52 protein-coding genes and 1 pseudogene (1 of these 53 only partly in view) are annotated in these 56,517 nt (G+C 71.4%); 23 read left to right on the forward strand and 30 right to left on the reverse strand.

Features of this window, described 5'->3' with window-relative positions; translation table 11 throughout:
• The coding region (locus tag BZB76_RS21765) for an alpha-glucosidase C-terminal domain-containing protein (RefSeq protein WP_211343126.1) at positions 1-347 on the forward strand (347 nt) is incomplete at its 5' end.
• A gap of 52 nt (positions 348-399) precedes the next feature.
• The gene (locus BZB76_RS21770; RefSeq protein WP_246007109.1) at positions 400-1,797 is read left to right on the forward strand and encodes a maltokinase N-terminal cap-like domain-containing protein; all 1,398 of its coding nucleotides are present in this window, start codon (positions 400-402) and stop codon (positions 1,795-1,797) included.
• A gap of 10 nt (positions 1,798-1,807) precedes the next feature.
• On the opposite strand, the gene BZB76_RS21775 is transcribed toward BZB76_RS21770, so the two are convergent.
• Positions 1,808-2,566, reverse strand: a complete 759-nt coding sequence (locus tag BZB76_RS21775; RefSeq protein WP_121436839.1) for a GntR family transcriptional regulator — start codon at positions 2,564-2,566, stop codon at positions 1,808-1,810.
• A 209-nt stretch (positions 2,567-2,775) separates the two neighbouring features.
• Here BZB76_RS21775 and BZB76_RS21780 point away from each other — a divergent pair, with 209 nt between their 5' ends.
• From BZB76_RS21780 to BZB76_RS21790, 3 genes are all read left to right on the forward strand, one after another.
• Complete coding sequence (locus BZB76_RS21780) at positions 2,776-2,994, forward strand: hypothetical protein (RefSeq protein ID WP_121436295.1); 219 nt, start codon at positions 2,776-2,778, stop codon at positions 2,992-2,994.
• A 395-nt stretch (positions 2,995-3,389) separates the two neighbouring features.
• Positions 3,390-5,618 carry a 1,4-alpha-glucan branching protein GlgB gene (gene glgB, locus BZB76_RS21785; RefSeq protein WP_121436296.1) on the forward strand — a complete coding sequence of 743 codons (2,229 nt, stop codon included), beginning with the start codon at positions 3,390-3,392 and terminating at the stop codon, positions 5,616-5,618.
• Between the two features lie 9 nt (positions 5,619-5,627).
• Positions 5,628-5,990 carry an ACT domain-containing protein gene (locus tag BZB76_RS21790; RefSeq protein WP_121436297.1) on the forward strand — a complete coding sequence of 121 codons (363 nt, stop codon included), beginning with the start codon at positions 5,628-5,630 and terminating at the stop codon, positions 5,988-5,990.
• A gap of 178 nt (positions 5,991-6,168) precedes the next feature.
• Here the strand turns inward: BZB76_RS21790 and BZB76_RS21795 are convergent, their stop codons facing one another.
• A complete protein-coding gene (locus BZB76_RS21795; RefSeq protein ID WP_121436298.1) occupies positions 6,169-7,026 on the reverse strand; it encodes an NUDIX domain-containing protein in 858 nt (285 codons plus the stop codon).
• Between the two features lie 83 nt (positions 7,027-7,109).
• On the opposite strand from BZB76_RS21795, the gene BZB76_RS21800 reads away from it, so the two are divergent.
• Genes BZB76_RS21800 through BZB76_RS21810 form a run of 3 tightly spaced genes read left to right on the forward strand, consistent with a single transcriptional unit; the run spans position 7,110 to position 9,849 of the window.
• Positions 7,110-7,616 (forward strand): PaaI family thioesterase, encoded by a 507-nt coding sequence (locus BZB76_RS21800; protein WP_121436299.1) that lies wholly within the window; start codon positions 7,110-7,112, stop codon positions 7,614-7,616.
• A 50-nt stretch (positions 7,617-7,666) separates the two neighbouring features.
• A complete protein-coding gene (gene sppA / locus BZB76_RS21805; RefSeq protein ID WP_121436300.1) occupies positions 7,667-9,370 on the forward strand; it encodes a signal peptide peptidase SppA in 1,704 nt (567 codons plus the stop codon).
• Complete coding sequence (locus tag BZB76_RS21810; RefSeq protein WP_121436301.1) at positions 9,355-9,849, forward strand: flavin reductase family protein; 495 nt, start codon at positions 9,355-9,357, stop codon at positions 9,847-9,849. The genes sppA and BZB76_RS21810 overlap by 16 nt, the downstream gene beginning before the upstream one ends.
• Here BZB76_RS21810 and hutI read toward each other — a convergent pair.
• Genes hutI through hutH form a run of 5 tightly spaced genes read right to left on the reverse strand, consistent with a single transcriptional unit; the run spans position 9,837 to position 16,867 of the window.
• Positions 9,837-11,000: an imidazolonepropionase gene (gene hutI, locus BZB76_RS21815; RefSeq protein ID WP_211343128.1), complete on the reverse strand. Its 1,164-nt coding sequence runs from the start codon at positions 10,998-11,000 to the stop codon at positions 9,837-9,839. The genes BZB76_RS21810 and hutI overlap by 13 nt on opposite strands.
• Before the next feature lie 12 nt (positions 11,001-11,012).
• Positions 11,013-12,362 (reverse strand): formimidoylglutamate deiminase, encoded by a 1,350-nt coding sequence (locus BZB76_RS21820; protein ID WP_121436303.1) that lies wholly within the window; start codon positions 12,360-12,362, stop codon positions 11,013-11,015.
• A gap of 9 nt (positions 12,363-12,371) precedes the next feature.
• A complete protein-coding gene (locus tag BZB76_RS21825) occupies positions 12,372-13,571 on the reverse strand; it encodes an allantoate amidohydrolase (RefSeq protein ID WP_121436304.1) in 1,200 nt (399 codons plus the stop codon).
• A 52-nt stretch (positions 13,572-13,623) separates the two neighbouring features.
• On the reverse strand, positions 13,624-15,279 hold the full coding sequence (gene hutU / locus BZB76_RS21830; protein WP_121436305.1) for a urocanate hydratase: 1,656 nt from the start codon (positions 15,277-15,279) through the stop codon (positions 13,624-13,626).
• Between the two features lie 40 nt (positions 15,280-15,319).
• Positions 15,320-16,867 carry a histidine ammonia-lyase gene (gene hutH, locus BZB76_RS21835; RefSeq protein ID WP_121436840.1) on the reverse strand — a complete coding sequence of 516 codons (1,548 nt, stop codon included), beginning with the start codon at positions 16,865-16,867 and terminating at the stop codon, positions 15,320-15,322.
• A 92-nt stretch (positions 16,868-16,959) separates the two neighbouring features.
• Between hutH and BZB76_RS21840 the strand changes: the two genes are divergently transcribed.
• Complete coding sequence (locus BZB76_RS21840; protein WP_121436306.1) at positions 16,960-17,745, forward strand: IclR family transcriptional regulator; 786 nt, start codon at positions 16,960-16,962, stop codon at positions 17,743-17,745.
• Between the two features lie 51 nt (positions 17,746-17,796).
• Here BZB76_RS21840 and BZB76_RS36410 read toward each other — a convergent pair.
• The 3 genes and pseudogenes from BZB76_RS36410 to BZB76_RS21855 all read right to left on the reverse strand — a co-directional run.
• Positions 17,797-17,913: pseudogene (locus BZB76_RS36410) on the reverse strand (3-oxoacyl-ACP reductase); the annotation flags it as partial.
• A 373-nt stretch (positions 17,914-18,286) separates the two neighbouring features.
• On the reverse strand, positions 18,287-19,327 hold the full coding sequence (locus BZB76_RS21850; RefSeq protein WP_121436307.1) for a beta-propeller fold lactonase family protein: 1,041 nt from the start codon (positions 19,325-19,327) through the stop codon (positions 18,287-18,289).
• 44 nt (positions 19,328-19,371) lie between these two features.
• On the reverse strand, positions 19,372-20,271 hold the full coding sequence (locus BZB76_RS21855) for a hypothetical protein (RefSeq protein ID WP_147449491.1): 900 nt from the start codon (positions 20,269-20,271) through the stop codon (positions 19,372-19,374).
• A 492-nt stretch (positions 20,272-20,763) separates the two neighbouring features.
• On the opposite strand from BZB76_RS21855, the gene BZB76_RS21860 reads away from it, so the two are divergent.
• The 4 genes from BZB76_RS21860 to BZB76_RS21875 all read left to right on the forward strand — a co-directional run bounded on the left by BZB76_RS21860 (position 20,764) and on the right by BZB76_RS21875 (position 24,197).
• Positions 20,764-21,456 (forward strand): arsenate reductase/protein-tyrosine-phosphatase family protein, encoded by a 693-nt coding sequence (locus BZB76_RS21860; RefSeq protein ID WP_121436309.1) that lies wholly within the window; start codon positions 20,764-20,766, stop codon positions 21,454-21,456.
• Positions 21,457-21,622: 166 nt separating this feature from the next.
• Complete coding sequence (locus tag BZB76_RS21865; protein WP_121436310.1) at positions 21,623-22,543, forward strand: ATP-binding cassette domain-containing protein; 921 nt, start codon at positions 21,623-21,625, stop codon at positions 22,541-22,543.
• Entirely contained in the window at positions 22,540-23,361 is an 822-nt protein-coding gene (locus tag BZB76_RS21870) for an ABC transporter permease (RefSeq protein ID WP_121436311.1), read from the forward strand. The genes BZB76_RS21865 and BZB76_RS21870 overlap by 4 nt, the downstream gene beginning before the upstream one ends.
• 74 nt (positions 23,362-23,435) lie before the next feature.
• The gene (locus BZB76_RS21875; RefSeq protein WP_121436312.1) at positions 23,436-24,197 is read left to right on the forward strand and encodes a phosphotransferase; all 762 of its coding nucleotides are present in this window, start codon (positions 23,436-23,438) and stop codon (positions 24,195-24,197) included.
• Between the two features lies 1 nt (position 24,198).
• On the opposite strand, the gene BZB76_RS21880 is transcribed toward BZB76_RS21875, so the two are convergent.
• Entirely contained in the window at positions 24,199-24,729 is a 531-nt protein-coding gene (locus BZB76_RS21880) for a GNAT family N-acetyltransferase (RefSeq protein ID WP_121436841.1), read from the reverse strand.
• 805 nt (positions 24,730-25,534) lie between these two features.
• On the reverse strand, positions 25,535-26,254 hold the full coding sequence (locus tag BZB76_RS21885) for a hypothetical protein (RefSeq protein WP_121436313.1): 720 nt from the start codon (positions 26,252-26,254) through the stop codon (positions 25,535-25,537).
• Between the two features lie 71 nt (positions 26,255-26,325).
• Between BZB76_RS21885 and BZB76_RS21890 the strand changes: the two genes are divergently transcribed.
• The 4 genes from BZB76_RS21890 (at position 26,326) to BZB76_RS21905 (ending at position 29,923) form a co-directional block, all read left to right on the forward strand.
• The gene (locus BZB76_RS21890) at positions 26,326-26,739 is read left to right on the forward strand and encodes a peptidoglycan recognition protein family protein (protein ID WP_121436314.1); all 414 of its coding nucleotides are present in this window, start codon (positions 26,326-26,328) and stop codon (positions 26,737-26,739) included.
• Positions 26,740-27,625: 886 nt separating this feature from the next.
• On the forward strand, positions 27,626-28,246 hold the full coding sequence (locus BZB76_RS21895; RefSeq protein ID WP_121436315.1) for a DUF4360 domain-containing protein: 621 nt from the start codon (positions 27,626-27,628) through the stop codon (positions 28,244-28,246).
• A 16-nt stretch (positions 28,247-28,262) separates the two neighbouring features.
• A complete protein-coding gene (locus BZB76_RS21900) occupies positions 28,263-29,291 on the forward strand; it encodes a sensor histidine kinase (RefSeq protein ID WP_121436316.1) in 1,029 nt (342 codons plus the stop codon).
• The gene (locus BZB76_RS21905) at positions 29,288-29,923 is read left to right on the forward strand and encodes a response regulator (protein WP_121436317.1); all 636 of its coding nucleotides are present in this window, start codon (positions 29,288-29,290) and stop codon (positions 29,921-29,923) included. Before BZB76_RS21900 ends, BZB76_RS21905 begins: the two co-directional genes overlap by 4 nt.
• Positions 29,924-29,937: 14 nt before the next feature.
• Here BZB76_RS21905 and BZB76_RS21910 read toward each other — a convergent pair whose 3' ends face one another.
• Positions 29,938-30,999 carry a DUF2867 domain-containing protein gene (locus BZB76_RS21910; RefSeq protein ID WP_121436842.1) on the reverse strand — a complete coding sequence of 354 codons (1,062 nt, stop codon included), beginning with the start codon at positions 30,997-30,999 and terminating at the stop codon, positions 29,938-29,940.
• A gap of 104 nt (positions 31,000-31,103) precedes the next feature.
• Here BZB76_RS21910 and BZB76_RS21915 point away from each other — a divergent pair, with 104 nt between their 5' ends.
• Positions 31,104-31,661, forward strand: a complete 558-nt coding sequence (locus BZB76_RS21915) for a TetR/AcrR family transcriptional regulator (RefSeq protein WP_211343129.1) — start codon at positions 31,104-31,106, stop codon at positions 31,659-31,661.
• 58 nt (positions 31,662-31,719) lie between these two features.
• Here BZB76_RS21915 and BZB76_RS21920 read toward each other — a convergent pair whose 3' ends face one another.
• The 7 genes from BZB76_RS21920 to BZB76_RS21950 form a co-directional block, all read right to left on the reverse strand.
• Positions 31,720-32,640 (reverse strand): ABC transporter substrate-binding protein, encoded by a 921-nt coding sequence (locus BZB76_RS21920; RefSeq protein WP_170180704.1) that lies wholly within the window; start codon positions 32,638-32,640, stop codon positions 31,720-31,722.
• Between the two features lie 34 nt (positions 32,641-32,674).
• Positions 32,675-33,361 (reverse strand): ABC transporter permease, encoded by a 687-nt coding sequence (locus BZB76_RS21925; protein ID WP_121436844.1) that lies wholly within the window; start codon positions 33,359-33,361, stop codon positions 32,675-32,677.
• Positions 33,358-34,008: an ABC transporter permease gene (locus tag BZB76_RS21930; RefSeq protein WP_121436319.1), complete on the reverse strand. Its 651-nt coding sequence runs from the start codon at positions 34,006-34,008 to the stop codon at positions 33,358-33,360. The genes BZB76_RS21925 and BZB76_RS21930 overlap by 4 nt, the downstream gene beginning before the upstream one ends.
• Positions 34,008-35,126, reverse strand: coding sequence for an ABC transporter ATP-binding protein (locus BZB76_RS21935; RefSeq protein ID WP_121436320.1), 1,119 nt, complete (start codon positions 35,124-35,126; stop codon positions 34,008-34,010). The genes BZB76_RS21930 and BZB76_RS21935 overlap by 1 nt, the downstream gene beginning before the upstream one ends.
• Before the next feature lie 167 nt (positions 35,127-35,293).
• A complete protein-coding gene (locus BZB76_RS21940; protein ID WP_121436321.1) occupies positions 35,294-36,316 on the reverse strand; it encodes a LacI family DNA-binding transcriptional regulator in 1,023 nt (340 codons plus the stop codon).
• 153 nt (positions 36,317-36,469) lie between these two features.
• On the reverse strand, positions 36,470-37,705 hold the full coding sequence (locus tag BZB76_RS21945; RefSeq protein ID WP_147449492.1) for a hypothetical protein: 1,236 nt from the start codon (positions 37,703-37,705) through the stop codon (positions 36,470-36,472).
• On the reverse strand, positions 37,620-38,771 hold the full coding sequence (locus BZB76_RS21950; RefSeq protein ID WP_170180705.1) for an acyltransferase family protein: 1,152 nt from the start codon (positions 38,769-38,771) through the stop codon (positions 37,620-37,622). The genes BZB76_RS21945 and BZB76_RS21950 overlap by 86 nt, the downstream gene beginning before the upstream one ends.
• Before the next feature lie 218 nt (positions 38,772-38,989).
• Here BZB76_RS21950 and BZB76_RS21955 point away from each other — a divergent pair, with 218 nt between their 5' ends.
• The gene (locus tag BZB76_RS21955; RefSeq protein ID WP_246007110.1) at positions 38,990-39,757 is read left to right on the forward strand and encodes an SGNH/GDSL hydrolase family protein; all 768 of its coding nucleotides are present in this window, start codon (positions 38,990-38,992) and stop codon (positions 39,755-39,757) included.
• On the opposite strand, the gene egtD is transcribed toward BZB76_RS21955, so the two are convergent.
• The 4 genes from egtD to egtA are packed head-to-tail and all read right to left on the reverse strand — an operon-like array spanning position 39,754 to position 44,127.
• Complete coding sequence (gene egtD / locus BZB76_RS21960) at positions 39,754-40,710, reverse strand: L-histidine N(alpha)-methyltransferase (RefSeq protein ID WP_211343130.1); 957 nt, start codon at positions 40,708-40,710, stop codon at positions 39,754-39,756. The genes BZB76_RS21955 and egtD overlap by 4 nt on opposite strands.
• Before the next feature lie 53 nt (positions 40,711-40,763).
• Complete coding sequence (egtC, locus tag BZB76_RS21965) at positions 40,764-41,498, reverse strand: ergothioneine biosynthesis protein EgtC (protein ID WP_121436324.1); 735 nt, start codon at positions 41,496-41,498, stop codon at positions 40,764-40,766.
• On the reverse strand, positions 41,498-42,841 hold the full coding sequence (gene egtB, locus BZB76_RS21970) for an ergothioneine biosynthesis protein EgtB (RefSeq protein ID WP_420534806.1): 1,344 nt from the start codon (positions 42,839-42,841) through the stop codon (positions 41,498-41,500). Before egtB ends, egtC begins: the two co-directional genes overlap by 1 nt.
• On the reverse strand, positions 42,829-44,127 hold the full coding sequence (gene egtA / locus BZB76_RS21975; RefSeq protein ID WP_121436848.1) for an ergothioneine biosynthesis glutamate--cysteine ligase EgtA: 1,299 nt from the start codon (positions 44,125-44,127) through the stop codon (positions 42,829-42,831). The genes egtB and egtA overlap by 13 nt, the downstream gene beginning before the upstream one ends.
• A 232-nt stretch (positions 44,128-44,359) precedes the next feature.
• On the opposite strand from egtA, the gene BZB76_RS21980 reads away from it, so the two are divergent.
• Complete coding sequence (locus tag BZB76_RS21980) at positions 44,360-45,685, forward strand: RNA polymerase sigma factor (RefSeq protein WP_121436325.1); 1,326 nt, start codon at positions 44,360-44,362, stop codon at positions 45,683-45,685.
• A 22-nt stretch (positions 45,686-45,707) separates the two neighbouring features.
• On the opposite strand, the gene BZB76_RS21985 is transcribed toward BZB76_RS21980, so the two are convergent.
• Complete coding sequence (locus BZB76_RS21985) at positions 45,708-47,330, reverse strand: MFS transporter (protein ID WP_121436326.1); 1,623 nt, start codon at positions 47,328-47,330, stop codon at positions 45,708-45,710.
• Positions 47,331-47,480: 150 nt separating this feature from the next.
• On the opposite strand from BZB76_RS21985, the gene BZB76_RS21990 reads away from it, so the two are divergent.
• The 3 genes from BZB76_RS21990 (at position 47,481) to BZB76_RS35360 (ending at position 50,141) form a co-directional block, all read left to right on the forward strand.
• Positions 47,481-48,158, forward strand: coding sequence for a TetR family transcriptional regulator (locus tag BZB76_RS21990; RefSeq protein ID WP_121436327.1), 678 nt, complete (start codon positions 47,481-47,483; stop codon positions 48,156-48,158).
• Between the two features lie 176 nt (positions 48,159-48,334).
• A complete protein-coding gene (locus tag BZB76_RS21995; RefSeq protein ID WP_121436328.1) occupies positions 48,335-49,774 on the forward strand; it encodes a S1 family peptidase in 1,440 nt (479 codons plus the stop codon).
• 133 nt (positions 49,775-49,907) lie between these two features.
• Positions 49,908-50,141, forward strand: a complete 234-nt coding sequence (locus tag BZB76_RS35360) for a DUF397 domain-containing protein (RefSeq protein ID WP_211343131.1) — start codon at positions 49,908-49,910, stop codon at positions 50,139-50,141.
• Here BZB76_RS35360 and alc read toward each other — a convergent pair.
• The 5 genes in view from alc to BZB76_RS22025 are tightly spaced (at most 1 nt apart) and all read right to left on the reverse strand, a layout consistent with a single transcriptional unit that may run on beyond the window.
• Entirely contained in the window at positions 50,089-51,159 is a 1,071-nt protein-coding gene (gene alc / locus BZB76_RS22005; protein WP_121436329.1) for an allantoicase, read from the reverse strand. The two genes, BZB76_RS35360 and alc, sit on opposite strands and share 53 nt — an antisense overlap.
• Positions 51,156-52,460 carry an allantoinase AllB gene (allB, locus tag BZB76_RS22010; RefSeq protein WP_121436850.1) on the reverse strand — a complete coding sequence of 435 codons (1,305 nt, stop codon included), beginning with the start codon at positions 52,458-52,460 and terminating at the stop codon, positions 51,156-51,158. The genes alc and allB overlap by 4 nt, the downstream gene beginning before the upstream one ends.
• A 1-nt stretch (position 52,461) precedes the next feature.
• Entirely contained in the window at positions 52,462-54,762 is a 2,301-nt protein-coding gene (locus BZB76_RS22015) for a xanthine dehydrogenase family protein molybdopterin-binding subunit (protein WP_121436330.1), read from the reverse strand.
• Positions 54,759-56,132: an 8-oxoguanine deaminase gene (locus tag BZB76_RS22020; protein ID WP_121436331.1), complete on the reverse strand. Its 1,374-nt coding sequence runs from the start codon at positions 56,130-56,132 to the stop codon at positions 54,759-54,761. Before BZB76_RS22020 ends, BZB76_RS22015 begins: the two co-directional genes overlap by 4 nt.
• On the reverse strand, positions 56,129-56,517 hold the 3' portion of the coding sequence (locus tag BZB76_RS22025; RefSeq protein WP_121436332.1) for a (2Fe-2S)-binding protein. It continues 97 nt past the right edge of the window; 389 of the gene's 486 nt are visible here — the last part of the coding sequence; its start codon lies beyond the right edge, outside the window — the gene reads right to left on this strand; its stop codon occupies positions 56,129-56,131. The genes BZB76_RS22020 and BZB76_RS22025 overlap by 4 nt, the downstream gene beginning before the upstream one ends.

Genomic DNA, 56,517 nt, shown 5'->3' on the forward strand with positions numbered 1-56,517 from the left:
TGATCGAAATCCGCCAACGCCACCCCGTCTTCGGCGTCGGCACCTACGTCGAACTCTCCGCCTCCAACCCCTCCGTCCTCGCCTTCACCCGCGAGTTCGAGGAGGGGGAGACGAACCAGTGGGGCGGCATGGACACCATCCTCTGCGTGAACAACCTGTCGCGCTTTCCGCAGCCGGTCGAACTCGATCTGCGGCGTTTCCGCGGTTCGACGCCGATCGAGTGCATGGGCGGCGTCCAGTTCCCCGCCATCGGCGAGTTGCCTTATCTGCTGACCCTGCCCGGCCACGGTTTCTACTGGTTCCTGTTGCCGCCGCCCGCGGACCACGAATCAGGAGAAGGAGTGTGAGATAGCAGTGCCGCCGTCCGGCCCTTCTCTTATCCGGCTCCTGTCCGGCTGGTTGCCCACACAGCGATGGTTCGGCGGCAAGGACGGACCCATCGACGAGCTGACGATCGGCACCGCCACCCAGCTGCGCATCGGCGACCCCGGCCTGCACCACCTCGTCCTCGACGTCCACCAGAACGGCGCCACCGACCACTACCAGGTTCTCCTCGGCACCCGCCGCCACCTGCCCGACCGGCTTCGCCACGTCGAGATCGGACGCCTTACCGACGGGCACGCTCTCGGCGGGCACGCGATGGACGGGCACGTCTACGACGCCGTCCACGACCCGGAGCTCACCCGTCCGCTGCTCGCCCTCATGGCGGACGAGGCGACGGTCGGGCCGCTGCGGTTCCACCGCGCGCCCGGTGCCGAGATTCGCACCGACCTGGACGGCACGCCCACCGCCGCCGAGCAGAGCAACACCTCACTGATCTTCGGTGACGCCTACATCTGCAAGCTGTTCCGCCGCCTGTCCCCCGGCGTCAACCCTGACCTGGAGGTGAACCTGGCGCTCGGCCGCCAGGGCTGCGCGCACGTCCCGGCCGTGCACGGGTGGATCGAGCTGGAACCCGGGCCCGGTGGCGCCGCCGAGCCCGTCACGCTGGCGCTCGTCTCGGAGTTCCTGCGCAGCGCCACCGACGGCTGGCGGTTCGCGCTCACCAGCGTCCGCGACTGGCTCGCCCAGCCGTCACAGCCCGGCCCGCTCCCGGAGGTCACGGCGAGCGACGCGGGCGCCGCCGGCGGCGACTTCGCGGCCGAGGCGGAACGGCTCGGCGCGGCGACCGCCGAGGTGCACCGCGATCTCGCCGCCGCGTTCGGTGTGACGCGGCGGACGCCCGAGGACGTCCGCGACACCGTGTTCGCGATGAACGAGCATCTCGACCGGGTCAGCGCCGCCGTCCCCGAGATACGCCCGCACGCCCCCGCGATCCGCGCGGTGTTCGACGAGGTCGCCGCGGACGCGCACGCCCTGACGGTGCAGCGCGTGCACGGCGACTACCACCTCGGCCAGGTGATGCGGACCGACACCGGCTGGATGCTGCTGGACTTCGAGGGCGAGCCGGGCCGCACGCCCGCCGAGCGCCGCGCGCCCGCGCATCCGCTGCGGGACGTCGCCGGAATGCTCCGCTCGTTCGAGTACGCGGCCCGGTACCTGATCGCGCGGGACACCGACCTGCCGCCGGACACGGTCGAGGCGCTGGAGCTGCGCGCGCGGGCGTGGGCGGAACGGAACCGGGCCGCGTTCTGCGACGGCTACGCCGCCGCGGGCGGACCCGACCCGGCCGCGCACGCCGCGCTGGTGCGGGCGTTCGAGTTCGACAAGGCCGTCTACGAGATCCACTACGAGGCGCGCAACCGTCCGTCGTGGCTGCCCGTCCCGCTGCGGTCGCTCGCCCACCTCGCGCACTGACCGGCCCGGTTCACAGGTCGATGGAGTAGTCGAGGACGACGCGGTCGGCGGGCAGCACGATGTCGCGGCAGACCTCCATCACGGCGGCACGCGACAGCAGCCGGCGGGTGATCGCGAGGACGGGCACGCCGCCCGACATGCCGAGCGTCTCCGCCTCCTCGGGGGTCGGCATCCGGGAGCGGACGGACTCCTCCACGCGCGTCGGCGGATGGCCGAGATAGGCGAGCTGCGCGAGCGTCCCGCCGGGCCACGGCTCGCGCGCCGGGTCGGCCACGGGCGTGTCCTCGACGAGCGACCACGGCAGGTAGTTGACGGAGATCTGCTGCGGCTCGCCGCGCGCGTAGAACACGAACCGGCGGCGCAGCAGCTCGGTGCCGGTCGGCAGCTCGAACAGGGCGCCGAGATCGTCGTCGGCCCGGACCCGGGTGAACTGCCGGTCGAGCCGGTACTCCTCCCAGGTGATCTTCTGGTCGCGGGTGAAGGTGGTCTCGGGCACCGCGAGCGGCCGGGTGACCGCCCGGTAGCGGTCCATCGCCACCCGGCGGGCCGGGGGGACGACCTTGACGAGCGTGCCACCGCCGCGGCGCGTCTCGACGAGACCCTCCCCGCGCAGCAGGGCGACGGCCTGTCGCACGACGATCTCGGAGACGCCGTGGACCTCGCACAACTCCGCGATGGTCGGCAGCCGGGTCCCTGGCGGAAGGCTGCCGTCCCGGATCCCCTCTCGCAGCGTGTCGGCGATGCGCAGGTAGGCGGGACGGTCCGGCACCGGCGTCACCTTCCCTTCGTCGGGGCGCGCCCACCAGCCGTACGACAGGTCGTTCGACGCGGCGTTCGATCCTGGCCCGCCCTCCAGTGATCCATACCTTCCACGCGCTATCCGCGGGGGCACGGTCCGCTTACGGACAGCTTGACACTTCTCGGACCGAGTAAGACTTTTGTATACAGAAGAGCGGCCTCGGGGAAAGGACGACCTTGATGGGCGACTTCGACGATCTGAAGGCGGCCATCCAGGAGGAGTACCCGGGCTGGCAGGTCTGGCGGAGCGACGCGGGACGCTACTACGCGACCCGCAGCGGTGACCTGAGTGACGCCCAACTCCAGGCGGGACTCGCGATGACGGTGGCCGCGGACGACTCTGTGGGCCTTCGCCGGCTGCTGCTCGACCAGACGCGCCAGGAGCGCGAAGAGAGGTGAAGCGCGGTCGTCGGGAACGGACGTGGAACGGTGCGGCGCCGTCCGCGGGCGCGGGCGTGCCGGACGGGACATGCCGATACGACAGATACCTGTGTCGTTGAGGTGACACAGGAATGGAGTTCACGGTGGTGTGGTCGATGTCACCACTGGGGCCAGGTAGACGTGGCCGCACGGGCGGTGCAATCGGCGCGACCCCCTCGACAATGAGTCGCGCCGCCCGTGCGGTCGCAATCACCGTCTCCCGTTGACCGTGGCAGCGACCGAGGCCCCTGACCGGGTGTGTTCCCTCCGAATCTTCAAGCTCCTGGAAACAGGTGCGGTCCGGACGTGAGACCGGCGTATCTCGGGGCATCCCTACTCGGGTAAAAAGTCCGGCGGACGGGAGTTGCGAGGTCATGCCACGGGTCACGCGGGCGGAGATCGACCGGCTGGTCGCCGGGGACCATCACGACCCGCACAGTGTGCTCGGTGCCCATCCCGGCGAGGACGGCGTGACCGTCCGGGCGCTGCGGCCGCTCGCCGAACGCGTCGAGGTCGTCCTGCCGAACGGGGACCGGCATCCGCTCCGGCACTTCCACGAGGGCCTGTTCGTGGGGACGTTGCCCGAGGGCACGTCCCTGTCCGGAGCCGACGCGGGCGAGGCGCCCCTCGCCACCCCCGACTACCGGCTCGCGGTCACCTACGGGGACGGCGCCGAGAACGTCCAGGACGACCCGTACCGGCATCTGCCGACGCTCGGGGACCTCGACCTGCACCTGATCGGCGAGGGACGGCACGAGGAGCTGTGGCGGGCGCTCGGCGCCCGGGTCCACGGGTACGCGTCCGCGTTCGGCACGGTCACGGGAACGACGTTCGCGGTGTGGGCGCCGACGGCGCGCGGCGTCCGCGTCGTCGGCGACTTCAACCACTGGGACGGCCGCGCCCACCCGATGCGGTCGCTCGGCTCCACCGGTGTCTGGGAGTTGTTCGTCCCCGATGTCGGTGACGGGCAGTGCTACAAGTACGAGATCCTCGGCGCGGACGGCGTGCGGCGCACGAAGGCCGACCCGATGGCGCAGTACACGGAACAGCCCCCCGCCACGGCGTCCCGCGTCTTCACCTCGTCCTATGAATGGGACGACGGTGAATGGATGGACGCCCGCAAGGACCGCGACTGGTTGCACGAACCGATGAGCGTGTACGAGGTGCATCTTGGTTCGTGGCGCCCCGGGCTCGGCTACAGGGAACTCGCGGAGGAACTCACCGAGTACGTGCGCGACATGGGTTTCACGCATGTGGAACTCCTGCCGGTCGCGGAGCACCCTTACGGGCCGTCCTGGGGCTACCAGGTCACGTCGTACTACGCGCCGACGTCACGGTTCGGGTCCCCCGACGATTTCCGCCATCTCGTCGACCGGCTTCACCAGGCCGGTATAGGCGTCCTCATGGACTGGGTTCCCGCCCACTTCCCCAAGGACGAATGGGCACTGGCCCGCTTCGACGGGACGGCCCTGTACGAGCACGACGACCCGATGCGCGGCGAACACCCGGACTGGGGGACGCTCGTGTTCAACTTCGGGCGCGCCGAGGTCCGCAATTTCCTGGTGGCGAACGCGTCGTACTGGCTGGAGGAGTTCCACATCGACGGGCTCCGCGTGGACGCCGTCGCCTCGATGCTGTACCTCGACTACTCGCGCAACGAAGGCGAGTGGGCGCCCAACATCTATGGCGGCCGCGAGAACCTGGAGGCCATCTCGTTCCTCCAGGAGATGAACGCGACCGTCTACAAGCGGAACCCGGGTGTCATGACGGTCGCGGAGGAGTCCACGGCCTGGCCCGGCGTGTCACGGCCCACCCATCTCGGCGGTCTCGGCTTCGGGTTCAAGTGGAACATGGGCTGGATGCACGACACGCTCGAATACCTTCGCCACGAGCCCGTGTTCCGGCACTACCACCACAACGAGATCACGTTCTCGCTGGTGTACGCGTTCTCGGAGAACTACGTCCTGCCGCTGTCACATGACGAGGTCGTCCACGGCAAGGGCTCGCTGTTGAGCAAGATGCCGGGCGATGCGTGGCAGCAGTTCGCGGGGCTGCGCGCGCTCCTCGCCTACATGTGGTCGCATCCCGGCAAGCAGCTGTTGTTCATGGGCCAGGAGTTCGGGCAGGGCGCCGAATGGGCGGAGGAACGCCCGCTCGACTGGTGGCTGCTGGAGAACGCCGCCGAGGGCGCGCACCACCTCGGAACGCAGAGACTCGTCCGCGACCTGAACCGCGCCTACCGCGACCTGCCCGCGCTGTGGACGCGCGACAGCGACCACGAGGGTTTCCGCTGGATCGACGGCAACGACGCGGGCGGCAACACCCTCTCCTACCTGCGCTACGGCGCGTCCCTGGACCCCGAGCCGCCGGTGGTCGCCTGCGTCGTGAACTTCGCGGGGAACCCGCACGAGAACTACCGGCTCGGGCTGCCCCGCGCGGGCGGCTGGCGCGAGATCGTCAACACCGACTCCTACGACTACGGCGGCAGCGGTGTCGGGAACCTGGGACGCGTGGAGGCGACCGACGAACCCTGGCACGGTCTGCCCGCGTCGGCGGTCCTGCGGGTCCCACCACTAGGGGCGGTGTGGCTCGTCCCTGAATAGGGTGTCGCGATGAGTACTGCGCAGCGCCTGCGGATCGTCCCGTCCCAGTTCGTCGTGGAGCACCTCCCGAACGTCACCCTGCCCGAGGACGACGAGTGGATCGCCCTGGTACGCGCCCCCGAGGGCCTCACCGTGATCCGGGACGCGTCACCGTTCACGGAGGCGGAACGCTGGGTCGGCTTCTACGGCGACACCGCCCACGGCGTCGACACTCCAGGAATGCTCGCCGCGATCGTCGGCCCCCTCGCCGACGCGGAGGTCCCGGTATTCGTCGCGTCCACCTACCACGCCGACCTCGTCCTGGTCCCCGAGCACCACCTGAAGAACGCGACCACCGCCCTCCGCGACGCAGGCCACCGCGTAGAGCCCTGATAACCCGCCCAGAACCACCTGTTTCGACGTGACCTCAGCCCGCGCGCGAACGCGTTACCCGCCCGGCGGAGCGAAGCCGAAGGCGAGCGCAGCCGGCGGATCGCGAAGCGATGCCGCGTTCGCCCCAGGAACGGTCACGTAGCGAGCCGCCAGGCGAGCGAAGTGGGCCGTTCCTGCATTAAATACAGTCGAGGAGCCAGCGGGGGCCGGTGACGGTGGCGCCGGCGGCCTCGCAGCGGGCCCGGAGTTCCCGGTCGGCCGTCACCACCAGCGGGACGGTGTCCGGCCCCGCGTTGCGGACGAGGTCCACGATCTTGTCGTCGCCGCTGCCGGGCGCGGCCACGACCTGGATCCCGTTCGCCGGTTCGTCCGCGACGCGTCTGGCCGCGCCCTCGACCACCAGGACGACCTCGGGGAAGCAGGCGTCGAACGGGACGAGCCCGCCCGGCAGGCCCCGCACCCCCGCGTCGAGGACCTTCAGGTCGTCGCGGAGCCGCGCGTTCGCGCCCGCCCGGTCCTTCCACCAGCCGTCGGCTCGGGCGCCGACGACGTTGGCCGCGTCCACGACCAGGACCAGGCTCTTCATCGCGTCGCGTAGTCCGGGCCAGCACCGCGCGAACGGCTCGAACAGCTTGCGGTCGGTGACCTCCTCCACGCGCACCCACTCCGCGCGGCGCGTCTCCCGCGACGCGGGCTCGACCGGGAGGAGTTCGGGCAGCGATCCGGTCAAGGACGTGTACGACCAGCCGCCGTGGTCTTCGACGGTGGTGCCGTGCACGTTCACGGCCGTGACGTCGAGCGTGCACTCCTCGGACGTCTCCCGCAGCGCGCCCGTGACGGCGTCCTCGTGGCTGTGCAGCGCGCCGCCGAACATGCCCCACGTCCCGCCGCCGAGGCCCCACCACGCGCGCTGCTGCAACAGCACCCACACCTGGCCGTCGGCGTCGCGGTGGTAGGCCAGCAGGCCCGCGGCGCCGAACCGTCCCCAGTGGGTGTGCCCGAGATCGCAGTCGGCCCAGCCGTCCCCGTCGCCCATGGCTTCGACGATAGCCGTGCGACGGCCGTGATGAACGGCACAACACCTCCGGCCCGGTCACCGCATAGCATCCAAGGGTCGGCATGACCGGGGAGGGCGAGTTGGGCGTCGAGGCGGGCCTGGACGTGGACCAGCGGATGCTCGACCTGTGGAACAGGCTGTCGGGCGCCGAAATGATCCAGGCCATGGCGGACGGTCACGTCCCGGAGTTCTCCGACGTCGCCCAGCACATCGGGCAGGCCGTCGCGTCCGCAGAACCGGGCCGTGTCGAGATCACCTGGACGCCGTCCGGGAGGCTGTGCAACCCGGCGGGCTCCGTCCACGGTGGCTATATCGCGATGATCCTCGACAACGCGTCCTGTCTCGCGGCGAGCAGCACCTGCGCGCGTTTCACGCCGATGCTGACGCTGCACCTGAACGTCGACTACCTGCGCGCCGTCCAGGCGGACGCCACCTACACGGTCACCGGCACCTGCCTGCATCCGGGCGGCACCCGCATGGTCTCCAACGCGCTGATCCACGACGCCGCCGGACGCGCGGTGGCGCAGGCGTCCGCGAGCGTGGTCCCGAACAAGGCGTTCTCCGTCTGACCGACCGCGGACCACCGGAGCGTCCCTGTCGGAGCGCATAGGCTGGGCCCATGGTGGATCCCGGCACAGTCGTCAACGTCATCAAGCAGGCCCGCGACCGGCGGACGGCCCCGCTGATCCTCGAACTGGACCTCACCGAGGGCATCGTGGAGACCGCGCCGACCGACCCGATCTCGGCGATCATGTCCATGCGCCGGACGGGTCTGCGCGACGTCCTGGACGGCCTGCGCCGCGCCCGGTCCGACACCCGGGTGCGCGCCCTGGTCATGAAGGTCGGCGGCGGGATCGGGCTGGCGCTCGTCCAGGAGGTGCGCGAGGCCGTCCAGGCCCTGCGGGACGCGGGCAAACTCACCGTCGCGTGGGCGGAGACCTACGGCGAGGGCGGGCGCGGCACCGTCCCCTACTACCTGGCGAGCGTCTGCGAGAAGGTCTACCTCCAGCCCACGGGCGACGTCGGCCTGACCGGGCTCGCGCTCGAGGAGCCGTTCCTCGCGGGCGCGCTGGAGAAGGCGGGCGTGGAGCCGAGGTTCGCCAAGCGCCACGAGTACAAGACCATGGCGAACACGTTCATGGAGAAGAGCTACACGCCCGAGCACGAGGAGTCGTCGCAGCGGCTCGTGGCCTCGCTCGGGGAGCAGATCGTCGCCGGGATCGCCGCGGGCCGCGGGCTTCCGGAGGAGACGGTCCGCGCGTTGACCGACCGCGGCCCGTTCCTCGCCAACGAGGCCCTGGCCGAGAAGCTGGTCGACCGTCTCGCCTACCGCGACGAGGTGTACGCCGACCTGCGCGAGGAGTTCGGCGAGCAGGCGCAGCTCCGGTATGTCGCCCGGTACAACCGCGCGCACGGCCTGGCGAGCAGGCTGCCGCAGCCCGGACGGCAGGACGCCGTCGCGCTGATCAACGGGCATGGCCCGATCCGGCTCGGCCGTAGCGGCCGTGGCGGCCCGCTGCCGAACTCCGGTCCCGCGATGGGCTCGGACACGATCGGCGCCGCGTTCCGCGCCGCCGTGAAGGACGAGCGGGTCAAGGCGATCGTGTTCCGGGTGAACAGCCCCGGCGGCTCGGCCGTCGCGTCCGACGCCATCTGGCGGGAGGTCGTGCTGGCCCGCCGCGCGGGCAAGCCGGTGATCGTGTCGATGGGCAATGTCGCCGCGTCCGGCGGCTACTACGTGGCGATGGCGGCGGACACGATCGTCGCGCAGCCCGGCACCCTCACCGGCTCGATCGGCGTCGTGACCGGCAAGGCCGTGGTGAACGGCCTGCTGGACCGGATCGGTGTCACGCTCGGCAGCGTCGCGGTCGGCGACCACGCGCGCATGTCCAGCGCCACCAAGGACTTCAGCGACTCCGAGTGGGAGCGCGTCAACGCGGCCCTCGACCGGATCTACGACGACTTCACCGCGAAGGTCGCGGAGGGCCGGGGCCTGACCCGCGAACGCGTCCACGAGCTGGCCCGGGGCCGGGTGTGGACGGGTGCCGACGCCAAGGACGGCGGCCTGGTCGACGTGCTCGGCGGCATCGACACGGCCCTCGACCTGGCCCGGAAGAAGGCGGGCCTCGCCGTCGACGCCCCCGTCCGGGTCTACCCGCACGTGTCGCCGCTGGAGCGGCTCCGCCCGCCGGAGTCCAGCGAGGACCGCACCGCCGCGTCCGCGCGTTTCGACGGCTGGGGCTCCCTCGGTGGCTTCGCCGCCCGGCTCGGCCTGCCCGCCGCGGGTCCGCTGACGCTGACCGGGCCGTGGGAGGTCCGCTGACCGCCGCGACCGGCTTCGTCGAGGCCGTCGCCGGGTTCGCCACGGGCGTCGTCGTGCTGACCGTCCGCGACGGCCGCGACGACCTCGGCACGACGGTCACGTCGTTCATGTCGGTGTCCCTGGACCCGCCGCTGGTGGTGGCGGGCGTGACGACGTCGTCGTACCTGACGGAGGTGCTGCTGCGGCAGAGCCGTTGGGCGGCGACCGTTCTGGCTTCGGAGCAGCGGGCCCTGGCCGGGCGGTTCGCCGCCGAGGGCCGTCCGAGCGCCCGCATCCTCCTCGCGAGCGCTCCCCACCACCGCGGCCCGCGCACGGACGCCCTCGTCCCGGACGGCGGCGTGGCCGCCCTCGAATGTGCGACCCGGCAGACGGTGGAGGCGGGCGACCACACGCTGTTCGTCGCGGAGGTCCTTGCCGCCGACTACATCACCCGCGATGCGAAACCCCTGGTCAGGGTCAACCGGCGTTACTTGACCTGAGTTCCGGCCTTCCACACGGCGGCGGTCTGGGGGACGCCGGGACGGTAGGCGAGGTGGATGTGGGACGCGGCGTCGAGGACGTGGACGTCCGCGCGCGCGCCGACCCCGAGGTGCCCGACATCGGTGCGGCGCAGGGCGCGGGCGCCGCCCGCCGTCGCGGCCCACACGGCCTCCGCGGGCGTCATGTGCATGTCGCGGACGGCGACCGCGACGCAGAACGCCATGCTGGAGCTGTAGCAGGACCCCGGGTTGCAGTCGCTGGCGAGCGCGACGGTGGCGCCCGCGTCGAGGAGACGGCGGGCGTCCGGGTACGGCTGGCGGGTGGAGAACTCGACGCCCGGCAGGAGCGTCGCCACCGTCTGGGACGAGGCGAGCGCGTCGACGTCGGCGTCGCTGAGGAACGTGCAGTGGTCGGCGGACGCGGCGTCCACCTCCACGGCGACCTGCACGCCGGGCCCCTGGCCGAGCTGGTTCGCGTGCACGCGCGGACTCAGCCCCGCCGCGATCCCGGCGCGCAGGATCTCCCGGGCCTGGTCGGCGTCGAAGGCGCCCTTCTCGCAGAACACGTCGACCCAGCGGGCGTGCGGGGCGCAGGCGGCGAGCATCTCCGTCGCGACCAGGCGCGTGTACCCGGCGGTGTCGTCCTTGTACTCGACGGGGACGACATGGGCCCCCAGGTAGGTGACCTCGTCGGCGAGTTCCGCGGCGATGCGGACGGCGCGTTCCTCCTGCTCGACCGTGAGCCCGTAACCGGACTTGCACTCGACGGTCGTGGTGCCCTGGTGGGCCATCTCGTCGATGAGGCGGCGGAGGGTGGCGCGGAGGTCGTCGTCGGACGCGGCCCGGGATCGTTCCACGGTCGTCCGGATGCCGCCGCCGTCGTACTTCTGACCGCTCATCCGCGCGGCGAACTCCTCGGCGCGCTCCCCGGCGAACACGAGGTGGGCGTGGGAGTCGACGAAGCCGGGCAGGACGGCCCGTCCTTTGGCGTCGAACCAGGTGTCGGCGGCGGGCGCGTCCGCGGACGGGCCCGTCCACGCGACCCTGCCGTCGTCGATCACCAGCGCGGCGTCCCGGACGATCCCGAGGCCGTCACCGACGGCCGGGTCGTTGGTGACCAGTTCCCCGATGTTCGCGATGACTGTGCTCACCACGGCAGCCTCTCACGTGTCCTTCGTCACGGCGGCGACGGCCTCGGCGAGCGCCGCGGGTACGTCGTCGACCAGTAGATGCCGCCCGTCGCGGACGATCTCCCGCCCGGACACGACCACCTGCCGGACGTCGGCGGCGGTCGCCGCGAACACGGCGGCCTCGGCGGCGTGGTCGGGTATGGAACCGGCCGTCCGCACCGAGTCGAGTGCCACGGTGACGAGGTCGGCGTACGCGCCGGGCTCCAGCCGTCCCGCCTCCGGCCAGCCGAGCCCGTAGTGGCCGTTGGACGTGGCGGCGGTGAGCAGTTCCGGGGCCGTCCAGTGGCCGCGGGCCTGGGTGCGCAGCCGCTCGTCCAGTTCCACCGCGCGGGCCTCCTCGAACAGGTCGATGACGGCGTGCTGGTCGGAGCCGAGGCAGATCGGCGAACCGGCGCCCGCGAGGTCTCGGGTCGGGCCGATGCCGTCGCCGAGGTCCCGTTCGGTGGTCGGGCACATGCACACGCCGGTCGTCGTCGTCCCGAGGAGGCCGATGTCGTCCTCGGTGAGATGCGTCGCGTGGACGGCCGTGGTCAGCGCCCCGAGGGCCCCCGACTCGGCGAGCAGCCGCGTCGGGGTCATGCCGTAGGCGTCCAGGCACGCGTCGTTCTCGGCGGGCTGCTCGGACAGGTGGACGTGCAGCGGCGCGCGGTGCCCCTGCGCCCACGACGCGACCGCCCGGAGCTGCTCGCGCGGCACGGCCCGGACGGAGTGGATCGCGGCGCCGACCCGGGCGTGGGAGAGCCCCGCCTTCGCGGTCCTCTCGCGCAGGCTCTCGACGCGGCGGGCCCAGTCGCCCGCCGTGCCGTCGCCGAAGCGGAGCTGCGACCCCTTGAGCGGACGGTCGATGCCGCCGGTGAGATAGCAGGCGTCCAGCAGCGTGATCCGGATGCCCGCGTCGGCGGCGGCGGCGATCAGCGCCTCGCCCATCGCGTTCGGCTCGGCGTAGGGGGCGCCGCCGGGCCGGTGGTGCAGGTAGTGGAACTCGCCGACACAGCTGATCCCGGCGAGGGCCATCTCGGCGAACACGGCGGTGGCGAGCGTCCGGTAGGTGCCGGGGTCGAGCCGGTCGGCGACCTTGTACATCTGGTCGCGCCACGTCCAGAACGTCCCGGAGTGGGCCTGGACGCGGGAGCGGAGCGCGCGGTGGAAGGCGTGCGAGTGCGCGTTGGCGAGACCGGGCAGCGTCAGGCCGGTCAGCCGCCGCGCGTCCTGCGGGGCGGGGACGCCGGACTCGACCCGGACGATCCGCTCGCCGTCCGCCTCGATGAGCACGTCGGCGGCGACCCGGTCACCGAGCCAGGCCAGCTGGGCATACCACTGCATTTCGGATTCCTACCCCTGGGCCAGGTCGTCGAGTACCGCGGCGAGGGCGTCCACCCCGGCCAGACAGTCCGCGGGTTCGGCGAACTCGGCGGGCGCGTGCGACACCCCGGTCGGGTTGCGGACGAACAGCATCGCCGAGGGCACCCGCGCCGACAGGATCCCCGCGTCGTGTCCCGCGCCGGTCGGCAGGACGGGGGCGCCGCCGAGCGTCTTCACCATCCGGTCCCGCAGGGTGTGGTCGAAGTCGACGACCTCGGAGTAGGACTCCTCGGCCAGCTCGACGCTCACCCGGTGCGGGCGCGCGGCGACCCTGGCGGCCTCGTCGACCTCCGCGACCGTCCGCCGGACGGCGTCGTCCGCCGGGCCTCGCGCGTCCAGCCAGCCGGTGACCGACGACGCGATCGCGTTCACCCCGCCCGGAACGACCCGGACCTTCCCGACGGTCGCGACGGTGCCGTTGCGCTCGGCCGCCTCCCGCGCCGCGATGACCATGGCAGCGAACGGCAGCATGGGGTCGCGCCGGTCCGGTAGGCCCGTCGTCCCGGCGTGGTTGCCCTCGCCGGCGAACGCGAACCGCCACCGGCCGTGCGGCACGATCGCGCTGGCGACCCCGACCGGCTTCGTGAGCGCCCTGCCCTGCTCGACGTGCAGCTCCACATAGCAGCCGATGCGGCGGAGCAGGCCGGCGTCGAGGCCGATCGCGTCGGGGTCGATTCCGGCGTTGTGCAGCACCTCGGCGAAGGTGTGGCCGTCGGCGTCGGTGAGGCCGCGGGCGCGCGCCGGGTCGATCGCCCCGGCCAGCAGCCGCGACCCCAGACACGCCACGCCGAACCGCGCGCCCTCCTCCTCCGCGAACGCGCCGATCCCGATCGGCCGCCGCGGCGTGACACCGCGTTCCCGCAGCAGGTCGACGGCCGCGAACGCGGACACGATGCCGAGCGGCCCGTCGAACGCGCCGCCGCCCGGGACCGAGTCCAGATGGCTCCCGGTCAGGACGGCGCCCTCGCGGGGGACGCCGTCCGGATACCACCAGGCGAACATGTTCCCGTTCGCGTCGTGCTCGACGTCCAGGTCGCGGCGCCGCGCCTCGTCCAGGAACCAGGCGCGGCACTCCAGCTCCGGTGGCGTCCACGCGAACCGGTCATAGCCGCCGGTCGCGCCGTCCCGCCCGATGGGCAGCAAAGCCGCCCACATCTCCTCAAAACTCATGAGCGTCTCCCTTGTGGGGGGACGCCCCCCACACCCCCCCGGTTCGCTGCGCTCATGAGCGCATGGGGATGCGCACACCCCGCTCATCGGCGACTTCCACGGCCCTGTCGTACCCGGCGTCGACGTGCCGCATGACGCCCGTGCCCGGGTCGTTGGTCAGGACACGCCGGAGCTTCTCGCCGGCGAGGGCCGTGCCGTCCGCGACGCACACCTGGCCCGCGTGCAGCGACCGGCCGATCCCGACACCGCCGCCATGGTGGATCGACACCCAGGTCGCGCCGGACGAGGTGTTCAGCATCGCGTTCAGCAGCGGCCAGTCGGCGATGGCGTCGGAACCGTCCGCCATGCCCTCGGTCTCCCGGTACGGGCTGGCGACCGACCCGCAGTCGAGGTGGTCGCGGCCGAGGACGAGCGGCGCGCTGATCTCGCCGCGCGCCACCAGGTCGTTGAACACCTCACCGGCCTTGTCGCGCTCGCCGTAGCCGAGCCAGCAGATCCGGGACGGCAGGCCCTGGAAGTGGACCCGCTCCCCCGCCATCTTGATCCAGCGGGTCAGCGGCTCGTTGTCGGGGAACAGGTCGAGGATCGCCTGGTCGGTCCGCGCGATGTCCGCCGGGTCGCCCGACAGCGCCGCCCACCGGAACGGCCCCTTGCCTTCACAGAACAGCGGCCTGATGTACGCGGGCACGAACCCGGGGAAGTCGAACGCCCGCTCGTACCCGGCGAGCTGCGCCTCCCCGCGGATCGAGTTGCCGTAGTCGAAGACCTCCGCGCCCGCGTCCTGGAAGCCGACCATCGCCTCGACGTGTGCGGCCATCGACGTCCGGGCCCGCTCGATGAACGCGGCCGGGTCCTTGTCGCGCTCGGCGGCCATGTCCTCGAACGCGACGCCGACCGGTAGGTACGCCAGCGGGTCGTGGGCGCTGGTCTGGTCGGTGACGATGTCGATCGGCGCGCCCCGCCGCAGCAGCTCCGGGACGATCTCGGCGGCGTTGCCGAGCACCGCGATCGACAGTGCCCGCCGCGTCGCCTTCGCCTCCTCCGCGAGCCGCAGCGCCTCGTCCAGGCTCTCCGCCCGCACGTCGCAGTACCGGTGCTCGACGCGGCGGTCGATGCGGGACGGGTCGCACTCGATACAGATCGCGACACCGCCGTTCATCGTGACGGCGAGCGGCTGCGCGCCGCCCATCCCGCCGAGCCCGGCGGTCAGCGTGATCGTCCCGGCGAGGGAGCCGCCGAACCGCTTCTCCGCGACGGCGGCGAACGTCTCGTAGGTGCCCTGGAGGATGCCCTGCGTGCCGATGTAGATCCACGACCCGGCGGTCATCTGCCCGTACATCGTCAGTCCGAGCGACTCCAGCCGCCGGAACTCCTCCCATGTCCCCCACTGGGGGACGAGGTTGGAGTTCGCGATCAGCACCCGGGGCGCCCACTCGTGCGTCTGGAAGATCCCGACCGGCTTTCCGGACTGGACGAGGAGCGTCTCGTCCCCCTCCAGGTCCGCCAGCGACGCGATGATGCCGTCGAAGGCGTCCCAGTTCCGGGCGGCCTTCCCCGTCCCGCCGTAGACGACCAGCTCGTCGGGATGCTCGGCCACCTCCGGATCGAGATTGTTCTGGATCATGCGCAGGGCGGCCTCCTGCGGCCAGCCCTTGGCGGCGGTCAGCGAGGTGCCGCGCGGCGCGCGGACGGGACGTGGACCTGACATCTGGTGCTCCTTCGGGAGAGCGGGCTTCAGGCGGACGGCTTCAGGCGAGCGGGCCGGTGACGGCCTCGGCGGACGCGACCAGTGAGCCGTCCCGGACCATCGCGGTCGCGGCGGCGATCTCCGGGGCGAGATAGCGGTCCGGGCCGGGCGGCGGCACGGCCTCCCGGAGTTTGGCGACGACCGCGGCGGTCGCCGGTCCCGGACGCAGCGGGGTGCGCAGGTCGAGGGCCCGCGCGGCGGTGAGGATCTCGATGGCGATGACCTGGGCGAGCCCGTCCACGGACCGGCGCAGCTTGCGGGCCGCGTTCCAGCCCATCGACACGTGGTCCTCCTGCATGGCCGAACTCGGGATCGAGTCGGCGCTCGCGGGGGCGGCGCGCCGCTTCAGGTCGGACACGATCGCGGCCTGCGTGTACTGCGCGATCATGTGCCCGGAGTCGACGCCCGGGTCGTCGGCGAGGAACGCGGGCAACCCGGCGGACCTGGCCTTGTCGAGCATCCGGTCGGTGCGCCGCTCCGACATCGAGGCGACGTCGGCGGCGGGCACCGCGAGGAAGTCCAGCACGTACGCGACGGGCGCGCCGTGGAAGTTGCCGTTCGACTCGACCCGTCCGTCCGGCAGGACGACCGGGTTGTCGACGGCGGACGCCAGTTCCCTGCCCGCGACGAGTTCGGCGTGCGCCAGCGTGTCACGGGCCGCGCCGTTCACCTGGGGGGCGCAGCGCAGCGAGTAGGCGTCCTGCACGCGGGTGCAGTCGGGCCCGCGATGCGACTCCATGATCTCCGAGTCGCCGAGCAGCGCCCGCAGGTTCGCCGCGGACGCCGCCTGGCCCGGATGCGGCCGCAGCTCCTGCAGGTCGGCGGCGAACACGCGGTCGGTGCCGAGCAGCGCCTCCACGCTCATCGCCGCCGCCACGTCCGCGGCCGTGAGCAGCCGTCGCAGGTCCTCGATCGCGAGGACGAGCATGCCGAGCATCCCGTCCGTGCCGTTGAGCAGCGCGAGGCCCTCCTTGGCGCCCAGAGTGACCGGCGCGATCCCGGCCTCGTCCAGCGCCTGCGCCGCGGGCTTCAACTCTCCGGCGGCGTCCCGCACCAGCCCCTCGCCGATCAACGCGAGCGCCACATGGGCGAGCGGCGCGAGATCGCCGGAACAGCCGAGGCTGCCGTGCTCGAAGACCTGCGGTGTGATCCCGGCGTTGAGCAGCGCGGCGAACGTCCGGGCCGTCACGGGCTGGACGCCGGTCCGGCCGGTGGCGAGCGTCCGCAGCCTGAGCAGCATCAGTGCCCGGACGACCTCCCGCTCGACCTCCGGGCCCGACCCCGCCGCGTGGGACCGGACGATGTTCAGCTGCAACTGCGCCCGCTGCTCCGGAGCGATGTGCCTGGTGGCGAGCGCCCCGAACCCGGTGGAGACTCCGTAGACGGGCGTCGGACGCTCCGCCAGCTGCTCCACATGTGCCCGGGACTCCGCGACGAGCTTCAGCGCCTCGTCCGTCAACGCGACCTTCGCACCGTCCCGCGCCACGGCCACGACCTGCGCGAAGCCCAACGCCTCGGGTCCGACCCGGACGCCGCCCTCGTCCCCCATGTTCACGCTCATGCCCACCATTCCAGCCCCCCAATGCGGCTCTTACGAGACCCCGGACGCTCAACCTGTCTCAGATTCGAGACAATACGACCATGTCCCAGGTACCGGCCGCCCGCCGGGCCCTGGCGGTGCTGCGCCTGCTGGCCGCCGCCCCGGGCCCGCTTCCCGCGTCCACGATCGCCCGCGCCCTCGACCTGCCGCGGTCGAGCACGTACCACCTCCTCACGGCCATGTCGGACGACGGTTTCGTCACCTACATCCCCGAGGAACGCCGGTGGGGCCTGGGCGTCGCGGCCTTCGAGATCGGCTCCGCCTACCTGCGTCACGAGCCCCTGGAACGTCTCGCCCGCCCGCTGCTCCGCCGCCTCGTCGACGGTGTCGGCGAGATCGCCCAGCTGGGCATCCTGCACGGCTCGGAGACGCTCTACCTGCTCAAGGAGCAGCCGCCGCGGCACGCCACCCTGGTCACCGACGTGGGCGTCCGGATGCCCGCCCATCTCACCGCCAGCGGCCGTTCCATGCTCGCGCACCTGTCGGCCGCGCAGGTCAGGGCCCTGCTGCCCGGCCGCTTCGTCAACCGCACGGGCCGGGGCCCGCAGTCGCTGCGGGAGCTGCGCCGTGTTCTGGCCGAGGACGCCCAGCGGGGCTGGGCGGTCGAGGACGGCCACATCACCGAGGGGTTCGCCAGCATCGCGGCCTGCGTGTTCGACCACACCGGCCATCCCACCGCCGCGATCACCGTCACCTTCCGCCGCGACGACCATCCGGAGGAGGCCTGGCCGGCGCTGGCCGCCCGCGTCCGCACCACGGCCGCCGCCCTCACGACCCGTCTGACCGGACGCCCCCCGGAGACCGCGCCCCGACCGTCCGGAGCCTGACCTCCCGGGTCGGCGGTCCCCGGTCGGGCCGAGGGACGGGCCGCCGTTGACCTCGATGGTCTGCCCGGTGATCCAGCGCGCCCCGTCGGAGGCGAGGAGGGTCACGGCGGCGGCGATGTCGACGGCCTCGCCGGGCCGTCCGGGGGCGGTCATCCGCGCGACGTCGCGCGCGGCCTCGGGGCGTCCGGGTCAGCGCACGCTGGGTGATGAGGAGCGGCGCCCGCACGTTGACCGCGAAGACGCGCTCGTGGGCCTCGGGGGTCGCCTTCTCGATCGTGGCGTCGTGGTCCTGGATCGCCGCGTTGTTGTGGGCGTGGACGGCCCCACCCGCCAGGCCCGTGCTTCGCCGGGGCGATCCTGCCACCGGCGCCCACGGACTCCCTCGCCGCCGGGTGGCCCCGGTACCGACTCGTCCGGTCGTATGTGGTCGAGCGCGGTCGCCGCGCCGGGCCGTCGCGGCCGTCCCGGTTCGGGGAGGTCGCGACGCCCGGCGCGGCGGTCGGCTGCGGGTGGTCGGCTGTGGGTGGTCGGCTGTGGGTGGTCAGCGCTTCACGGTGACGACCGAGACCGAGTGGGAGCCGGTGTTGGTGACGTAGATGTAGTCACCGTTCGGGCCCGCGTCGGTCCAGCGGGGGTCGTCGCCCACGGCGACGTCGCCGAGGACGCAGTTGGTGCGGGTGTCGAAGATGGACACGGTGTCGGAGCCGGAGTTTGCGACGTAGGCGATGGGGCCACGGCGGTGGAGGTTGATGCCGCGTGGGTTGGTGCCGACGGTGATGGTGTCGGTGACGGTCCGCGTGCGGGTGTCGATGACCGAGACCGTCCCGCCGATGGTGTTGGAGACGTAGAGGGTCCGGCCGTTCGGCGTGACGAAGGCGCCGCGGGGTTCGTCGCCGACCGTGATGGTCGCGGCGACCTTCTGGCTTCGGGTGTCGATGACCGACACGTCGTCGGAGTCGGAGTTGGCCGAGTAGGCGAAGCGGCCGTCCGGGGTGAAGGCGATGCCACGGGGCGACTTGCCGACGGGGATGGACGCGGTCACGGTGTGGGTCTTGGTCTCGATGACGGTGATCTCACCGGATCCCGTGCTGCTGACGTAGGCGTGGCGGCCGCCGGGGGCGAGGGCGACCCAGCGGGGGGCGTCGCCGACCGCGACGGTCTTGACCACCTTCCGGGTGCGGGTGTCGATGACCGACAGGTCGTCGGAGTCACGGTTGGGGATGTAGGCGTACGCGCCGTCGCGCACGAACGCGACACCGTAGGGGAACGTCCCGACGTCGATGGTGGCGATCGCCCTCCGCTCCTCCACGTCGACGACCGAGACGGTGTTGGATCCGGCGTTGGCGACGTAGGCGGTCTCGTAGTCGGGATCGAACGCCACCGCGCGAGGGTTGAGGCCGACGGCGATGGTGGCCAGCACGACCGGCTTGTAGGACGGACGGGTCACCGTGGCGCCGTGACCGTCGACGCGATCCGCGTGGGCGGCGGGGACGGTCAGGGGGCTCGTCGTACAGAGCGCGGCGCCGGCCAGGAGGGCGAGCGAGGCGAGACGCGTTTTCCAGTCACGGTTGCGGGAGGACATCGCGGTTTCTTTCCTTTCGGTAGCCGGGCGGACTCCTGTCGAATTCACCGGATGGACGTGCTTCTCGGTTCAGGGTCCGGCGGGGCGGCGGGTGCGCGTCGTCGAAGGGATTCGGCGTAGAGGACGGACATGAGGATCAGGGCGACCGGCAGCACGTAGTCGCCGTCGCGTTCCACGAACTGGAACCATTCCTGCCCGACGAGAGGTCGTAGCAGTTCGGTGAAAAGTTTCCAACCGAGGACGAAGAGCAGCAGGGCCCGTCCGGGCGCGAAGAGAACGGCCAGTCCGAGAATGATCTCGAAAGTGCCGAACACCACCATGAGATTCGCGGAATCGACCGTGGAACGGGTGATGCCGAAGAAGTCGAAGAAGTCGTACCAGTAGGGCTTGTTCTCGAACGCCCCGAATCCGCCGTGGCCGATGAGCAGGAGGGCCAGGCCGCCGCGGGCGGCCCAGTGCGCCGCGTCGAGGGTGCGGTCGGTCACGGCGGTGGGCGCGTCGGCGCGCTGGAGCCAGCCGCGGACGGACCAGCCGCCCAGCCCGACGAGGATCAGCATGGCGGCGGGCATCCCGTAGTTGCCGCCGCGCTCCAGGAACTCCCACCAGCCCTCGCCGACGGTGGGGCGCAGCAGCGCGGTGAACACTCCCCACACGGTGGCGTGCAGGAGCAGGATCCTGGCCGGCCAGAACAGGACGAGCAGTCCCACGGTGATGTCGATGGTGCCGGTGATGTAGAACATGTAGTCGAGCGCGAAGTCGGCGGAGATGCCGAACAGGTCGTAGTAGGGCAGCCAGGCCCGCGAGCGACTCAGGCCCGCCCACCCGTGTCCTATGTATTCCACGGCCACTCCGACCCGCAGCAGCCAGTACAGCTTGGTCAGGGTCGGAGCCTGGACCATGGTGTCCCACCGGCCCGCCCATTCCGTCCGCGAGATCTGACTCATCACGAAAACCGCCAATCACGGTCGATGTGTTCGGACAACGCGAAGGTAGACCCGGACGCCCCCAAAAGAAAGGGCAATGCCTGCCAATGCCAAAAGTCATGAATGGCGGTGCAATCGGGCAGGCGAAATACATCTCTCGATAAAACGATCAGCGGAAGCGGCCATTTCCATATTGTTCGGGGCAGCAGGAAATGGCGTGTTGGCGCGGCGGCCGGGCATCGGGCCGGGCCGCGGGTCACGCCGATCGCGTGAGGCGCCCCGCGTCAGGGTCCCGGCGGGGCGTGAAGGTCATGAGAACGGCGAAGGAGCGTTCGTCTCGCCGGACGGTGCGGGCCAGGGGACCGCGGCGCTCGCGTCAGCGCGGCGGGATCACCCTGAACCGGGCACGACGATGGCGGGGCGGATCGTCAGGCATGAGAGCCTCCGGGGCGGGGAGCTGGCCGTCGGACGGCGGCCTTGACGCATGAAAACACATCAACGAGGATTGACTCAATGGCGATTGACCCATCATCGCTTCGGGGGCGGGCCGCCGCGCATCACGCGCTGGGCGATCCGGCACGGCTGGCGATAGTCGAGGCACTGATGATCGGCGACGTGGCTCCGGGGGAGCTCGGCCGCACCCTCGGCATGCCGTCCAACCTGCTGGCCCACCATCTGGGCGTGCTCCAGGACGCGGGCCTCGTCGGGCGGACGCGCTCGGAGGCCGACCGGCGCCGCACCTATGTGCGGCTGATCCCCGCCGCGCTGCGGGCGCTGAATCCCATCGCGCCGCTGACGGTTCCGCGGGTGGTCTTCGTCTGCACCCGCAACGGGGCCCGCTCGCCGCTCGCCGCCGCCCTTTGGGCGGACCGTTCCACGATCCCGGTCGCGTCCGCGGGCATCGATCCCGCGCCGCGCGTCCACCCCCGTGCCGTCAGCACCGCCCACCGGCACGGGCTGCGGCTGCAGAGCCACGACACCGCGCATGTCGACGATGTGCTGACTCCCACGGACCTGCTGGTCGCCGTGTGCGACAACGCCTACCGGCACCTCGGCCCCGCGCCCCGCCGCGCGCACTGGTCGGTGCCGGATCCGGGGCCCGTCGACACCGAGGAGATCTTCGAGGAGGTCTTCGGGCAACTCGCCGAGCGCATCGAGTGGCTCTCCTCCATCACCACCCCGCCGGGGTCCGGCACCGCGGTCTGATCGGACCGTTCCGCGGGGGCGGCGCACCTGCCGGAAGTCGGGCGTCGCGGCTGTGAACTCCTGACGAACGGCAGGGGGGACGGCTGGCGTTGGAACGATGCGACGGCCGTCTCCGCGCGCCTAGTTTCGTTCTCGCCAAGTCGGACGATCGGGCGGGAGAACCCGAGTGATCACTTTGCGGGGACTGACGAAACGGTTCGGGGACAAGACCGCGGTGGACGGGGTGACGGTGGAGGTGGCGGCGGGAAAGGTCACCGGGTTCCTCGGTCCGAACGGCGCCGGGAAGTCCACGACCATGCGCATGATCGTCGGGCTGGATCGTCCGACGGCGGGTGAGGCGCTGGTCGGTGGGCGCCGGTACCTGGGGTTGCCGCGTCCGCTGCGCGAGGTCGGGGCGCTGCTCGACGCGGGCTTCGTGCATCCCGGCCGCTCGGCGCGGGCGCATCTGCTGGCGATGGCGCGCAGCAACGGGATACCCCGGCCGCGGGTGGACGAGGTGCTGGGGATCGTCGGACTCGAGTCGGTCGCGGGCAAGCGCGTCGGCTCGTTCTCGCTGGGCATGCGGCAACGGCTGGGCATCGCCGGGGCCCTGCTCGGCGATCCGGCGGTGTTGATGTTCGACGAGCCGGTGAACGGGCTCGACCCGGACGGGGTGCTGTGGGTCCGGCGGCTGATGCGGGGCCTGGCCGCCGAGGGCCGCACGGTGTTCGTGTCGTCGCATCTCATGAGCGAGATGCAGTTGACGGCGGACCGGCTCGTCGTCCTCGGCCGCGGCCGCGTGCTCGCGGACGCGTCGATCCGGGACGTGATCGCCCGTGGCTCCGGCGACGGCGTCCGCGTGCGCAGCCCCCGCGCGTCCGAGCTGGCGGCACGGCTCGCCGCGGTCGGCGCCGCGGTGCGACGCACGACCGACGAAGAACTGCAGGTCACGGGACTGTCCGTGGAACGGGTCGGCCTGATGGCCCATGAGATCTCGGTCCCGGTGCTCGAACTGAGCGCCGTGACGGCGTCCCTGGAGGAGGCGTACATGAACCTGACGGGAGCGAGCGTGGAGTACGGCACCGCAACGGCGGAGGCGCAACGATGATCACAGGTGTCGAACCGCCGGGCGTCGGGACCGGCCGCCTGCCGGGCGCCCCGTCCGGCGGGGGCCTTCCCGGCGCGCTGGCCGCGGAGTGGACGAAGCTGTGGTCGCTGCGTTCCACCTGGTGGGGCCTGTTCGGCGCGGGCCTGCTGATGGGGCTGGTCTCCCTGATCATGGCCGAGGCAACGGTGGGCAACAACAAGGACCCGGGCCCGGAGGGGCCGCCCGGAGTGGTCTCGGTCAGCGACATCGCCACCGGTGCGGTGGAGACGGTCCAGTTCGTGGTGCTCGCCTTGGCCCTCCTGATGGTCACCGGCGAGTACGCGACCGGAAGCATCCGGGCCACGCTCCAGTGGGTGCCGCCCCGGGGCCGGATGCTGCTGTCGAAGGCGGCCGTCGCGGTGGCGGTCGTCTTCCCGACCGCGGTGCTCCTCACCCTGATCGGCTCGGTGGTCGCGTGGTTCCGGCTCGACCGGTGGGGAAACGTGGACGCCGGTGACCTCGTGCACGACGCGTTGACGATCGGCCTGTACCTGTCGCTGATGAGCGTGCTCGTCATGGGCGTCGGCGCAATGCTCCGCAGCACCGCGGCGACGTTGACGACCGCGTTCATCTTCGTCCTGGTACTCCCGGTCACGCTGGCGAACACCGGGGTGGACCTGCTCAAGGACGTCGCGGACGGCCTGCCGAGCAGCGCGGGCCGCTACCTGATGAACGGCGACGGCCCCTATCCGGTGGCCGCCGCCCTGGCGATCCTCGCGGTCTGGACGGTGGCGGCGGTGTGGGGCGGAATCACCGTCCTCCGCCAACGCGACGCCTGACCGCCGTTCCGCCTCCAGATGGCGCGCCAGAAAACCGAGTGCGCGACCCGGCGCCCGCGAGGTACAACGCCAGGGTGAACGAGGAACGCTTACTCGGTGGCAGGCACGTGGGCGGGGTCCGCGTCGGCGACACCGTTCACCGACCGGCGAACCCGTGGACGCGCACCGTGCACGCGGTTCTGCGGCATCTGGAGGCGGCCGGGTTCGACGGCGCCCCCCGGGTCCTGGGCTTCGACGATCAGGGCCGTGAGGTCCTGACGTTCCTGCACGGTGACACCATCGGCGAACGCCATCCCTGGCCGCCGTGGCCGCATTCGACGACGGCGCTGCGCCAGGTCGCCGCGTGGATGCGGCGATTGCACGACATCACGGCGGCCTTCGTCCCACCCGGCGACGCGACCTGGTTCGCCGGGACCTGGCGGCCCGGCCTGGTCATCGGCCATCACGACGCCTCGCCGTACAACGCGGTCTGGCGAGACGACGATCTCGTCGGATTCGTCGATTGGGACACCGCCGCGCCCTCGTCGCGCGAGTTCGACCTGGCCCATCTGGCGCTGACCTGGGTGCCGCTGCAGGCCCGGCACGTTGCCGAGTTCCAGGGGTTCACCGCGTTCGAGGACCGGTCGCGGCGGCTGCATCTCCTGCTGGACGCCTACGGTTACGACGGCGACCGCGGCGCGTTCGCGGACGTCATCGTCGACCGGGCCCTTCGGCAGGCGGCCATCATCCGCAGAATGGTGGACGGCGGCCAGGCGTCTCTCCAGCCCTTCGCCGAGCAACTGGAGCAGGCGGCGACCGAAATCCGGGCTCTTCCCACGTCATTCTGGCGGGTTTGAACTAGCAGGCCTGCGCTCTGCGTTCGAGCCGCTGAGCGAGGATGGCCCCCTCCCAGTCCTCATTGCCGATGGCCGACTTGATGCGTCCGGTCTGAACGAAACCAGCCCGCTCGTAGTAACGGACGAGGCCCTGGTCGCCGCCCGCCCAGCATTCGAGCCTGAGCAGGCCGATTCCCTGCTCGGCGGCCTCGGCACGGGCATGGTCCAACAACGCCGCGCCGATTCCCAACCCCGCGCACCGCCGGTCGATGACAAGGGCTTCCAGGAAAAGCTCCGGCTCCTCCACGGGAGGGATGAACCGCGGAGCGGGCCCCAGCCGCATGGCGCCGACGAGAGCGTCCCCGCGCTCGGCGACGCGCATCTCCCCGGAATCGGCGAACCGCTGAACCCGCGCGACATGCCTCGGGTTCCCCGACCACGGCTCCGTCCCCCACTGCCCCGACCGACCGGTGGCGGCGAGCCATTCGACCGCCCCGTCGTAGAGCGCCACAACCGCCGGAACGTCCTCCGGCTTCCCTATCCGGATGCGCACCTCTACCTCCGTCATCCGCACCGCCATTCCCGCAATCGAAACCTCCGCCAGACCCTAGCGGGGCGCCGGGAGCCGCCTATGAGCGCCCCCTCAATTCTCCGCCACCCCAGGCACGCACCACCAGATCACCCACCCGCACACGGCTGTCAACGAGGTCGACGACTTTGTCCCTCCCGCGAACTCCCCAGTTCCACGGCACCAGCACACGCCCCCACGCCTCCGCTCCGAGCGCGGCAACTCAATCCCGCAGTCTTCTCAACGAATCAGGCATCCCAATTCCTAGGAACAAGCAGGCCGAAAGCGATATGCGGAACACGATTCACATCCCCGGGACGACCGATGCGACAGGCAAGGTATGCTGTACCCCAGCCCAGATGACGTCCCGAAAGTGAGCCAATGAGAAGCCAGTTATCCAGAATTCTTCGCACAGTGGCAGGTGTAGTTGTATGCGCAGCGGGTCTTGCATTCTCGTACATCCCAGCAGCCATGTCAGGAATGTATCTAGAGAAGGATGAATCCGGATATGATCGCATTGTTTCCAGCCCATACACTATTTGGGGATATCTGGTCTCCGGTTTTATCGGAGTCACGGCCGTCACCTTGTATCGCACGCTAACAGGGCGCCATATCGCATCGCCGTGGCTTGCTTGTGGGCTGATCATTCCTCTTGCAATGTTCACACTTCTGCTCTTTACGCCAGCATGAACGTGCACCAGCCGCAACACGCTCATTAGGGCGAGCCGGAAGTACAGAGTCGGGCGGGGTGGCGGGCCGCTTCAACGGCCCGCCACCCCGCCCTAGCACCCTACTTGATTATCTGGTATTGGTACCTTTCCATTCCACAGAAGGAGCCGCCGAGCACCGCTAGACAGATGGGGTGCAGCGCTTCCTTGTAATGCACCCGCTCGGCACCATAGTGCTTCCAGTCAGTGCCGTTTGTGTACCAGTCCTCTTGAAAGATCTCGTGGTGCGGCATCTTCGTGTGTGAACCGTAGAACCAGCGCTCACCGTTCTTGTAGAGTTCCTGCCAACTCGTGTAGGCGATCGAGCTGATCGGGCAGAACGGGTTTCCGACATCGTGCCTGATGTACAGACGGGCGAAATTTCCGTCCATCTTCACGAGCTCGATGTCAAAGTCCTCGTCGCTGGCCGTCTTCGCTTCGGGATTCGGGCGCAGACGGTGCGTTGCGTGGACGTCCTTGTAGCGCTCGGCGATTTTCTTGTCCCAGTCGTATTTGATGGCAGCGCGTGTACGGTACTTGCCGGAATTGAAGGCGGATCCTCGCCCGTCTCCGGCGAACACCTGCTTGGCCAGAGAGCCGCACGCCAGCGCCTCGCCGGGTTGAACCTCGATTTCATTGGGGCTGATCCAGGTCTCGTACGTGACCCAGGTCGAGTTCTTCCACCAGTCGGCCTGGGACGGGCCCTGTTCCCAGGGCTGCGAGGTCGCGGACCTCTTGGGAGCGGGAAGACCAGCCAGACTGGCGATCTTGCTGGTCCCGATGGCGGGCGGCGTGATCTCCACCGTGGTGGAGTAGGCGTCCCCGGGACCGTCACCGCGCCGAGGCGCGGTCTTCCAGTCGAGGCGGTCATCTCATGGAAGGACGCAACCGCACCCTGGACGCCGTCAACAGCGTTCACCACGTCATGGGAGCCCACACACTCAGCCACAACGACCACACCATCGGCATCGAGAACGAGGGCACCTATATGACCGAGGAGCCCACCAGTGCGTTGTGGGAGCAACTCGTCGCGACATGCTCCTGGCTGTGCGACACCTACCGTCTTGACCCGCACACGGCGATCGTCGGGCACCGCGACTACAACACCACCGCGTGTCCAGGCGACACCCTGTACGCGCTGCTGCCCGAATTGCGCAACCAGGTCGCCGACACCCTGGGCCGACCACGCATCGCGAAGCGCTCCCCCACCGCGAGGAGCGGGCTCCCCGGACCGCGCCGCACCTTCGACCACGGACCGGCCGTGGGCCCCCGGGACCGCACCCGGTAACCGAGGCCCGACCCATCCGGCGAGCGCCTTCCCGGTCGAAATCGCCTGCGTGGCGTCCGAACGCGGCTGGTGGGACTCCCACGAAGACGCCGTGGGCCCCAGGCAACGCGTCCACGCTGACCTGGAGTCCGGCGCAGCCACCGTCCGCGGCTACAACCAGATGTCGATCCCGGACTCGTGCAGACGCCCAAGTTCTCTCAGGCGCTCATCGATCTGGACGTCGCGTGACGGCACTGGCCTCGTCCTTGACTTCACTTCGCATGAGTGGGCCGCATTCACGCAGGGCGTGCGCGGATCGGATTGAGGGCCGGGCGCCTGTCGCCGGAAGCCACGCGATCGTGGCGAGGAGGACGATCGCGCCTGCGAACAGGCCCGAGGCCGCGCCGACCAGTGCGCGTGCGAACCCGGAACGCGTGCGGGAAAACACGACGCTGCCGACCGTGGTACCTGATCCGACCCATGAGCAGAAGGTACGTCGGCTCGGGACGACTACGCGTGTTCATCGACGCTCCGCTTCACAGCGGCAAATGTCAACGCCGCCAGAAAAAGCGTTCAATGTTGAACCTGATTGGAACCGGTGTTTTGGTGGATTTCCCGGCCGCGCGGCTCCTGTGGGCGCGGCCATGGCCCGATCCTTCGCCGCGAGGTCCCGTCATGATGGACACCAGAGCAAGGGCGGCCGTGACGCTGGGCGCCGCCCTGATGCCGCCCGTTCTCAGCCGGCCGTCCGCGCCCGCGGCCCCAGCGCGCGACGGACTCGACATCAAGATCGCGACGCTCAACGGCTCCGGATCTCGGCCCGAATCAGTAACGGTCGAGGTCGGTATCGACAGCTCGAATACCTCTGACACGCGTCCAAGGCGAACCAATTGGAGAGGTCAGGCCCATGGGGGGAATCGAGATCCAGGTGAACGTCGCTATGGTCGGCGTTCTGGGCCTGGCCGTCCTGGTGGCGGCACCGGTGTTCGCGGCTTCCGCGCGTGGTGCGCCCGAGATCGAGATCAGTCATGTGAACGGCTCGGGGTGCCCGGACGGATCGGCGACGGTCGAGGCCGATGCGGACGGATTCGTCGTCAGATACAGCGCCTACGCGGTCAGGATCGGTGGCGATGCCAGGCCGTCGGATGCCCGGCGGAACTGCCGGCTCGGTCTGAAGGTTACGCCTCCGGAGGGGCTCACCTACGCGGTCGCCGGGTCTGATCATCGCGGCTTCATGCAGTTGGAATCCGGGGTGAGGGCCATCTTCAGGTCAGCGCATCACTACGGCAACCATTCGGATCGCCACCCGCTCCGGCGCGACATCAAGGGGCCCGGGCACGAAGACTGGGTGATCACCGAGACGCGCGACGAAACTCAGTTCTTCTGGGTGCCGTGCGGCGAGAAGTGGGGCCTGATCCTCAGTACCGAACTGGCCTTGTCCACCTCTAACACGTCCAAGGCGAGTGTCATGGACATGAACTCCGGCCTTGGCAGCGCCTACCGTTTCGCATGGAGAACCTGTCCGTGACGGGTCATCGAGGCAAGTGACCGCCTTTCCGGTGGCCGGTGATCTGGCGCTCATGCACCGTCCGGAACGGGGTGCCGACTGGGTGCTGGTGCTGGCCGCGTACGGCGTGTACACGGCCGCGGTGCGGCTGCCGTCGCCCGCCGTCGCGGGGCTGGCGGTGGTCCTGGGGCTCGTCGAGGGCGCGGGCTCGACCATGGTGACGCCCTTGAAGGGCATGCCGGCGGTCGCGCTGTTCGAGCTGGCGGTGCGCCGCCCGGCGCGGGAGTCGCTCGCCGGAGCGGCGGCGTTCGCGTTGGCGGTCGCCTGCGGATGGATCGGTGAGCCGCCCGGGACGGTGCCGCCCGCGCTGTTCCGGGTCGCGGTCTTCCTCACCGTCCTGCTACTCGCGGGCGCCTACATCCGTTCCGTGCGGGCGGCGGCGCGGGCCGCGCGGGAGCGGGCCACCGCCGAGGCGCGCGCGGCCCGCACCGCCGAGCGCACCGCGATCGCCCGGGAGCTGCACGACCTGGTCGCCCATCGCGTGTCGTCGATGGTCCTGCGCGTCGGCGTGGCCCGGCACGTCCTTCCGGACTCCGCGCCCGAGGTCGGCGAGGTGCTGGACGATCTGCACGCCACGGGCACCGCGGCGCTGGACGATCTCGGCCATCTGGTGGCGGTGCTGCGGGACCCGGCCACGGCGCGCGGGGAGCCGCCGCCGATCGAGCCGGAAGCGCTGCCCGCCGCCCTGGCACGGGTGGTCGAGCGGTGGCGGTCCGCGGGCATGGCGGCGGAGGCGTCGATCGACCCGGCGGTGGCGCGGCTGGACTCCGTCCCTGCGGCTCGTCTAGGAGGGGCTCGCCAACGTCGCCAAGCACGCCGGGCCGGCGCGACGGTCCACCTGGTCATCCAGGACGACGGGCACGGCGCGCCCGGTGACCCCGGCCACGGTCTCACCGGGATGCGTGAACGGGTGGACCTGCTCGGCGGCACCTTCGAGGCGGGCCCGACCGGATCCGGGTGGAGGCTGGCGGCCGAGCTTCCCCTGCCCGTGACGGCGCCGCCGTGATCGGCGTCTTGGTCGCCGACGACCAGCAGCTCGTGCGGATGGGGCTGCGCATGCTCTTCGAGTCGGCCGGCGACGTGCGGGTCGTCGGTGAGGCGGCCGACGGCGTGGAGGCGGTGGCGCTGACCGGACGGCTCGGCCCCGACGTGGTCCTCATGGACCTGCGGATGCCGGGCCTGGACGGCGCCGCCGCCACCGAGCGCATCGTGGCGGCGTGCCCGTCCACGCGGGTGCCGCCGTTGACGACGTTCGGCGACGACGACCACCTGTATCCGGCGCTCGCCGCCGGGGACTGCGGTTTTCTCCTGAAGAGCGCGCCGCCGGGTGACCTGCTCGACGCCGTGCGCCGGGCCGCCGCGGGCGGTACAACGTTCAGCCAGGAGGTGCTCGGACGCCTCGTCGGACGGGCGGTGAGCGTCCGGGCGGTGGCCGACCCGGGCGACCTCACCCCACGCGAGCGAGAGGTCCTGGCGCTGGTCGCGGCCGGGCTGCCCAACCAGGAGATCGCCGCGCGGCTGCACGTCGGGGTGACGACGGTGAAGACGCATGTCGCCGCGCTGCCGGCCAAGACCGACTGTTCGAACCGGGTCCGGCTGGCCGTGTTCGCCGTGCGCGCGGGCCTGGCGTCCGGCTGACCGGCCCGTGGGCCTCACGGGGAGGCTGGGATCTTCTCCTCGTGGGACGCCCTGATCTTCGCCACCGTGTCGCGGAGCAGACCGGGTGCCAGGCGGCGGTGGACGGCGGACATCGCGGGCCACAGGAGACGGCCGAGGAGACGGTCGTAACGCAGGAAGGTGATGAGCGACACCCGGCCGTCCGCGGTTCGGACGACCAGGTCGGCGCGCACGAACCAGGACGCGGCCTCCAGCCGGATCCAACCGTCGCCCCGTTCGGCGATGCGCCATCCGGCCACGGTCTTCGGTGACCGGCCACGGGCGAGGCGCAGGCCGAGCAGGCCGCGCCAGATCAGCCGCTCCCCCGCGTTGGGGACGTCGCCGAACATCGCTCGTGCCCACTGTTCGGGTGTCGCGTCCAGGGTGGTGGGGACGGTGAACATGTCGGCGTAGTCGGCGTCCGGCATCGAGCCGAGCGCATGGAGATCCGGCGGGACGTCCCGGGTCCCCTCGACGGCGGCCGGGGCGGTGCCGTGCAACGCGGCCTCCCAGCGGCGCGTCAGCGACGGGTAGACGATCAGGTGCCGGAACGGCGCGATCGCGGCCATGTACAGCCGTCCGAACAGGCCGTTGGGCTTCACGAGGACCGTCATGTGCAGTTCGTGCCCGCCGTCCGCGACCGGCGTCCAACCGAGGTGCATGACCGTGTGGACGGTCCGGTTCGCCAGTTCGAGAGCGGCTTCGTCGTCGAGTTCGTAGACGGAGGTGAGAGGGCTGCGGTCGGCCGCGGTGCCGGTGGGTCCGAAGTCCTCCGGCAGGCGGGTGCGCAACGACCGGACGCGTTTCGCGAACCCCTGCTTGTCGTCGTCCCAGCCCAGGAGGGCCCCGAGCTTCCAGCGCACCGCGAAGAGGAACCGAACCGGTAGAGGTTCGGTCTCGGGGTCATAGGCCGCCCAGATCGCGGCGAGCGCCTCGGGAAGGTCGTCCGGCCCTTCGGCGGGCGTGCGGAACGCCCACACGTCCTCCACCCGGAAATCGGGAGCGATCTCGTGGATCCGCCAGGGCCGAGCGGTATGGGCGGCTACGGGAAGCCTCATGGTCGCCATCCCCTTCTCTCCAGATATACGCTTGCGTACAACAGGAGGCTAGGCCCCGATATACGGGTGCGTATATACGTTGAGACGGTGAGGTGGGACACATCGTGGCCGCTGTTCGCACGCCGCGTGACAGATGGGTCGAGGAGGGGCTGCGGGCGCTGGCCGAGGGCGGTCCGGACGCCGTCCGCGTCGAGGCCCTCGCGAAGCGGCTCGGCGTCACCAAAGGCGGCTTCTACGGGTACTTCGCCGACCGCGAGGCGCTGCTGGAGGCGATGCTGGACGCCTGGGAGCGGGAGAGCACGGACGACGTGATCGACCGCGCGAGACGGGAGACCGACGACCCGAAGGCCATGGCCAGGATGGCGGGGGCGCTCACCTTCTCCGGTGACCGGCTGCTGCCCATCGACCTCGCCGTCCGCGACTGGGCCCGGCGGGACGAGGCGGTCGCCGAGCGGCTGCGGCGGGTGGACAACCGGCGGATGGAACTGCTGCGCGAGGTGATCGGCGGCTTCTGCGCCGACCCCGACGAGGTCGAGGCGCGCAGCGTGCTCGCCTTCTGCGCGGCGATCGGCAACCACTTCCTCGCCGCCGACCACGGCGGTCGCACCCGCGCCCAGGTCCTCGCCCGCGCCACCGACCTGCTCTTCGCCCGCGACCACTGACCCACCGACGCGGCAGGGCCCCGCTCCATCGGAGCGAGGCCCTGCGCGGCGGTTCGGGTCAGATCAGGCCGGACTTCTTGAGCCAGGACTCGGCGACCTTCTCCTGGTCCTCCTTGTCGACGACGACGCGCTTCATCATGTCGAGGAGGTCCTGGGTGGTGAGCTTGGCGGACACGGCGTTGAGCGCGGCCCGTCCCGTGGCGTTCACCGACGACTTGTGGACGAGCGGCGTGACGTTCTGGGCGCTGAAGACGTTCTTCGGGTCTTCCAGGACGACGAGCTTGTTCTGCTGGATCGTCGGGTCGGTGGTGAACAGGTCGGCGGCCTGGATCTCGTTCTCGACGAGGAGTTTCACCAGGGTGGCCTGGGCTCCGGCGTCGAAGGGCTGGAACTTCTTGAACTCGAGGCCGTAGGCGTCCTTGAGGCCGACGAGGCCCTGGCGACGGGTCTTGAACTCCGACGGGCCCGCGATGACGAGTTCCTTAGCGACCGGCTGCAGGTCGGCGATGGACTTGAGGTTGTGCTTGGCGGCCGTCTGCGCGTTGACGGTGACGGAGTCCTTGTCCTCGGCCTGCGCGGAGTTCAGGATCTCGACGGACGGCGGCAGCTTCGCCTTGAGCGCCGCGTTGATCTCCTCGGTGGTCGCGGCGGTGCTGCTCTTGTCGACGGACGTGGTCAGCAGCGCCCCGTTGTACTCGGGCATGACGCCGATGCCGCCCTTGACGACCTGGTCGTAGTAAACCTCGCGGGCGCCGATGTTGAACTTGCGGGTGACCTTGAGGTCCTTCGCCTCGAGGGCCTGGGCGTAGATCTCGCCGAGGAGGTTGCTCTCGGGGAAGTTGGCACCGCCGACGGTGATGGTGCCGCCGTCGCCGCCTCCGGCGAGCGGGTTGTCGTTGTCGCCGGAGTCCCCGCCGCAGGCGGTCAGGGTCAGGGCGGCCACGATGCCGACGACCGCGCCACGGATCAGTTTCTTCATGGTTCCTTGTCCTTCGGTCAGCAGGGGCGGGCGGTCATGAGGGGCGGGCGGAGCCGAGCAGGCCCGGTGAGACGACGAGACGGCGCAGCACCGCGAAGATCAGTTGGACGACCAGCGCGAGCCCCACCACCAGGACCGTGCCGCCGACGACGAGCTGGTAGTCGCCCGTGGCCAGGCCGTCGATGATGTAGCGGCCGAGGCCGCCGAAACCCGGATAGGCGGCGATGGTGGCGGTGGCGACGACCTGGATCGCGGACGTGCGAAGGCCGAGCAGGATCAGCGGCAGCGCCATCGGCAGTTCGGCGCGCCACAGCACGCCCCAGCCGGTCATGCCGACCCCGCGGGCGGCGTCCTTCGCGTCGGGGTCGACGCCGCGGATCCCCTCGAAGGTGTTGACGAGGATGGGCGGGACGGCCAGCGCGACGAGCGCGACCAGGACCGGCGTGATGCTGTAGTCGATGACGACGACGAACAGGACGAGCCCGAAGGTCGGGATCGCGCGGGCGACGTTGGCGAGGGTGATGGCGAGGAAGCCGCCGCGCCCGGTGTGCCCGGCGAGGAGGCCGAGCGCCAGCCCGATCACGGCGGCGCACAGCAGCGACACCCCGCTGTACCAGACGTGCTGGAGCAGGCGGTGCGGAATGCCGTCGGGACCGTGCCACTGGGCGGACGCGGTCAGCCACGTCCAGGACAGTTCGATCTGGTTCCACAGGTCGTTCACGAGGCGCCTCCGCGTGCCCGCGCCCACGGGGTGAGCAGGCGCTGGACGGTGACCAGGATCGCGTCGGTGACGAGGGCCAGCAGGACGATCAGGACGGTGGCCGCGACGATCTGCGTCTGGAACTGGAGCTGGTAGCCGCGGATGATGTCGTAGCCGAGCCCGCCCTGCCCGATCAGCTGGCCGACGGCGACGAGGCTGATGGACGACACGGCCGCGACCCGCGTCCCGGCGATGACGACCGGCACCGCGATCGGCAGCTCGACCTGCATGAGGCGGCGGAGCGTGCCGAAGCCCATGGCGGTGGCGGCCTGCCGGACGGGTTCGGACACCGACGCGAGACCGTCCACCACGTTCGGGATCAGCACCGACAGGCTGTACAGGGTGAGCGGGATCATCACGGTGGACGCGGTCAGCCCCGTGTACTGGATGAAGATCATGAACAGGGCCAGCGACGGGACCGCGTACAGGATGTTCGCGATGGTGAGCGCGGGCGGGTAGAGCCATCTCCAGCGGCGGCACAGCACGCCGAGCGGCAGCGCGATGAGCAGCCCGAACAGCACCGGGAGCAGCGCCAGCCTGAGGTGGACCAGCGCGTGTTCGGTGAGCGAGTCGCGATGGTCGGCGATCCACGCCCAGTCGATGTCCATCAGCCGTCGCTCCCGGCGCCGTGACCGGTGCCTCCGGCGCCGTTGCCGTGGGTGGGGACGGCGAGCAGGTCGCTTCCGGCGGCGGTTCCGACGACGGCGCCCGCCGCGTCGACGCCGACCGCGAGGCCGGACGGCGACAGGACGGCCGCGTCCAGCGCGACGCGCACCGAGTCGGCTCCGACGCGGAACGTGGGTCCGACCGGCGCGAGCGGCGCCTCCGCCAGGGAGCCGTCGATCTGCGCGGGCCGCGTCCAGCCGAGGGGACGGCGGTCCTCGTCGACGACGAGGATCCAGTCGAGGTCGGTGAGGTCGGCGGCGTCCGCGGACACGGAACGGACCGCGTCGTCGCTGAGCCGCAGCTCGCCCGTCCCCGCGAACGACAGCGTGCGGATGCCGCGGTTCTGGCCGATGAACTCCGCGACGAAGTCGTCGGCCGGGTGGGCGAGAAGGTTCTCCGGGGTGTCGACCTGCGCGAGCTTCCCGCCGGTCCGGAACACCGCGATCGTGTCGCCGAGTTTGATGGCCTCGTCGATGTCGTGGGTGACGAACACGATCGTCTTGTGCAGTTCGTCCTGAAGGCGGAGGAACTCGTCCTGGAGTTCGGCGCGGACGACGGGGTCGACGGCGCTGAACGGCTCGTCCATCAGCATGATCGGCGGGTCGGCGGCGAGGGCCCGCGCGACGCCGACGCGCTGCTGCTGCCCGCCGGACAGCTGGAACGGGTACCGCTTCGCCATCGAGTGGTCGAGCCCGACGCGTTCCATCAGTTCCCGGGCCCGTGCCCGCGCCTTCTTCTTGTTCCAGCGCAGCAGGTACGGGACGGTGGCGATGTTGTCCTCGATGGTGCGGTGCGGGAACAGCCCGGCGTGCTGGATGACGTAGCCGATGCCGCGCCGCAACTCGGCGGGCCTGCGCTCGCGGACGTCCCGCCCGTCGATGAGGACCCGGCCGGACGTGGGCTCCACCATCCGGTTGACGGCCCGTAGCGCCGTGGTCTTGCCGCCGCCGGACGTGCCGACGAACACGGTGATCTTTCCCGTTGGACAGTCGAGACTGACGTCGTCCAGCGCGACGGCGCCGCCCGGATAGCGCTTGGTGACGCCCGCAAAGGTGATCAAGATTCTGTCCTCGTGGGGCGTCCTTGACGCCGATGATCGACTTCGGCCTTCGCGTCAACCGTAACCAATGCGCACGGTCGACGCAGTGTCCCGGGGTATCCGGCAACTCGGACCCAAGCATAACGACCGGTAATACCGGGAAAATACCGTTGTTTACCCCCGGGTCCCTAACCGGGCCGCTCGCCGGTCGAGGCACGGACGCGCAGGGACGGCTTCCGGACGACACGGCGCTCACGTGGCCCGCCGTCGATCTCGCCGTCGATGACGTCCACGACGAGCTGGACGGCCGATTCCACGATGCCGTCGATGTCCCAGTCGACGGTGGTGAGCGGCGGGGTGAGCAGCGCCGACATGGGATGGTCGTCGTATCCGCAGACCGCGATGTCGCCGGGGACGTCGAGGCCCAGTTCGCGGGTGGCGGCGTAGACGCCGTAGGCGATGGAGTCGGCGAAGCAGAACACGGCGGTGGGACGGTTCGGACCGTCCAGCACCCGCCGCGCCACCTCGGTCGCGGCGGCGAGCGACTGTTCCGGCACGGCGACGACGTCGACCCGCAGCCCGAGCCGTTCGGCCTCGGCGTTCACGTGCACGTCGGCGGGACGGTCGGGCGTGCTGGCGCGCGTGGAGGTGAACACGGTGAGCCGCCGGTGCCCGAGGTCGCGCAGATGCTCCAGCGCGAGCGTGACGCCGCGCCGGTTGTCGAACACGACCTCGCCCTGCGCGGTGCCGCCGTTGAGGGCGTCCCCGATGGACACGACCGGCACCGTCGCGGACAGCTCCGCCCACAGCGCGGCGGACGGGTCGAGCGGCTGGACGATCAGGCCGTCCACCCGCTGGTCGCGCAGCCGCCGGGCGAGCGCCAGCTCCCGTTCGGGGTCGCCGCCCGCGTCGACGATGAGGGCGTAGCGGCCGCGGGCCAGCAGCGCGCGGCCGATGCCGACGGCGAGGGACTGCTGCCAGTAGTCCTCCAGGGAGCCGCACAGCAGGCCCACCTGGTCGGTGCGACCGCTGGCCAGCGCCCGCGCGATCGGATGCGCCTCGTAGCCGAGTTCCGCGGCCGCCGCCCGGACCCGTTCCTGGGTCTCCTCCGACGTCTGCATGCCGCGCAACGCGTACGACACGGCCGCGGGCGACAGTCCCGTCGCCTGGGCCACTTCCCGGATGGTCGCGCGCTTGCGCCTCTCCGACATCCTTCCAACCCTAGATGCCACCGCCGACAAAACGAGCGCTGACCAGGGCCGGCCAGGTGATGGCCAGGGGTGGCCCCTGGTGGATGGAGCCTCCGGTGAGCCCGACCGGGGGAGACGGGCCCACCGGAGGCGGCGGGTCCGGCCGAAGCCCGCTCACATCGGCCGGACGCCCACATCTCTCTCAGCGCACACGTCCTCCGACGTGTCACACCTGCGGGTTCTTCCGATCCAGTGGTCGGTCAGGGCGCACGTGGCGATGGCGGCGGCGAAGCAGACGCTCGCCGCCCTCAAAAGCCCCGCCTCGTAGTAGGTGTCGGTCACCAGCCGGGTGGCGACGAACCCGGCGGCGCCGCCGACGAACAGAGCGACCGCGGCCTGGACGGCGAAGAGCGCGATGCGACGCTTCGAGACACCGGCAAGGGTCTCCTGGAGCGCGCACACGGCGGCGGCCAGGCCGACGAGGAGCCCCGCCAGGCCCGCGACGACGGGTGTGCCGAAGTTCACGCCGTAGCGGATCGCCAGGGCGGGGACGAAGAAGAGCGGCAGCGCCCGGCGGAGCCCGCCCACGAGGGACGACAGCGCGATACCGGCGCCGTCACCGTTGTTCAGCCGCGGCGCCGCCCAACGCGCCGCCCCGAGGACGCACATCGCGACGGTCGCGCTGGGAAGTCGTCCGTCGAGATGCCCGAGGTTGTAGAGGAGGGCGGTGTCGTACACGGTGAGCACGAGATGACCCAGGGCCCAGACGGACACGGCGAAGAGAAGCATCTGCGGAAACGTCACCGCCGTGGGCCGCCCGTCGTGTTCCTCTTCCCGTCCGGCAAGCCAGGTGAGCAGGAGCGGTGTGGCCGCGGCCGAGCAGACCCGGATCACGATGTCGTGCACCGTGTAGGGGTTGTGCAGATCCCACTCGACCATGCAGAAGACCGCGGTGTAGGAGAACGACGCCGCCCACACCTGCCAGGAACCCGCCACTCGCCGGTACAGGTCGCGGTCCAGCCACCGGAGCACCGTCACATACGCCAGTAGGACCAGCGGGAGTTCGAGGAACGCCTGCACCCGCAGGACGGACGGCGACAACAACTCCGGCAGGGGAAAGCGGTCCGCGACGCCGCGCATGACCGAGCCGTCGGCGAGGGCGAACCATTCCTCCGGCAGATAGGTCGCTATGAACGACGGGTCGCCACCGTGCACGCGAAGCACGTATACGGTGAACAACACCTGGTTCACATAGACGAGCGCTACCACCAACAGCAGGAACGTCTCGGGACGTGCCCAAGCGCGCTTCGCCGCACGCGCACGTTCAGCGGTGCCCCGCTTCAGCCGGAGTGCGGTCGCGATGCTCAGTGCCGTCGACGCCAGAACCGCGGTGTCCACCCCGAGCCTCATGGCCGGTAAACCTAGCCAACGGCTCGGAGCGCCGTATCGGCTCCAGCGAGGCATGTAGGTGGGCCCGCATCCATGCGGCGCCCGGACGTTCCACCAGCCGGTGCACGACATAGGCGGCCACCAGGGACGCGCCCACCACCACACCGAGCGCCGTCCACCGGTCGAGCCCCGGGTACAGCGCGTCCAGCAGGGGAAGCGCGAGCTGGGAATGGACGAGGTACAGCGGATACGTGAGCGCGCCGAGGACGGTCAACCCCCGCCACCGCAGCCGGTGCAGCCTGCCCGTCGCGACGAGGGCCATCACGGCGAAGATGCCGGTGATGACCGCGCTGACCACGACCTCGTCCGCGCCCCGGAAGGCGTACTCGGCACGCCACGCGCCCCAGCGCAGCGCCATCAGGTACGCGGCGGCGACATACCCCCACAGCAGCAGCGTCGGCCCGAACCGGTGGATCAGGTAGAACGCCATGCCCGCGATGAAGTACGGGCTCCACGTCGGCACGAGCAGCACCTGGAGCAGCCTGTGGTCGGCCTCGTCGGCGAACAGCCCGCCGAACATCCAGACCGCCATGAAGACCAGGCAGGAGCGGTAGCCGACGCCGACCGCGGCGAGGACGGCGACGAGGAAGTAGAAGTGCAGCTCGACCCAGAGCGTCCAGTACACGGCGTCCACGTTCCGCAGCCCGAGCCCGCCCTGCAGCATCGTCAGGTTCGGCAGGACGAGTCCGGGAACGCCGTGCCCCTGCCGGAAGACGCCGTAGACGACCGCGCCGAGCAGCACGCTCACCCAGTACGCGGGCATCAGCCGGACCAGCCGGGACACCCCGAACTCCCCCGGCCCGCGTCCCCAGGCGCTCATCAGGATCACGAACCCGCTGATGACGAAGAACAGGTCCACGCCGAGGTACCCGAACCGGGTGACGGGCGCGATCTCGGAGAAGACGTCGGCGGACGGCTCCGGCCAGGCGCCCGCCCCGCCGAAGCCCGTGAAGTGGTACAGCACCACCGCCAGCGCGGCGAGAAAGCGCAGCAGGTCGAGTTCGCGCAGCCGTTCCCGTCGAGTCACCGCGGAACCCTCTCGGTGCCGGGTTTCGGCGCCCGAGCCGGAAGGTGAACGGCGGGTGGAGGTGAGGACGCGATTCCACGACCGGCGATTCGGGAAACGAGTTCGGCGACACCGTCGCGTACACCCGCGGCGCGTGCGCCAGATCAGTAAGATGCCGGTGCATCCCCCACATTTGAGGCTTCCCGATGGGGTGCTCCTGGACGATGGGTGGTCACCCGATGACTTCTCGCCGCGCCCGACGCGGCGCGGCGACTCTCGTGCTGTGCCTGGTGCTGGCGGCCCTGTCCGCGACGGGATGCTCCGTGTTCCAGGGGTCGGTGCACAGGTCCGCGGCGGCGGACGGCCCGGGGAAGGGCGACGAGCCGGAACGCCGTCCGAGCCCGTCCATGGTGATGTTCCTCGGCGACAGCTACACGGTCGGCGACCGGGGCCTCGACCCGGAGGCGACGTTCGCGTCCGGCACGGCGCGGCTCCTCGGCTGGCACGTCGTCGTCGCCGGACGCGCCGGGGCCGGGTTCGTCAACAAGAGCGCGGGCGCCGCGTACCTCGGCCTGTACGAGGGGCAGCTCGGCTGGCGGCCCGCGCCCGACCTGCTGATCGTGTCCGGCGGTCACAACGACTGGCGCGTCCCGGCGCCGCAGGTCGCGGCGGCGGCGCATGTGGTGCTCGACCGCGCGAAACGGCGCTGGCCCGGCACGCACATCGTGCTGATGGGTCCGCTGTGGGGCTCGGGGGAGCCGACGCCCGGCGCGGTCGCCGTCCGGGACGCGCTGCAGCGCCTCGCGGGGCAACTCGCCGTCCCGTTCGTCGACCCGATCGGCGAACAGTGGATCACCGGGACACGGCAGGCGCGGACGGGCAACGCCTTCCGGTTCATCAAGCGGGACGGCACCCATCCGAACCCGGCGGGCCACCGGTACCTGGCGACCCGCCTGGTCTCGGACCTGCAACGGCTGGGCCTCGACCGGCCCGTCCGGAAGGACTAGCCGAGCGCGGGACGGGCGAGGGTCAGGGAGAAGTCGCCGGACGCGTCCGTCCAGAACTCGGCCAGTTCCATTCCCGCCGCGCCCAACTCCGCTTCGAGGCGTTCCCGGCGGAACTTGGCGGAGATCTCGGTGCGCATCTCCTCCCCCGCCGCGAAGGACACGTCCAGGTCGAGGCCGCCGACACGGACGTCCTGGTCGCGGACCGACCGCAGCCGCATCTCGATCCACTCCTCCGCCTCGTCCCAGACCGCGACGTGCTCGAACGCGTCCGGGTCGAAGTCGGCGTCCAGTTCCCGGTTGATGACGCGCAGGACGTTGCGGTTGAACTCGGCGGTGACCCCGGCGGCGTCGTCGTAGGCGCGGACGAGCCGGTCCGCGTCCTTGACGAGGTCGGCGCCGAGCAGCAGGAAGTCGCCGTCCGCCAGGGTGGCGCGCAGGCCGCCGAGGAACCCGACCCGGGCGGCGGGCGGCATGTTGCCGATCGTCCCGCCGAGGAAGGCGACGAGGCGCCGCTCCCCGCCGGGCAGCAGATGCAGGTGCTGTTCGTAGTCGGCGACGACGGTCCGGACGGTGAGTTTCGGGTGGTCGGCCGCGATCCCGGCGGCGGCGTCCGCCAGGAAGTCGCCGCTGACGTCCACCGGCACGTACGAGCGGAGCGTGCCGGAGAGTGCGTCGAGGAGCAGCCGGGTCTTCTCGCCCGACCCGGCGCCGAGTTCCAGCAGCGTCCGCGCGCCGGTCGCGGCGGCGATGTCGGGGGCGCGCGCCACGAGGATCTCGCGTTCGCGGCGTGTCGGGTAGTACTCCTCCAGCCTCGTGATCTCCTCGAACAGCGCGCTGCCGCGCTCGTCGTAGAACCACTTGGGCGGCAGGGTCTTCGGTGTGCCGGTGAGGCCCTCCCGGACGTCCGTGCGGAGCGTCTTGGCGAGGTCGTCGGCGGTCAGGAACCGGTCCACGGGTTCCTCCTTCACGGGGTTCGAGGTCACGGCGGCTCGGTCACGGAAGCGGGTCACAGCGGGTCGATGCGGACACCGGACGCGAGCCCGGCGGTGATGAGGGAGCGGTCCGGGACGCGCGCCCAACCGGGGTCGTCGTCGAGCGGTTCGGACGCGATCCGGATCTCGTCGACGCCCTCCCGGACGAACAGCGAGTCGCCCCAGGTCGTCGCGGCCAGGGTCGTCCGGTCGGAGGCGAGCAGGTTGTAGCGGCCGCCCGTGAGGGCGGTGACGGCGGCGACGACGGCGACGAGCCCGTCGCCGAGCGGCAGGCCCTCCCGCCAGTACCGGACGGCGAGCGCGAACAGCGGCGCGGAGTCGACCGGGGCGCGGGCGTCCGGGACGCCGCCCACGTCCCCCGCCAGGTCGCGGAGTTTGGACTCGACGCCGTCGTAGTCCTCGACCTTGCCGTTGTGGCTGAACAGCCATGTCCCGGCGCGGAACGGCTGTGCGCACGACTCGTCCACGGGAAACCCGACCGTGGCGGACCGGATCGCCGCGACGACGCAGGACGCCCGGACCGCCCCGGCGACCTCACGGAACGACTGGTCGGTCCAGAGGGGTTGCGCGCGCCTGAACCGGACCGCCGCACGGTCCTGGTACCAGCCGACGCCGTACCCGTCGGCGTTGAGGATGTTCCCCTGCGTCATCCGAGGCGCGTACGCCTGGGTCTCCAGGGAGTGCTCGCCCTCGAAGACGAGCGAGTGCAGCGTCCGTTCGGGTCCCAGGTACCCCAGGTGCCGGCACATCAGGCCTCCCCGGCCGTGCGGGCACAGCGGAACCCGGAGAAGATCTGCCTGCGGATGGGGTAGTCCCAGTTGCGGAACGATCCGCGAACGGCGAGCGGGTGCGTCGCCCAGGAGCCGCCGCGCAGCACCTTGTACTCGGGGCCGAAGAACACCTCCGAGTACTCCCTGTAGGGGAAGGACCGGAAACCGGGGTAGCCGTGGAAGTCGGACGACGTCCACTCCCACACGTCGCCGAGCATCCGCCTGACCCCGTACGCCGACGCGCCCGACGCGAACGCACCGGTCTCGGTCGGGCGGAGCGTCCGCTGCCCCAGGTTCGCGCGGCCCTCGTCGTAGACCTCGCCCCACGGGTACATGCGGGACCGCTGGGTCTCCGGGTCCCAGCGCGCGGCCTTCTCCCATTCGGCCTCGGTCGGCAGCCGCTTGCCCGCCCACCGCGCGTAGGCGTCCGCCTCGTACCAGCACACGTGCTGGACGGCCTCGTCCGGCGGGACGGGTTCGGTCCGTCCGAACCGGCGACGCAGCCACTGCCCGCCCTCCCGGAACCAGAACGCGGGGGCGTGCTTGCCGCCGCGCGTGCGCCATTCCCATCCGGCCGGGTCCCACCACCGCGGATCGTCGTATCCGCCCGATTCCATGAAGGCGAGATAGGCGGCGTTGGTCACCGGTTCGGTGTCGATGTAGAACGCGGGGACGTCCACCATGTGCGCGGGACGTTCATTGTCGTAGGCCCAGGGATTGTCGGACGTGCCCATCTGGAATGGGCCGCCCTCGATCAGCACCTCGTCCGTCCGGGGACGTTCGACACCGTTGGGGAGCGGATCGGGAACGGGGTCGAGGAGCGCGGGGGCGCCCTTCCGTAGCTGGTGGGTCGCCAGCATGGTCTCGTCGTGCATGTGCTCGTGCTGGACGACCATCCCGTACACGAAGCCGTCCGATGTCAGCGGGTTCGTCGGGTCGAACCGCACCGACGACAGCGAGTCGAGCACCTTGGCGCGGACCGTGCCGATGTAGCCGCGCGCCTCCTCCGGGGAGAGGAGCGGCAGGGAGGGGCGTTCGGCACGCGGATGCTCGAACGCGTCGTACAGGTCGTCGATCTCCGGGCGCATCGCCTCCACGCCCGCCGCCGCGCGCAGCAGCCACAGCTCCTCGTAGTTGCCGACATGCGCCAGGTCCCATACGAGCGGCGACATCAGCGGCGACACCTGGCCGGTGAGGTCGTCGGCGGCGAGGACGTCGGTGGTGAGGCCGAAGCTCCGGTTCCGTACCGCCCCCAGCTCGTCGGCGATCAGGTTCTTCAGGTCGTCCTCGGCGATCGAGCCGGGCGAGCTCATCGGGGCCATATGGGTTCCTTCCTGGGTGCGGGGTCGGGGGCCCGGTCATGGGCGCGGCCGGGCGCACGGTCGGGCGCGCGGTCGTTCGTGCGGTCGTTCGCGCGGTCCGGCGCCGGGCCGGGTGCGGGGTCGTCCGCCGGGCTGCGTCCGCGTTCGACATAGCGGCGGGCGTACTCGTCGACCAGCGGGACGAGCCCGGACGCGCCGAGCCTCGGCAGCGCGTCCAGCGCCGCGGCGAAGCAGGCTCGGGCGGCGGCGGCCAGCGCCGCGTCCGACAGCCCGCACCGGGCGGCCTCCGTCCACCGGTGCGCCACCGGCTCCGTCGCCGCCTCCGCGACCCTGGACGCGGCCGGGTCGTCGAGCAACGCGGTGGCGACCGCGACGGGAACGGGCCAGTACGGGCCCGGCAGCGCGTCGATCATCCGCAGTTCCAGCCAGCCGCGCGGCCGGACGGGCGGGAACAGCGTGGACAGGTGGTAGGTGAGGTCCTTCTCCCCGGGTTCGCCCTTGTCGAGCCACTCCATGAAGGACATGCCGGGGTCGGAGACCCAGGCGCCGTCCGCGGTGTGGACGAGCATCACGCGGGCGTCGAGCGCGTACCGCGTCCATGCCTCGGCGGGGTCGCCGTCGACGCCGTCCCGCAGGACGGGCAGGGTGCGGCAGGGGTCGAGCTCGGTCCAGATTCCCTGCCGGGACGAGCGCATCCCGGTGCGGCGGCCCCCGCGCAGCGGCGAGTTCGCGAACGCGGCGACCAGCACCGGGCCGAGCGCGTGCACGAGCCGCCAGCGCCGCGCCGCGTCCGGATCGTCGGCGCCGATGTCCAGGTTGACCTGGACGGACGCGGTCGAGCACATCATCGCAAGGCCCGCGTCGGGGAAGCCGCCGGAGCGGAAGTAGTCCCGCATGCAGGCGTAGCGGGGATGGTCGGCCTGGAACCGGGGCAGCCGGACGGGGTCGACGCCGTACCCGGCGAGCGCCAGCCCGTCCCGGGCGAGCGCGTTGCGGACGTGGGCGATGTCGCCGTCGAGGGCGGCGTGCAGCGTGCCGAGCGCGGCGAACGGTGCGGAGCTGAGTTCGACCTGTCCGCCCGGCTCGTAGGTGATCCGGCTGCCACCGGACGGCGGTCCGGCCGCCGCGACGAGCTTCCGCACCCGGTCGGCCGGGACGTGCGCGGCCGGATCGGCGGTGTCGACGACGAGCCATTCGGTCTCCGCACCGACCGTTCCGGGCGGGCCCGTCTTGAAACAGACGCCGTGTATGTGCTGGTAGACGTCGTCCACGGTCAACCGGGTCACGCGCACTCCCGCGTAGCTTCGACAACAAGTTCGAAGCCTTCCCTGCTGAACCGCATCAGGAATCCACTGATTTTCATGAAATTCCTGAAATCTCCGTGAACGTCACTGTCCGCAACGGGCGCCGTTACCTTCCGTGCCATTCGACATACCACTCGATCACCGACTTCTCAGGCGTTGAGCGGAGGCGCTAGAGTCCCTCGACCAGACGTGTGCACCCGGACAGGAGGGCCATATGCGCGCGGACACGGGCTCGCTCTACGACGCGCACGGCGACCGCCTGTACGCCTATTGCTGGTCGCTCCTCGGAGACCGGCACGCGGCGGCGGCGGTCCGCGACACGTTCACCGCGGCCGTCCATCATCCGCCGCGCGGCGACCGGGTGCTCTGGCTGTACTCGCTCGCCCGGACGGTCTGCGCCGAGCGCGGCGCGTTCACCGGCGTCGGCGCCGCGGCCGGGACGGGCCGCGCCGCCTCGCTGTTCTCCGCCGCGGACCCGTTGCTGCACGCCGCCGGAGGCATGCGCGCCGACCACCGCGAGGTGCTGCTGCTGTGGGCGGGCGAGTGGCTCGAACCGCATGACATCGCCCTTGTCGTCGGCATCGCGCCGGACACGGTCGCGCAGCTCCTCCACGCCGCCAGGACGCGGTTGGAACGCGCCGTTCTCGATCTGCTGATGCGGACGCCGGCCGGTTCCCGGCACGACCTGTTCCCCCTCATCACCGCGTTCGAGAAGGGCAGGCTGCCGCAGCTCCTCGCCCGGCGGGCGCCGTCGCGCGCGCCCGACGGGCTGCGCGACCGGGTCCTCGCCGCCTGCGCGGAGGAGGTCACCCGGCCGCTGGCGAGCGTCGTCACCCCGAGCCCGCTCGTCATCGGCGCGGCGAAGGCCCGTTCCGGGAGGGGCCGCTACCGCCGGCGCGGGGCGTCCGGCGGCGTCTCCAAGGGTCTCGGCGCGGCCGCGGGCGTCGCCGCGTCCGCCGCCGCGGTCTTCGGAATGCTGGCCACCTGGCCGTCCGCCAAGGGCGGTGGCGGCGCCGCCTCGCTCGTCCCGACGGCGAGCGGCGGTCAGACGAACTCGGTGTCGCTGAAGGCGGGCGGCCCCGAGTTCCCGCTGCCCGAGTTCACCGGATCGGAGCGGGTGGACGGCGGGGCGCGGGCGTCCTCGAACGGCGGCCCGGCCACCACCACACCCGGCGTCCCGCCGTGGCGCGACCGATCGGAGCCGGGTTCCCAGGCACCGGCGCCGGTCCCCGTCTCGGCCGGGCCGTCGACGGTCGGCACCTCGCCGGAGGGCACCTCGCCGGAGGGCGGGAAGACGACGAAACCGGCCAAGCCCACGAAACCGGTGACCACGCGGCCGAACACCCCGTCCACCCCGCCGGATGACGGGTCGCCGACCGCTCCCCCGGTCGACCCCGGTCCGACGACTCCTCCGGACGACGGCTCCAGCGGCCCGACCACGCCGCCCACGGACCCGCCCACGGACACCCCGAACGAGCCCAGCCCCAGCCCGACCACCAATCCGACGCCGACGCCGGATTCCGAGTCGGGCCAGGGCTGACACGCGTGTCCCGCCGGACCGCCTAGACCCCGGCCGGTCCGTCGACCGGGGTGCTGCCCCGGCGGACGAGCAGGGCCGCGAGGATCGCGACGGCCGCGACCACGCCGGCGACGGTGAGGGCGTTCTGGAAGCCGTCCATGAACGCCAGGTGGCTTCCGGTGGTGATGGCCTCGGCGGCCGGGGCGGGCGTGCCGGGCGGGACGGGCGCGACGCCCTGCGACACGATGCCCTCCTGCCCCGCGAGCCGCTCCGCCGCCGGGGCCGGGACGCCGGCGTCCGTCAGCCGTCCGAACAGCACGTCGCCGACCTTGGTGGACAGCAGCACGCCCAGCACGGACGTGCCGAGGACGCCGCCGAGCTGCGAGGCGGTCTGCTGGAGCCCGCCCGCGACGCCGGCCAGATGCGCGGGGGCGTTGCCGACGATGGCCTCCGTCCCGGCGACGATGACCATGCCGAACGCCAGCCCGATCAGCACGAACCACGGCCAGAGCTGGACGTAGGGGGCGTCGACCCCGATACGCGACAGCCCGAACATCGCGGTCGCGGTGAACGCCATGCCGAGCACCAGCGGCACCCGCGGCCCGAACCGGTTGGTCAGCGTGCCCGCGAGCGGTGAGGCGACGATGAACACGCCGGTCATCGGCAGCATCCGGACACCCGCGTCGACCGGGCTCATCCCGTGCACCTGCTGCAGGTAGAGGGTGATGAAGAAGACCGTCCCGAACATGCCGAAGAAGCCGAGGACGATGAGCCCGGTCGCCGCCGACAGCGACACCGACCGGAACAGTCCGAGCGGCAGCAACGGACGCTCGACCCGCGACTCGTTCCAGACGAACGCGGCGAACAGCACGGCCGACACGGCGAACGACACGAGCGGGACCGTGTCCCCGAAGCCGTTCTCGCCCGCCTTGATCAGACCCCAGACGAGACCGAACAGCGCGCCGGTGAGCAGGGCGACGCCGGGCAGGTCGAACGAGCCCACGGCGTCCTCGTCCTTCGACTCGCGGATCACCCACAGGCCGACCAGGAGCGCGATCACGCCGAGCGGGGCGTTCAGGAAGAACACCGATTCCCAGTTGACGTTCTCGACCAGCAGCCCGGCGACGATCGGGCCGCCCGCGATGGAGATGCCGACCGTGGAGCCCCAGATGCCGATGGCGGCGTTGAGCTTGTCGGCCGGGAAGGTGTTGCGCAGGATGGCGAGGCTGGCCGGTTGCAGGAGCGCCCCCGCGAAGCCCTGCACGACCCGCCAGAAGATGACCATCCCGAGGCCGCCGGACAGACCGATCAGCACCGAGGAGACGGCGAAGCCGAGGACGCCCGCCAGGAACGTCCGGCGGCGTCCGAACCGGTCGGCGATCTTCCCCGCCGGGATCAGCGCGACGGCGAGCGCCAGCAGGTAGGCGTTGGTGACCCACTGGAGGCCGGACAGGCTCGCCCCGAGGTCCTTGGCGATCGCCGGGTTGGCGATGGCGACGACCGTCGCGTCGAGCCCGACCATCATCACGCCGAGCGCGACCGCGACGAGCGTGAGCCAGGGATGGCCGTGACCGGCTCTACCTGGACGGCCGCGCGCCCGGTCGCGCGGGGGCGTGTGGACGGCGCCCGGTTCGATCGTCGTCTCGGCGCCTGGGAACTGACTCATGTGTGACCTCCGTCTGGGCAGGGGTACAAACTGTCATAGCCTGACACTTGTCGTCAAACGCCTTCAGTCACGCCAAGACATGATTCAGATCACGACACCAGTCACCCTCTGACGCTTGGCTCGAGATCGTCCGCTGGCTACACTTCGCACATGACCGCGACCGTCCACGAACCCGGCGCGACCGGCCCCGGGTCCCAGCCCCCGGGCAGGCGCGAACGCAAGAAGCAGCGCACCCGGGAGGCGCTGGTCGACGCCGCTTTCGCGCTCTTCGCCGAGAAGGGCTTCGACGCCACCACCGTCGAGGAGATCGCCGACGCCGTGGACGTCTCGTCGCGCACGTTCTTCCGCTACTTCGCCTCGAAGGAGGACGTCGCGCTTACGTTCCAGGAGGAGCAGACCCGCGCGGTCATCGACGCGCTGACCGCGCGTCCCGCCGACGAGCCGATCATGACGGCGCTGCGCCGGACGATCGTGGGCATCGCCCGCGCCTGCGAGAACGGCGAACTCGGCTTCGACCCGCAACGGTTCGAATGCCTGCACGTGATGATGCGCGACAGCGCGTCCCTGATGGCGGGCAGCCTGGAACGCGCGCAGAAGAAGCAGGCTCGCATCACCGAGGTCATCGGCGAACGACTCGGCCTCGACCCCGCCACGGACCTGCGACCGCATGTCGTCGCCTCCGCCACGATGTGCGGCTTCCAGGCCGCCGCCGAGGCCGTGCGGCAGCACCCGGACAATTTCGGCTCGATCTCCGAGGCGGTCGACCAGGCCTTCGCCATTCTTGAGCAGGGCCTCAACGAGCGGCCCCGCGAACACCAGGAAGGCTAGGACGGCTCCTCGCCGGAGGGGCGGCGTCCGACGGCGCAGGGCCTTCTACCCGAACTGAATCAACACCGAAAAACCATTCAAGGCCGACCGATTGTCCATGGACACCGGGCGGTTCTACATTCCGGGCATCGGGGTGACCACGTCCCTCTTGTCTCCCCACCCCCAGGAGAGCCCGAATGGCACGCAAACAGCATGTGCTGGGCATCGCCGTCGCATCGAGCCTCGTCGTGGCGCCGGTGATCCCGGCGCACGCGGGGTCGTCCACCGCGGAAGTCCCGCGGCGGACGGCGCCCACGACCCCCGCGCCGCAGCCGGTGGACCGTGCCGCCGGCGTTCAGAAGCAACTGAAACTGTCGCTCGGTTCCAAGTTCGGCGGCGCGTGGGTCGAACACGGCTCCAAGGTCGTGGTCGCCACCACCGACGCCGCGTCCACCGCCAAGATCAAGGCGGCGGGCGCCACACCGAAGCTGGTGAAGTTCGACGCCCGGACGCTCGACTCGGCGCACGCCACGCTGAACCGGCACGCGAGGTCGGCGCCCGGCTCGGTGGCGTCGTGGTACGTCGACGCCGAGACGAACCGCGTCGTCGTCCAGGCGTCCTCCACCTCGGCGGCGCGGCGGTTCGTCAAGGCGAGCGGCGTCGACTCCGCGAAGGTCCAGATCGTCCGTTCGACCGACCGCCCCCGGCCGGTCCACGACATCGTCGGCGGCGAACGGTACTGGACGACCCAGTACGGCTGCTCCGTCGCCTTCTCCGTCGACGGCGGGTTCCTCACCGCCGGGCACTGCGGGAAGCAGGGCGAGCGGACCGAGGGCGCCAACCGGGTCGCGCAGGGCACGTTCGGCGGCTCCTCGTTCCCGGGCGACGACTACGCCTGGGTGGACACCAACGACCAGTGGACGCCCACGCCGAAGGTCAACAAGCACAATGGCACGTACCAGACGATCAGGGGCGCGGTGGAGGCGCCGGTGGGCACCCGCGTGTGCCGGTCGGGCGGCACGACCAGCACGCAGATCTGGTGCGGTCCCATCAAGCAGCGCAACGTGACCGTCAACTACCAGGAGGGCGCGGTCTCCGGCCTCATCTCGGCCGGCATCTGCGCCGACCCCGGCGACTCAGGTGGCGCGCTGTTCACCGAGGAGGGCCAGGCTCAGGGCATCACGTCCGGCACCTCGGGCACCTGCGACAACGGCCAGGACAGCCGTGACGTGACGTACTTCCAGCCGGTCTCCGAGGTCCTGCAGATCCTCGCCCGGAACGGCCGCGAACTGGTGACCGAGGGCGGCGGCCCCGGTCCCGGTCCCGGCGCGTGCGGTGAGTACGACTCCAGGCTGACCGGTTCGCTGGCGTCCGGCGGCAGCGCCTACCAGCCGAGCGACGGCTACACCACGACGTCCTCCGGCACCCACACCGCGTGCCTCGACGGCCCCGACGGTGTCGACTTCGACCTCTACCTGCAGAAGCTGAACGGCGGCACCTGGCAGACCGTCGCCTACTCGCTCAGCCCGACCCCGGACGAGGTCATCAACTACAACGGGACCGCGGGCACGTACCGGTACCGCGTCCACGCCTACGGCGGCAACGGCGACTACCACTTCGGATTCAGCCGACCGTGACGTACGCGAACTTCCCCGGCCGTCCCTCCCCAATCTGGACGGCCGGGGAACTTTTCATGTGCCGCGGCTCCCGGCCCCATTAATCTGGACCCCCGACAGACGAGCCAGGACGAGTCAGGACGAGGGTGTGCCAGTGACCGAGCAGGAACCGATCCTCAGCGACGGGGTCATCATCGAGTTCATCGATGGCAAGGACGTTCCCGTCCAGCACAAGGACTTCGGTGAACGGGCCGTCGTCATGCGCGACGCGAAGAACCCGGAGGGCCCGATCCTCTACTTCACCGAGGCCGAGTGGGACGCCTTCATCGCGGGCGTCAAGGACGGCGAGTTCGACGACCTTCTGGAAGACCCCACCGAGGCTCCCTGACGGACGTTCGGCCGTGGGCGGGCCAGCGGGCGGCGAGGTCCTGTTCGGCCTCGGCGCCCAGCTCGCCCCACAGCCGGAGCCGGGCGAGCCCGCCGTCCGGGTGGATGTCGACACGGACGGCGGTGACCTCGGGCGACCGGAGCCGGAAGCGGTGCCGGGTGTCGGGCTGGAGACGGGTCCGGGGAATGAGGACCAGCGGCGACGCCCGCTCGTCCGGCGGTGGCCGGTCGTCGAAGCCGACGAGTTCGAACTCGGCGGGCGCGTTGAACTTCAGGTTCGTCGTGTCGATCTCCGCGAGCCTGATGCTCCCCCGGCCCGCGAGGGCGATCAGCGCCCAGTCGTTGCCCCCGCCGCGGCGGCGGGCGGTCTCCCACCCCTCCGCCTGGGTGCGGGCCGTGCCGGGGAACAGCATGTTCTCCGCCGACGAGTAGAACCCGTCGGAGCAGTCGCGGACGCGGGCGCCGTTCTCCAGGGCCGCCAGGTCGACGGTGAGGCCGGTCAGGAACTCCGGGTTCGGAGTGACGTGGCCGTGGACGCGGAGCCGCGCTACGCCGCCGTCCGGGAACACGTTGAGCCGCACATGCGTGAACACGCGGTCCGGCTCGGTCGTGGTGAAGGCGTGTTCGGCGTCGCCCTTGAGCGCGCTCCTCGGGACGATCACGACCCAGTCGGCGTCCGCCAGTTCGGCGGGTGAGGGGTGGCCGTCGACGAAGCACGCCTCGACGGACGCGTGCGGCGGGAAGTTCCCCGTGAACCAGGCGGTGTCGAGGACGACACCGGCGATCCTGCCCGGCAGGCCGAGGCGGACCAGCGCCCAGTCGTGCCCGGAGTCACGGCGCCGCGCGGTCTCCCAGCCGTCGTAGAGCTGGCCCTTCGGCCCGAAGGTCCCCGGCCGGAACTCCGGCCTCCACGGGTTGAGCAGATTCTCCTTCGCCGCGAACGACTCGTCGCTCGCGGCGATGACCGATCCGCCGAGCGTCCGGACGGCCAGGTCCGGCAGCGAGGTGAAACCGGTCATCGTGACTCCGTTCGGTCGAGCAGGCGTCCGGTCGGCGTCTCCGAGACCGGCCTGCCGCGCAGCCACGTCGTCCGCACCACTCCCGCCAGCGTGCGGCCCTCGTACGGGGTGACGGGATGGCGGTGGTGCAGGGCGGCCGGGTCCACGGTGAAGGTCTCGTCGGCGGCGAAGGCGACGAGGTCGGCGTCGTTCCCGACGGCGATGCCGCCCTTGCCCGGGACGGCGGCGAGCGCGGCGGGCGCCTCGGACATCCAGCTCAGCACGGCGCGCAGGTCGTGTCCGCGGGCGCGGGCGGCCGTCCAGACGGCGGGCAGCCCGAGTTGCAGGGACGAGATCCCGCCCCACGCGGTGGCGAAGTCGCCGCGCTTCAGTTCGGGCGCGCACGGCGAATGGTCGGTGACGACACAGGTGATCACGCCGGCGGCGAGACCCTGCCAGAGCAGCTCGCGGTTCGCCGGGTCACGGATGGGCGGGCAGCACTTGTGCGCCGGGCCGCGCGCGTCGTCGGCGCACAGCACGAGATAGTGCGGGCAGGTCTCGGCGGTCACGGGCAGGCCGTCCGCCCGCGCCCTGGCGAGGACGTCCACGCAGTCGGCGGCGGACACGTGCAGGATGTGGGCGCGCACGCCCGTCTCCTCCACCAGCCGGACCACCTGTTCGACGGCGAGGCGTTCGGCGGACGCGGGACGTGAGGCCAGGAACTCCGGATATCCGCCGCCGGTCGGCGACGACAGCGACGCGGGGTCCTCCGCGTGGACGACGGTGAGGCCGCCGAACGAGGCGATCTCCCGGAACGCCGCCCGCATCTCGTCACCGGACAGGGGCGGGAACTCGGGAACGCCCGAGTCGGACATGAAGCATTTGAAGCCGAAGACGCCGAGGTCGTGCAGCGGGCGCAGGCTGGGGACGTTGCCGGGGACGGCGCCGCCCCAGAACCCGACGTCCACCGCGCACACGCCCTCGGCCGCCTGGCGTTTCATCGCCAGCGCCTCCGGGGCGACGGTCGGCGGGACGGAGTTCAACGGCATGTCGACGATGGTGGTGACCCCGCCGGACGCGGCGGCGCGGGTCGCGGTCGCGAAGCCCTCCCATTCGGTGCGGCCCGGCTCGTTGACATGCACATGCGTGTCGACCAGGCCGGGCAGCAGCGCGATGTCGCCGAGGTCGACGGAGGCGCTCGCCGGAAGGTCGGCGGTGTGCGGGTGGACGCCGCTGATCCGCCCGTCGCGGACGGAGACGGCGGCGGGACGCTCGCCGTCCGGCAGCACCGCCCGTCGCGACCTGATCACGAGGTCGTCCATGTCACGCGCCACGAACGATGTGCTCCGGCCGGACCGGCACGCGCGCCAGCGCCAGGCCCGTGGCGTCGCGGACCGCGGCGACGATCGCGGGCGTGGACGACAGCGTCGGCGGCTCACCGGCCCCGCGCAGCCCGTACGGCGCCTCCGGGTCGGGATGTTCCAGGATGTCGAGCCGCATCGGCGGCATGTCGAGGATCGTCGGGATGAGGTAGTCGGTGAACGACGGGTTCCTGACCTGGCCGTCCACCACGATGATCTCCTCCATCAGGGCGAGGCCGAGGCCCTGTGCGGATCCGCCGTGGATCTGTCCCTCCACGCCCGTCCGGTTGATGATCTTGCCGACGTCCTGGACGGCGGCGAGTTCGACGACCTTGACGAGCCCGAGTTCCACGTCCACGTCGACGACGGCGCGGTGGACGCACAGGGCCAGCTGGGTGTGGCTGTGCCCCTGCCCGGTCACGGGGTCCATCGGGACGGTCGGCCGGTGCCGGTACTCGCGGGTCCGCTCGATGACGTCCTCGCGCAGGACGTCCTCGACGGTGCCGAGCACCCCGTCCGCCCGAGAGACGATCTTCCCGCCGATGACGGTCAGGTCCTCGGCGTCGCGGGAGAGGCGGTGGGCGGCGAGGGCGAGCAGGTCGGCGTGGACCGCCTCGCAGGCCGCCTTCACCGCGCCGCCCGACATGTACGACTGGCGGGACGCGCTGGACGATCCGGCGTCGCCGACCCGGTCGTCGGCCGGGGCGATCGTGACCTTCGGGACGCCCAGCTCCGTCCGCGCGATCTGCGCCTGGATCGTGACGAGGCCCTGCCCGACCTCGGCGGCGGCGGTGTGGACGAGCGCCGTGGCCTCACCGCCGATGACCTCCAGCCGGACACGGGCCGTGGAGTAGTCGTCGAAGCCCTCGGAGAAACAGATGTTCTTGATCCCGACGCCGTAGCCGATGCCCCGAACGACCCCCTCGCCGCGTGTCGTCTGCGACACCCCGCCGGGCAGGTTCCGTGGGTCGGACGGGTCGAGCGGCGGCGGCAGCGGCATCGCGTCGAGGCGGGTCAGCATGTCGGCGAGCGGTGCGGGCGACTCGATGACCTGCCCGGTCGCGAGCCTCGACCCCTGCGAGACGGCATTGCGGCGGCGGACCTCGACGGGCCCGATCCCGCAGGCCGCGCCGAGTTCGTCCATCATCGACTCGTAGGCGAAGCACGCCTGGACCGCTCCAAACCCGCGCATCGCGCCGCAGGGCGGATTGTTGGTGTAGACGCCGTAGGCGTCGATGCGGATGTTGGGGATCTCGTACGGGCCGACGCCGAGCGAGGCCGCGTTCCCGACGACGTTCCTCGTGGACGAGGTGTACGCGCCGCCGTCCAGGACGATCTCGACGTCGGCGTACAGGAGCCGTCCGTCGGCGGTGGCGCCGTACTCGTACCGCATCAGCGCCGGGTGCCGGTGGACGTGCCCGAAGAACGACTCGTGCCGGTCGTACGACATCTTGACCGGCCTGCCGGTGCGCAACGCCAACATCGCCGCATGGATCTGCATCGACAGGTCCTCGCGCCCGCCGAACGCGCCGCCGACGCCCGCGAGCGTCATGTGCACCTGGTCCTCGGCGAGGCCGAGGCACGGCGCGATCTGCCTGAGGTCGTTGTGCAGCCACTGGGTCGACACGTGCAGGTCGACGCCGCCGTCCTCGGACGGGATCGCCAGTCCCGCCTCCGGCCCGAGGAACGCCTGGTCCTGGATGCCGACCTCGTACTCCCGCGCGACGACGATCTCGGCCTCGGCCCCCGCGGCGGCCACGTCGCCGACGCGGACGGGCTGGTACCGGGTGATGCCGCCCAGCTCCTGGACCTTCCGGCCCTCCGGATCGGCGACGACGGCGCGCGCGTCGGTGATCGGGGCGTGGACGTCATAGTCGACGACGATCCTCGCGAGGGCGCGGCGGGCCGCCTCCGGATGGTCGGCGGCGACCAGCGCGACCGGCTCGCCCTGGTACCTGACCTGGTCGATGGCCAGGACGGGTTGGTCCGCAGGGTGGTCGAGGCCGAACAGCGCGCGTCCCGGGACGTCCTCGTGGGTGAGGACCGCGCGGACACCGGGCATCGCGAGGGCCGGGCCGATGTCGATCGACCGGATCAGCGCGCGGGGGTGCGGGCTGCGCAGCGTCGCGCCCCACAGCATCCCGTCCATCCACAGGTCGGAGGCGTAGGCGAACTCGCCGGCGACCTTCAGCGTGCCGTCCGGGCGGAGCGGGCTGTCCCCCACGCCGCCCGGCGCGGACGTCACGTCCAGGCGCGAGGTCATCGCGACACCTCCTCGGCGAGCGCCGTCAGACGGCGGTGGGCGGCGGCGCCGCGCCGCGCGACCTCGTCCTGCGGAACGGTGACGAGCGTGTCGTCGGCGACGACGGTCCGGCCGCCGACCAGCAGGCGGTGCAGCGGTGGGGGCGGACCGAACACGAACGCGACGACCGGATCGTCGACGGCGGCGCGGAAGCCGTCCATCCGCCAGAGGGCGATGTCGGCGAGCCTGCCCGGTTCGAGCGTGCCGAGTTCGTCGTCGCGGCCGAGGCAGCGGGCCCCGCCGAGCGTCCCCATCTCCAGGGCCTGCCGGGCGGTGAGGGCGGTCGGTCCGTAGCGGGCGCGCTGCATGTAGACCGCCTGCCGCAGCTCCCCGGCGAGCGGTACCAGTTCCGCCGACGCGGGGCCGTCCACGCCCAGCCCGACCGTCGCGCCCTCGGCGAGGAGGTGGGACACGCGGGCGATCCCGGCGCCGAGGCGGGCGTTGGAACTCGGGCAGTGCGCCGTGCCGGTCCCGGTCTCGGCGAGCCGTTTGACGTCGGTGTCGTGCAGGTGGACGCAGTGCGCGAGCCACACGTCCGGGCCGAGCCAGCCGATCGAGTCCATGTACTCGACCGGCGTCATGCCGAACTGCTCGGTGGTGTGCTCCTCCTCGTCGAGGGTCTCGGCGAGGTGGGTGTGCAGCCGGACGCCCTTCTCCCGCGCCAGCTCCGCCGAACGGACCAGCAGATCCCGGGTGACGCTGAACGGGGAGCAGGGCGCGACGGCCACGCGCAGCATCGAGCCGGGCGACGGGTCGTGGTACCGGTCGATCGCGGCGGCGGTCTCGGTGAGGATCGTGTCGAGGTCCTCGACGACCTCGTCGGGCGGGAGCCCGCCGCGTGACTCGCCCCGGTCCATCGAGCCCCGGCACGGGTGGAAGCGGACGCCGATCTCCCGGGCCGCCTCGATTCCCGCCGCGAACAGGTCGCCGCGTCCCTTCGGGAACAGGTAGTGGTGGTCGGTGGAGGTGGTGCAGCCCGACTTGGCGAGCCAGCCGAGGCCCGCGCTCGCCGCCCCGGCCACGACCTCCGCGTCCATCTTCGACCAGGGCCCGTACAGGGTCGTCAGCCACTCGAACAGGGTGTCGTTCACCGCGAGACCCTGACTCGCCCACTGGTAGAGGTGGTGGTGCGCGTTCACCAATCCGGGGGTGGCGAGGCACCCGGTGGCGTCGATCCGGTCGTTCCGGTCGGCCTCGGCGAGCGCGGGCCGGCCGGGGCCCACGGCGGTGATGCGGTCGGCATCGACGACGATGTGGCCGTCCGGATACTCGTCGCCGGAGACGGTGACGACATGGGCGTTCTCGATGACGGTCCGCGTCGCGCGCGTCATGGCGCCGTGGCCTTCCGCTCGGCGGCCAGCCGTACCGCGTCGAGGATCTTCTCGTAGCCGGTGCAGCGGCACAGGTTCCCCGCCAGCGCCTCGCGGATCTCGGCGTCGGTGGGCGCCGGGTTCCGCTCGATCAGGTCATGGGACTGGACGATCAGACCGGGTGTGCAGAACCCGCACTGGACGGCCCCCGCCTCCAGGAACGCCTCCTGGACGGGATCGAGCCGCTCCTCACCCGGCGGCCCTTCGGCCAGGCCCTCGACCGTGCGGACCTTCCGCCCCTCCGCCTGACCGGCCGCGACCAGGCACGAGCAGACCGGAACCCCGTCGAGGTAGACCGTGCAGGAACCGCATTCGCCCTGCTCACATGCGTTCTTCGAGCCCGGCA

Source organism: Actinomadura pelletieri DSM 43383, assembly GCF_003634705.1.
Lineage (GTDB): Bacteria > Actinomycetota > Actinomycetes > Streptosporangiales > Streptosporangiaceae > Spirillospora > Spirillospora pelletieri.

Excerpts from the sequence above, each read along its gene's own strand:
- BZB76_RS21850 (WP_121436307.1), bottom strand. The coding sequence starts at position 19,327 with ATGTCCTCCCGCAACCGTGACTGGAAAACGCGTCTCGCCTCGCTCGCC.
- allB (WP_121436850.1), bottom strand. The coding sequence starts at position 52,460 with ATGGACGACCTCGTGATCAGGTCGCGACGGGCGGTGCTGCCGGACGGC.
- BZB76_RS21985 (WP_121436326.1), bottom strand. The coding sequence starts at position 47,330 with ATGAGTCAGTTCCCAGGCGCCGAGACGACGATCGAACCGGGCGCCGTC.
- BZB76_RS21860 (WP_121436309.1), top strand. The coding sequence starts at position 20,764 with ATGGCGATTGACCCATCATCGCTTCGGGGGCGGGCCGCCGCGCATCAC.
- BZB76_RS21825 (WP_121436304.1), bottom strand. The coding sequence starts at position 13,571 with ATGAGTTTTGAGGAGATGTGGGCGGCTTTGCTGCCCATCGGGCGGGAC.
- BZB76_RS21820 (WP_121436303.1), bottom strand. The coding sequence starts at position 12,362 with ATGCAGTGGTATGCCCAGCTGGCCTGGCTCGGTGACCGGGTCGCCGCC.
- BZB76_RS21890 (WP_121436314.1), top strand. The coding sequence starts at position 26,326 with ATGGAAGGACGCAACCGCACCCTGGACGCCGTCAACAGCGTTCACCAC.
- BZB76_RS21800 (WP_121436299.1), top strand. The coding sequence starts at position 7,110 with ATGACCGGGGAGGGCGAGTTGGGCGTCGAGGCGGGCCTGGACGTGGAC.
- glgB (WP_121436296.1), top strand. The coding sequence starts at position 3,390 with ATGCCACGGGTCACGCGGGCGGAGATCGACCGGCTGGTCGCCGGGGAC.
- BZB76_RS21910 (WP_121436842.1), bottom strand. The coding sequence starts at position 30,999 with ATGAGGCTTCCCGTAGCCGCCCATACCGCTCGGCCCTGGCGGATCCAC.
- BZB76_RS21780 (WP_121436295.1), top strand. The coding sequence starts at position 2,776 with ATGGGCGACTTCGACGATCTGAAGGCGGCCATCCAGGAGGAGTACCCG.
- BZB76_RS21990 (WP_121436327.1), top strand. The coding sequence starts at position 47,481 with ATGACCGCGACCGTCCACGAACCCGGCGCGACCGGCCCCGGGTCCCAG.
- BZB76_RS21920 (WP_170180704.1), bottom strand. The coding sequence starts at position 32,640 with ATGAAGAAACTGATCCGTGGCGCGGTCGTCGGCATCGTGGCCGCCCTG.
- hutH (WP_121436840.1), bottom strand. The coding sequence starts at position 16,867 with ATGGGGGACGAGGGCGGCGTCCGGGTCGGACCCGAGGCGTTGGGCTTC.
- BZB76_RS21870 (WP_121436311.1), top strand. The coding sequence starts at position 22,540 with ATGATCACAGGTGTCGAACCGCCGGGCGTCGGGACCGGCCGCCTGCCG.
- egtC (WP_121436324.1), bottom strand. The coding sequence starts at position 41,498 with ATGTGCCGGCACCTGGGGTACCTGGGACCCGAACGGACGCTGCACTCG.
- BZB76_RS21895 (WP_121436315.1), top strand. The coding sequence starts at position 27,626 with ATGGGGGGAATCGAGATCCAGGTGAACGTCGCTATGGTCGGCGTTCTG.
- BZB76_RS21790 (WP_121436297.1), top strand. The coding sequence starts at position 5,628 with ATGAGTACTGCGCAGCGCCTGCGGATCGTCCCGTCCCAGTTCGTCGTG.
- egtB (WP_420534806.1), bottom strand. The coding sequence starts at position 42,841 with ATGGCCCCGATGAGCTCGCCCGGCTCGATCGCCGAGGACGACCTGAAG.
- BZB76_RS21940 (WP_121436321.1), bottom strand. The coding sequence starts at position 36,316 with ATGTCGGAGAGGCGCAAGCGCGCGACCATCCGGGAAGTGGCCCAGGCG.
- BZB76_RS21945 (WP_147449492.1), bottom strand. The coding sequence starts at position 37,705 with ATGAGGCTCGGGGTGGACACCGCGGTTCTGGCGTCGACGGCACTGAGC.
- BZB76_RS22020 (WP_121436331.1), bottom strand. The coding sequence starts at position 56,132 with ATGACGCGCGCGACGCGGACCGTCATCGAGAACGCCCATGTCGTCACC.
- BZB76_RS21795 (WP_121436298.1), bottom strand. The coding sequence starts at position 7,026 with ATGGGCGACGGGGACGGCTGGGCCGACTGCGATCTCGGGCACACCCAC.
- BZB76_RS21980 (WP_121436325.1), top strand. The coding sequence starts at position 44,360 with ATGCGCGCGGACACGGGCTCGCTCTACGACGCGCACGGCGACCGCCTG.
- BZB76_RS21840 (WP_121436306.1), top strand. The coding sequence starts at position 16,960 with ATGTCCCAGGTACCGGCCGCCCGCCGGGCCCTGGCGGTGCTGCGCCTG.
- BZB76_RS22015 (WP_121436330.1), bottom strand. The coding sequence starts at position 54,762 with ATGACCTCGCGCCTGGACGTGACGTCCGCGCCGGGCGGCGTGGGGGAC.
- BZB76_RS21995 (WP_121436328.1), top strand. The coding sequence starts at position 48,335 with ATGGCACGCAAACAGCATGTGCTGGGCATCGCCGTCGCATCGAGCCTC.
- BZB76_RS21855 (WP_147449491.1), bottom strand. The coding sequence starts at position 20,271 with ATGAGTCAGATCTCGCGGACGGAATGGGCGGGCCGGTGGGACACCATG.
- alc (WP_121436329.1), bottom strand. The coding sequence starts at position 51,159 with ATGACCGGTTTCACCTCGCTGCCGGACCTGGCCGTCCGGACGCTCGGC.
- BZB76_RS21930 (WP_121436319.1), bottom strand. The coding sequence starts at position 34,008 with ATGGACATCGACTGGGCGTGGATCGCCGACCATCGCGACTCGCTCACC.
- BZB76_RS21955 (WP_246007110.1), top strand. The coding sequence starts at position 38,990 with ATGACTTCTCGCCGCGCCCGACGCGGCGCGGCGACTCTCGTGCTGTGC.
- hutU (WP_121436305.1), bottom strand. The coding sequence starts at position 15,279 with ATGTCAGGTCCACGTCCCGTCCGCGCGCCGCGCGGCACCTCGCTGACC.
- sppA (WP_121436300.1), top strand. The coding sequence starts at position 7,667 with ATGGTGGATCCCGGCACAGTCGTCAACGTCATCAAGCAGGCCCGCGAC.